The 56029-nt window shown below is 71.4% G+C and carries 52 protein-coding genes and 1 pseudogene (1 of these 53 cut by a window edge); 32 read left to right on the top strand and 21 right to left on the bottom strand.

Features of this window, described 5'->3' with window-relative positions; genetic code table 11:
* Both ACZ3I3_RS25650 and ACZ3I3_RS25645 read left to right on the top strand, forming a co-directional pair.
* A protein-coding gene (locus ACZ3I3_RS25650) for an expansin EXLX1 family cellulose-binding protein (protein WP_467368757.1) crosses the window boundary here: on the top strand, window positions 1-334 show its end. The gene continues 638 nt to the left of window position 1, outside the view; 334 of the gene's 972 nt are visible here — the last part of the coding sequence; the start codon falls outside the window, past its left edge; the stop codon is at window positions 332-334.
* A 62-nt stretch (window positions 335-396) separates the two neighbouring features.
* A complete protein-coding gene (locus tag ACZ3I3_RS25645) occupies window positions 397-2505 on the top strand; it encodes an autotransporter-associated beta strand repeat-containing protein (protein WP_467368755.1) in 2109 nt (702 codons plus the stop codon).
* Between the two features lie 3 nt (window positions 2506-2508).
* On the opposite strand, the gene ACZ3I3_RS25640 is transcribed toward ACZ3I3_RS25645, so the two are convergent.
* From ACZ3I3_RS25640 to ACZ3I3_RS25630, 3 genes are all read right to left on the bottom strand, one after another.
* Window positions 2509-3336 (bottom strand): MOSC domain-containing protein, encoded by an 828-nt coding sequence (locus ACZ3I3_RS25640; protein WP_467368753.1) that lies wholly within the window; start codon window positions 3334-3336, stop codon window positions 2509-2511.
* Between the two features lie 55 nt (window positions 3337-3391).
* Window positions 3392-4510, bottom strand: a complete 1119-nt coding sequence (locus tag ACZ3I3_RS25635; RefSeq protein WP_467368751.1) for an aminoglycoside phosphotransferase family protein — start codon at window positions 4508-4510, stop codon at window positions 3392-3394.
* Window positions 4511-5087: 577 nt separating this feature from the next.
* Entirely contained in the window at window positions 5088-6458 is a 1371-nt protein-coding gene (locus tag ACZ3I3_RS25630; RefSeq protein WP_467368749.1) for an amino acid permease, read from the bottom strand.
* A gap of 132 nt (window positions 6459-6590) precedes the next feature.
* On the opposite strand from ACZ3I3_RS25630, the gene mmuM reads away from it, so the two are divergent.
* A complete protein-coding gene (gene mmuM, locus ACZ3I3_RS25625; protein WP_467368747.1) occupies window positions 6591-7496 on the top strand; it encodes a homocysteine S-methyltransferase in 906 nt (301 codons plus the stop codon).
* A 126-nt stretch (window positions 7497-7622) separates the two neighbouring features.
* Window positions 7623-7808: pseudogene (locus ACZ3I3_RS25620) on the top strand (hypothetical protein); the annotation flags it as partial.
* 102 nt (window positions 7809-7910) lie between these two features.
* On the opposite strand, the gene ACZ3I3_RS25615 reads toward ACZ3I3_RS25620, so the two are convergent.
* Window positions 7911-8768 (bottom strand): MBL fold metallo-hydrolase, encoded by an 858-nt coding sequence (locus ACZ3I3_RS25615; RefSeq protein WP_467368745.1) that lies wholly within the window; start codon window positions 8766-8768, stop codon window positions 7911-7913.
* 253 nt (window positions 8769-9021) lie between these two features.
* On the opposite strand from ACZ3I3_RS25615, the gene ACZ3I3_RS25610 reads away from it, so the two are divergent.
* On the top strand, window positions 9022-10080 hold the full coding sequence (locus ACZ3I3_RS25610) for a LacI family DNA-binding transcriptional regulator (protein WP_467368744.1): 1059 nt from the start codon (window positions 9022-9024) through the stop codon (window positions 10078-10080).
* Between the two features lie 8 nt (window positions 10081-10088).
* Here the strand turns inward: ACZ3I3_RS25610 and ACZ3I3_RS25605 are convergent, their stop codons facing one another.
* Window positions 10089-10511 carry an ATP-binding protein gene (locus ACZ3I3_RS25605; protein ID WP_467368742.1) on the bottom strand — a complete coding sequence of 141 codons (423 nt, stop codon included), beginning with the start codon at window positions 10509-10511 and terminating at the stop codon, window positions 10089-10091.
* A 112-nt stretch (window positions 10512-10623) separates the two neighbouring features.
* Here ACZ3I3_RS25605 and ACZ3I3_RS25600 point away from each other — a divergent pair, with 112 nt between their 5' ends.
* Both ACZ3I3_RS25600 and ACZ3I3_RS25595 read left to right on the top strand, forming a co-directional pair.
* Entirely contained in the window at window positions 10624-11457 is an 834-nt protein-coding gene (locus ACZ3I3_RS25600; protein ID WP_467368740.1) for a helix-turn-helix domain-containing protein, read from the top strand.
* Window positions 11454-11642, top strand: coding sequence for a DUF397 domain-containing protein (locus ACZ3I3_RS25595; protein ID WP_467368738.1), 189 nt, complete (start codon window positions 11454-11456; stop codon window positions 11640-11642). Before ACZ3I3_RS25600 ends, ACZ3I3_RS25595 begins: the two co-directional genes overlap by 4 nt.
* Here ACZ3I3_RS25595 and ACZ3I3_RS25590 read toward each other — a convergent pair.
* From ACZ3I3_RS25590 to ACZ3I3_RS25560, 7 genes are all read right to left on the bottom strand, one after another.
* Complete coding sequence (locus tag ACZ3I3_RS25590) at window positions 11590-13140, bottom strand: carboxylesterase/lipase family protein (protein ID WP_467369004.1); 1551 nt, start codon at window positions 13138-13140, stop codon at window positions 11590-11592. The two genes, ACZ3I3_RS25595 and ACZ3I3_RS25590, sit on opposite strands and share 53 nt — an antisense overlap.
* 124 nt (window positions 13141-13264) lie before the next feature.
* Window positions 13265-14512 carry an alginate lyase family protein gene (locus ACZ3I3_RS25585; RefSeq protein WP_467368736.1) on the bottom strand — a complete coding sequence of 416 codons (1248 nt, stop codon included), beginning with the start codon at window positions 14510-14512 and terminating at the stop codon, window positions 13265-13267.
* A gap of 25 nt (window positions 14513-14537) precedes the next feature.
* Window positions 14538-17879: an alginate lyase family protein gene (locus ACZ3I3_RS25580; protein WP_467369002.1), complete on the bottom strand. Its 3342-nt coding sequence runs from the start codon at window positions 17877-17879 to the stop codon at window positions 14538-14540.
* A gap of 38 nt (window positions 17880-17917) precedes the next feature.
* Complete coding sequence (locus ACZ3I3_RS25575; RefSeq protein WP_467368734.1) at window positions 17918-19450, bottom strand: glycosyl hydrolase family 28 protein; 1533 nt, start codon at window positions 19448-19450, stop codon at window positions 17918-17920.
* Window positions 19451-19484: 34 nt separating this feature from the next.
* A complete protein-coding gene (locus ACZ3I3_RS25570) occupies window positions 19485-20348 on the bottom strand; it encodes a carbohydrate ABC transporter permease (RefSeq protein WP_467368733.1) in 864 nt (287 codons plus the stop codon).
* The gene (locus ACZ3I3_RS25565) at window positions 20345-21343 is read right to left on the bottom strand and encodes a carbohydrate ABC transporter permease (protein WP_467368731.1); all 999 of its coding nucleotides are present in this window, start codon (window positions 21341-21343) and stop codon (window positions 20345-20347) included. Before ACZ3I3_RS25565 ends, ACZ3I3_RS25570 begins: the two co-directional genes overlap by 4 nt.
* Window positions 21340-22689: an extracellular solute-binding protein gene (locus ACZ3I3_RS25560; protein ID WP_467368729.1), complete on the bottom strand. Its 1350-nt coding sequence runs from the start codon at window positions 22687-22689 to the stop codon at window positions 21340-21342. Before ACZ3I3_RS25560 ends, ACZ3I3_RS25565 begins: the two co-directional genes overlap by 4 nt.
* Before the next feature lie 502 nt (window positions 22690-23191).
* Between ACZ3I3_RS25560 and ACZ3I3_RS25555 the strand changes: the two genes are divergently transcribed.
* From ACZ3I3_RS25555 to ACZ3I3_RS25520, 8 genes are all read left to right on the top strand, one after another.
* The gene (locus tag ACZ3I3_RS25555; RefSeq protein WP_467368727.1) at window positions 23192-24205 is read left to right on the top strand and encodes a hydroxyacid dehydrogenase; all 1014 of its coding nucleotides are present in this window, start codon (window positions 23192-23194) and stop codon (window positions 24203-24205) included.
* A 152-nt stretch (window positions 24206-24357) separates the two neighbouring features.
* On the top strand, window positions 24358-25446 hold the full coding sequence (locus ACZ3I3_RS25550) for a LacI family DNA-binding transcriptional regulator (RefSeq protein WP_467368725.1): 1089 nt from the start codon (window positions 24358-24360) through the stop codon (window positions 25444-25446).
* A gap of 396 nt (window positions 25447-25842) precedes the next feature.
* Window positions 25843-27180, top strand: a complete 1338-nt coding sequence (locus tag ACZ3I3_RS25545) for an ABC transporter substrate-binding protein (RefSeq protein WP_467368723.1) — start codon at window positions 25843-25845, stop codon at window positions 27178-27180.
* A gap of 8 nt (window positions 27181-27188) precedes the next feature.
* Window positions 27189-28073 carry a carbohydrate ABC transporter permease gene (locus tag ACZ3I3_RS25540; protein WP_467368721.1) on the top strand — a complete coding sequence of 295 codons (885 nt, stop codon included), beginning with the start codon at window positions 27189-27191 and terminating at the stop codon, window positions 28071-28073.
* Window positions 28073-28987 carry a carbohydrate ABC transporter permease gene (locus tag ACZ3I3_RS25535; protein WP_467368719.1) on the top strand — a complete coding sequence of 305 codons (915 nt, stop codon included), beginning with the start codon at window positions 28073-28075 and terminating at the stop codon, window positions 28985-28987. The genes ACZ3I3_RS25540 and ACZ3I3_RS25535 overlap by 1 nt, the downstream gene beginning before the upstream one ends.
* Window positions 28988-29135: 148 nt before the next feature.
* Window positions 29136-30737 carry a glycoside hydrolase family 43 protein gene (locus ACZ3I3_RS25530; protein ID WP_467368717.1) on the top strand — a complete coding sequence of 534 codons (1602 nt, stop codon included), beginning with the start codon at window positions 29136-29138 and terminating at the stop codon, window positions 30735-30737.
* Window positions 30738-30923: 186 nt separating this feature from the next.
* Window positions 30924-31967: a LacI family DNA-binding transcriptional regulator gene (locus ACZ3I3_RS25525; RefSeq protein WP_467368715.1), complete on the top strand. Its 1044-nt coding sequence runs from the start codon at window positions 30924-30926 to the stop codon at window positions 31965-31967.
* 308 nt (window positions 31968-32275) lie between these two features.
* Entirely contained in the window at window positions 32276-32707 is a 432-nt protein-coding gene (locus ACZ3I3_RS25520) for a helix-turn-helix domain-containing protein (RefSeq protein ID WP_467368713.1), read from the top strand.
* A gap of 59 nt (window positions 32708-32766) precedes the next feature.
* On the opposite strand, the gene ACZ3I3_RS25515 is transcribed toward ACZ3I3_RS25520, so the two are convergent.
* A complete protein-coding gene (locus tag ACZ3I3_RS25515) occupies window positions 32767-33306 on the bottom strand; it encodes a peptidoglycan-binding domain-containing protein (RefSeq protein WP_467368711.1) in 540 nt (179 codons plus the stop codon).
* A gap of 607 nt (window positions 33307-33913) precedes the next feature.
* Here ACZ3I3_RS25515 and ACZ3I3_RS25510 point away from each other — a divergent pair.
* Window positions 33914-34318: a VOC family protein gene (locus ACZ3I3_RS25510; RefSeq protein ID WP_467368709.1), complete on the top strand. Its 405-nt coding sequence runs from the start codon at window positions 33914-33916 to the stop codon at window positions 34316-34318.
* Here ACZ3I3_RS25510 and ACZ3I3_RS25505 read toward each other — a convergent pair.
* Window positions 34298-34987: a DUF6597 domain-containing transcriptional factor gene (locus tag ACZ3I3_RS25505; protein ID WP_467368707.1), complete on the bottom strand. Its 690-nt coding sequence runs from the start codon at window positions 34985-34987 to the stop codon at window positions 34298-34300. The two genes, ACZ3I3_RS25510 and ACZ3I3_RS25505, sit on opposite strands and share 21 nt — an antisense overlap.
* 113 nt (window positions 34988-35100) lie before the next feature.
* Complete coding sequence (locus ACZ3I3_RS25500; protein ID WP_467368705.1) at window positions 35101-36036, bottom strand: AraC family transcriptional regulator; 936 nt, start codon at window positions 36034-36036, stop codon at window positions 35101-35103.
* A gap of 81 nt (window positions 36037-36117) precedes the next feature.
* On the opposite strand from ACZ3I3_RS25500, the gene ACZ3I3_RS25495 reads away from it, so the two are divergent.
* Complete coding sequence (locus tag ACZ3I3_RS25495) at window positions 36118-36963, top strand: Rossmann-fold NAD(P)-binding domain-containing protein (protein ID WP_467368703.1); 846 nt, start codon at window positions 36118-36120, stop codon at window positions 36961-36963.
* 24 nt (window positions 36964-36987) lie between these two features.
* Here the strand turns inward: ACZ3I3_RS25495 and ACZ3I3_RS25490 are convergent, their stop codons facing one another.
* Entirely contained in the window at window positions 36988-38157 is a 1170-nt protein-coding gene (locus tag ACZ3I3_RS25490) for a YihY/virulence factor BrkB family protein (protein ID WP_467368701.1), read from the bottom strand.
* A 109-nt stretch (window positions 38158-38266) separates the two neighbouring features.
* On the opposite strand from ACZ3I3_RS25490, the gene ACZ3I3_RS25485 reads away from it, so the two are divergent.
* From ACZ3I3_RS25485 to ACZ3I3_RS25415, 15 genes are all read left to right on the top strand, one after another.
* Complete coding sequence (locus ACZ3I3_RS25485) at window positions 38267-39901, top strand: acyl-CoA dehydrogenase family protein (protein ID WP_467368699.1); 1635 nt, start codon at window positions 38267-38269, stop codon at window positions 39899-39901.
* Window positions 39902-40205: 304 nt separating this feature from the next.
* Window positions 40206-41483: a GAF domain-containing protein gene (locus ACZ3I3_RS25480; protein WP_467368697.1), complete on the top strand. Its 1278-nt coding sequence runs from the start codon at window positions 40206-40208 to the stop codon at window positions 41481-41483.
* Window positions 41484-41655: 172 nt separating this feature from the next.
* Window positions 41656-42984: a hypothetical protein gene (locus ACZ3I3_RS25475; RefSeq protein ID WP_467368695.1), complete on the top strand. Its 1329-nt coding sequence runs from the start codon at window positions 41656-41658 to the stop codon at window positions 42982-42984.
* A gap of 44 nt (window positions 42985-43028) precedes the next feature.
* On the top strand, window positions 43029-43601 hold the full coding sequence (locus ACZ3I3_RS25470; RefSeq protein WP_467368693.1) for a GNAT family N-acetyltransferase: 573 nt from the start codon (window positions 43029-43031) through the stop codon (window positions 43599-43601).
* A gap of 126 nt (window positions 43602-43727) precedes the next feature.
* Window positions 43728-43811: a putative leader peptide gene (locus tag ACZ3I3_RS25465; RefSeq protein WP_310887545.1), complete on the top strand. Its 84-nt coding sequence runs from the start codon at window positions 43728-43730 to the stop codon at window positions 43809-43811.
* A 129-nt stretch (window positions 43812-43940) separates the two neighbouring features.
* Window positions 43941-45638: a nitrite/sulfite reductase gene (locus tag ACZ3I3_RS25460; RefSeq protein ID WP_467368691.1), complete on the top strand. Its 1698-nt coding sequence runs from the start codon at window positions 43941-43943 to the stop codon at window positions 45636-45638.
* Window positions 45635-45814 carry a hypothetical protein gene (locus ACZ3I3_RS25455; RefSeq protein WP_150483728.1) on the top strand — a complete coding sequence of 60 codons (180 nt, stop codon included), beginning with the start codon at window positions 45635-45637 and terminating at the stop codon, window positions 45812-45814. Before ACZ3I3_RS25460 ends, ACZ3I3_RS25455 begins: the two co-directional genes overlap by 4 nt.
* A complete protein-coding gene (locus ACZ3I3_RS25450) occupies window positions 45811-46521 on the top strand; it encodes a phosphoadenylyl-sulfate reductase (protein ID WP_467368689.1) in 711 nt (236 codons plus the stop codon). The genes ACZ3I3_RS25455 and ACZ3I3_RS25450 overlap by 4 nt, the downstream gene beginning before the upstream one ends.
* Window positions 46522-46616: 95 nt before the next feature.
* Window positions 46617-47153 carry an adenylyl-sulfate kinase gene (gene cysC / locus ACZ3I3_RS25445; RefSeq protein WP_086851630.1) on the top strand — a complete coding sequence of 179 codons (537 nt, stop codon included), beginning with the start codon at window positions 46617-46619 and terminating at the stop codon, window positions 47151-47153.
* Window positions 47150-48085 carry a sulfate adenylyltransferase subunit CysD gene (gene cysD / locus ACZ3I3_RS25440; RefSeq protein WP_381032826.1) on the top strand — a complete coding sequence of 312 codons (936 nt, stop codon included), beginning with the start codon at window positions 47150-47152 and terminating at the stop codon, window positions 48083-48085. Before cysC ends, cysD begins: the two co-directional genes overlap by 4 nt.
* A 2-nt stretch (window positions 48086-48087) precedes the next feature.
* Window positions 48088-49422, top strand: coding sequence for a sulfate adenylyltransferase subunit 1 (locus ACZ3I3_RS25435; RefSeq protein WP_467368686.1), 1335 nt, complete (start codon window positions 48088-48090; stop codon window positions 49420-49422).
* Between the two features lie 221 nt (window positions 49423-49643).
* Window positions 49644-50747 carry an ABC transporter substrate-binding protein gene (locus ACZ3I3_RS25430; protein WP_467368684.1) on the top strand — a complete coding sequence of 368 codons (1104 nt, stop codon included), beginning with the start codon at window positions 49644-49646 and terminating at the stop codon, window positions 50745-50747.
* 35 nt (window positions 50748-50782) lie between these two features.
* Window positions 50783-51571 carry an ABC transporter ATP-binding protein gene (locus ACZ3I3_RS25425; protein ID WP_467368682.1) on the top strand — a complete coding sequence of 263 codons (789 nt, stop codon included), beginning with the start codon at window positions 50783-50785 and terminating at the stop codon, window positions 51569-51571.
* Window positions 51558-52454, top strand: a complete 897-nt coding sequence (locus ACZ3I3_RS25420; RefSeq protein ID WP_467368680.1) for an ABC transporter permease — start codon at window positions 51558-51560, stop codon at window positions 52452-52454. The genes ACZ3I3_RS25425 and ACZ3I3_RS25420 overlap by 14 nt, the downstream gene beginning before the upstream one ends.
* A 2-nt stretch (window positions 52455-52456) precedes the next feature.
* A complete protein-coding gene (locus tag ACZ3I3_RS25415) occupies window positions 52457-53197 on the top strand; it encodes a sirohydrochlorin chelatase (RefSeq protein WP_467369000.1) in 741 nt (246 codons plus the stop codon).
* A gap of 44 nt (window positions 53198-53241) precedes the next feature.
* On the opposite strand, the gene ACZ3I3_RS25410 is transcribed toward ACZ3I3_RS25415, so the two are convergent.
* Genes ACZ3I3_RS25410 through gvpJ form a run of 5 tightly spaced genes read right to left on the bottom strand, consistent with a single transcriptional unit; the run spans window position 53242 to window position 55804 of the window.
* Window positions 53242-54093: a GvpL/GvpF family gas vesicle protein gene (locus tag ACZ3I3_RS25410; protein ID WP_467368678.1), complete on the bottom strand. Its 852-nt coding sequence runs from the start codon at window positions 54091-54093 to the stop codon at window positions 53242-53244.
* Complete coding sequence (locus ACZ3I3_RS25405; RefSeq protein ID WP_399412981.1) at window positions 54090-54452, bottom strand: gas vesicle protein; 363 nt, start codon at window positions 54450-54452, stop codon at window positions 54090-54092. Before ACZ3I3_RS25405 ends, ACZ3I3_RS25410 begins: the two co-directional genes overlap by 4 nt.
* Complete coding sequence (locus ACZ3I3_RS25400) at window positions 54449-54700, bottom strand: gas vesicle protein GvpG (protein ID WP_467368675.1); 252 nt, start codon at window positions 54698-54700, stop codon at window positions 54449-54451. The genes ACZ3I3_RS25405 and ACZ3I3_RS25400 overlap by 4 nt, the downstream gene beginning before the upstream one ends.
* A gap of 1 nt (window position 54701) precedes the next feature.
* Window positions 54702-55421, bottom strand: coding sequence for a GvpL/GvpF family gas vesicle protein (locus ACZ3I3_RS25395; protein WP_467368673.1), 720 nt, complete (start codon window positions 55419-55421; stop codon window positions 54702-54704).
* Window positions 55418-55804 (bottom strand): gas vesicle protein GvpJ, encoded by a 387-nt coding sequence (gene gvpJ, locus ACZ3I3_RS25390; RefSeq protein WP_467368998.1) that lies wholly within the window; start codon window positions 55802-55804, stop codon window positions 55418-55420. The genes ACZ3I3_RS25395 and gvpJ overlap by 4 nt, the downstream gene beginning before the upstream one ends.
* Window positions 55805-56029 lie beyond the last annotated feature (225 nt).

The raw sequence follows: 56029 nt of genomic DNA, 5'->3' as shown, positions 1-56029 counted from the left end.
CTCCGCCGGCCGGATCCCGGTCACCTGGAGCCTGCTGAGCCCCAGCACGTCCGACACCGTCTCGATCCGCTACAAGACCGGCTCCAGCCGCCACTGGTGCGGCATCCAGGCACTCGGCCACCGCAACCCGCTGGCCCGCCTGGAGGTCAAGACCGGCAGCGGCTGGACCCGGCTGACGCGGACCGAGTACAACTACTTCCTCTCCCCCTCCGGCACGGGCTGCGGCGGCGCCCTGAGGCTCACCGACATCTACGGCGAACAGCTCACCGTCGAGGGCGTCCCGATCCGCCCGGACGTCAAACAGGCGACGCGGGTGCAGTTCGCCCGGCACTGAGCGGTCGGACGGCAACCGCCGATTTTCTGTTATCGGCGCCCACCGCCCGCGTCTCCTCTCCCGTGCGCAGTCTCACCCACACCACAGCAGCGGCCGCCTGTGTCCTCGCGGCGGTCGCCTCCCTGCTCGCCGCTCCCCCGGCGGTGGCCGCCGGTCCCCGGGACGTCACCGCCGACGTGCTGGCCGACCGGGACGTCACGCTCGGCGGTGACACGGTCGTCACCGTGCCGCCCGGGACGACGACGTACGACGGCGTGTTCCGGGGTGAGGGCACGCTCACGGTGCGCGGCAGCGGGACCCTGGTCCTCACCAAGGACAGCGACTTCACGCTCCCGGAGTCCCGGCGGCGGCAGCGGGTGCGGACGCTGGGCGGGAACCACCCGTACGTCACCGTCGCCAACCCGGACCCGCCGGCGGTCACGGTGGAGCGCGGTGCGACGCTGCAGTACGGCGACGGCGGTACGACGGGACTGATCGGCCGCTTCCCGTACGACACCCCGGCGTTCCGCCTCAACCAGGACAACATCCGGGTCGACGGCACCCTGCGGCTGTCGCTGAAGAGCGCGTACAACCTGGGCACCATCAGCGGCTCCGGGCTGATCACCCAGCCGAGGTTCCTGTGGGGCACCTGGGACGTGTCGGGCACGCACTCCTTCTCCGGGGTGATCGACAACGGCACGCAGCTCAACGCGGGCCGCCCGGAGTACGCGACCTCGCTCCCCAACGTCCGCAAGGTCCTCAACCAGGGCACCTGGACCGTCGACACGCCGCTCGGCCGGACCGTCACGATGGGCATGGACTTCTATCAGCGCGAGTACGGCAGCGACATCAACGTCCAGTCGCGGCCCGGCAGCAAGGTGATCCTCACCGGCCAGTACAGCTGGTCGGACCAGGGCGGCGACAGGGACCCGTCGCTCAGCGACCCGGCCCTCAACTGGACGCCCGCCCGCAAGAACGTCAACAAGCGCGGCACCAACATCAAGGGCGCGAACGTCCAGTGGGGCGACGGCACCACGAACCGGATCTTCATGCCGGGCACCGCCGAGACGGTCTACATCAACCTGCTGGCCGCCCGCTCCCGTTCGCGCCTCACCTTCGACTACGACGGCCCGGTGACGCTCGGCGCCCCCATCGGCGGCGGCGTGTTCCACGACACCCTCTCCGCCCCCGGCGCCGGCGACATCGTCATCGCGGGAACCCCCGGCAACGACGTGACCTTCGCGGCCGTCCAGTACTACGACGGCTCGACGACGGTGGAGAAGGGGGCGGTGCTGCGGCTGGGCAGCGGGAAGCGGGGCGGGGACGGCGGACTGTACACGGCAGGCGCCCGCTACCGGGTCGTCAACGACGGCTCACTCGTCCTGCGCAACACCAAGCGGCCTCTCACCCTTTCCCGCATCGGCGGCAGCGGCTCCCTCACCCAGTCGGGAGCCGCCACGACGACACTGACGGGTCCCGCCGTCACGTACACCGGGACGACCACCGTCTCCCAGGGCACGCTGGCCCTCCGAAAGGGCGCCACGCTCACTCGCAGCAAGGCCATACGCCTGACGGCGGCCGGGGCGCGGCTGGACACGGGCCCGGCTGGTCTGCGCGTCGCGACCACACTCACCGGCAAGGGCACGGTCGCGGGAGCGGTGACGAACGACGGTGCCGTGACGACCGGCCTCACCGTGAAGGGGGCCTACACGCAGAGCTCCAAGGGCACCCTGGTCCTGCGCGGCAAGCCGCTGAAGGTGACGGGGACGGTACGGCTGGCCGGGGACCTCGACGTCTCGGCCCTCGGAGACCGGGGCCGGCCGGCTCGTGAGGTCACCGTCCTCGACCACAAGGGCGACGGCAGGATCTCTGGAACGTTCAAGGGGCTGCGGCAAGGCGCCCGCCTGAAGCTCGGTGACACCACCTACCGCATCGACTACCGGGCGGGAGACGGGAACGACGTCGCCCTGACCGCGAAGACCGCCCCGAGTCCCTCCCCGACCGCGCCCGAGGCGTCCGCGTCCGGCGCCGCGGCGCCCCGGAGCACCGGCGCGTCGGAGGACGTCGGCTTCGGCTGGTGGCCGTACGCGCTCGGGCTGGCCCTCGTCGTCAGCCTCGCCGTACCGATGGCGGCGCGACGCGGCCGGGGCCGTCGGCGTACCGGCCGGCACTCGGCCCGCGCGCGGAGTTGAGGCTCACAGCTCGGACTCGCCCCACGCCGTGACGACCGCTTCGTCGCCTACGGACACCGTGCCGGGCCGCAGCACGGCGAACTTCACGCCGAAGGCGATGCCGCCCTCGGACGCCCGCCGGTAGCCGGCGAGGGTGCGCAGCGGTTCCGGGCCCGCCCTCGCCCCGGACTCCTGCTCGACCAGGGTGACGGCGCAGCGGATGGCGAGCTTGGCGTAGCCCAGTTCGGTGTCGCCGATGCGGATGCGGCGGGCGCGGTCCTCGGCGTGTGGTTCGGCCCAGCCGTCGAGCACGATGTTGGGGCGGAAGCGGTTCACGGGCAGCGGGCTCGCGCCGCGTTCGCCCAGTTTCCGGTTGAGGAGGTCGAGGGTGGAGCGCGAGACGACGTGCAGGGCACAGCTGTCGGCGTAGCCGGAGGTGCCCGGCGTCATGCCGTCGGTCACCCGGTCGTGTTCCGGCGGTACGCGCACCAGTCGGCTCGGGGCGCGCAGCACCTCCGAGAGCCAGTCGGCTGCCGTGTCGCCCTGGTCGATGCCCTGGTAAGCGGTTCCGAACAGGTCCACTTTCCGGCGGGTGCCGGTGGCGTCCACCCGGAGGTGCAGGTCCTCGGTGCCCGGCGCGCCGAGCGTGAGGCGCGCGCCGTCGGCGGTGACGGCCGGCCGGATGACGGCCAGCCGGGGATCCCGGCGCTGCGTGCGGTACACGCCCTCCTCGCTGACGACCATGAAGCTGCGGTCGTGCGCCAGTCCGGCGGGTGTCAGCGGCGCCTGGGCCGCCGAGGTCCCGGCGCATCCCTTTACCGGGTAGTACGACAACTCGACGACGCGGGCCATGCTCTTCCCCTCTCCGCTCTTCCCTTCTCCCGGCGGTGAGCCCCACACGTCCGCGTCAGCGGCCGCTCGGCGCCTGAGGGAAACCGAGCTGGGGAGCCAGCAGCCGGGCCTCGGCCGCCCAGTCGGCGAGGAAGGCGAGGGTCAGGCCGCGTTCGCGGTAGCGGAGTCCGGCGGGGACGGCGCCCTGCCCGCCGTAGGCCGGCTGCTCGTCGTCCGCCCGGGCGAGCATCAGTGCGGTGAGCCAGTCGTACTTCACGGCGGAGGCGCACACGCCGAGCCGTACGAGCCGTTCGTCACCCCGCCAGCCGCCCTCGCGCAGGCCCTGCACGTACGCGTCGTACGCCGCCTTGGCCAGGCCGGGGAGGTCGGCGGCCGGGACGAACAGGTCGAAGACGCAGTCGGGGAGGTAGTTGCCGACGTCCTCACCGAGCGCGCCGTCCCCGGCGAACGCCCAGTCCAACAGGACGCTGTCGCGGCCGTCGGAGTGGACGTTGGCCGGCCACTGGTCGAGGTGGCAGAAGGCTCGCGGCAGGGACTCCATGACCGTGAGGAACCACTCGCGGTCGTGGTGAAGGCGGACCATGTCCTCGCGCAGGCCCGCCGGGAAGTGCTCCCGGACCAGGGGGTGCCGCCAGGCCTCGTCATCGTCGAGCAAGTCCTGGCCGGTCGTCTTGTCGGCCGTGTAGTCGCGCAGGAAGCGCTGCGACAGCCACGGCCGGTCCTCCCCCGCACCCACCGCGCCCTGCGCGGCCCCGAGCCGGTGCGCGTGCTCGACGTGCCGGGCGAGCGGCCAGGCCGTCGCCGGTTCGCCCGGCACGTCCTCCAGCCACAACGCCAGGTCACCGTCGGCGCGTTCGACGCAGGCCAGCAGCCGGGGCGCGCGGATGCCGTGCCGCTGCCAGACCTGGGCGAGCCCCGACTGGTAGACGTAGGCCTCCCGGCGCCAGAAGTTCCAGTGCCGGGGGTCGTTGGAGGCGGCCCACGTGGTGCTGGTCTCCTTCGTCCGCGTCAGCACCTTCAGGACGGCCGACCGGCCGCCGCCCGTGACACGCCACACGCCCGCGGTGACGCCGTTCAACGGGTTGTGCGTGAGAGGTACGAGGGTCGTCCCCCCGGGGGCTGCGGAATCGAAGATCTCGCGAAACTCGGCTTCCGCCACGGCGACTTCAGGCATCCCGCAAGCTTACGGTGAGGTCCGTCCCGGACCGGCAGGAGGACACATGGAGCCCGCTCCGCTCGGCGAGTCGTGGCAGCGCGTGGAACGCTGGCTCGAGGAACGCGGACGTCCCCGGGAGCTGGCTCCCGCGGCCACCCCGGCGGACATCGCCCGGGCCGAGGAGCAGCTCGGCACGGGCCTCCACCCCGACCACGCGCTCCTGTTGCTGGGCCACAACGGCAGCGGCAACTTCTGCCTGCCACCCTGCTACGAGATCCTGAGCACCGACGAGGTCGTGACCGTCTGGCGGTCCAAGACGAAGGTCTGGGGCGACGGGTCTCCCCCCGGCCTACCCCCCGTCGTGGATCCCCTTCGCCTCCGACGGCGCGGGCGGTGCGCTCCACCTGGACGTCTCCCGGCCGCACGAGCGCATCCAGGAGCACGACAAGCTGGGCGGCTCCCACCTGACCTCCCACCCCATGTGGAGCTCCCTGCCCGCGCTGCTGCACTACACCGCCGACGCGCTGGAGACCGGTCGGTACCTGGACGGTTACCGGCGTCCCGGTGACGACAGTTCGTTCCTGCTGTGGGAGTACTAGGGGGTGTCCGTCTCCCGCCGCCCCCGCAGCCACACGTACACCGGAATCCCGGCGAACAGGAACAGCACGCCCTGGTAGACGGCGGCGTATCCGGCGCCCGCGATCAGCCAGAACGAGAAGCCGAAGGAGAGGACGGCGACGATCAGGTCGCGGACCAGGCCGGCGGGGCGGACGCGTTCGCGGGTGCCGCGGGCCAGCCAGTACAACTGGGCGGCGGCCGACAGCAGGTACGGCACGCAGCCGGTGAACGTGGTGATCAGGACGAGGACGCGGAACGTGGTGTCCGGGCCCGCCGTGTAGTTGAGGGCGATGAGGAGCGTGCCGAGGACAGCGCAGGCCCAGACGCCGAAGCCGGGCACGCCGCCCTTGCCGACCCGGGCGAAGGGCGCGGGGAAGAGACCGTCGCGGGCGGCGGCGTACGGCATCTGCGCGGCCATGAGGATCCAGCCGTTGAGGCAGCCGGTGATCGAGACGACGGCGACCAGGGCGATGGCCGTGCCGCCCCAGGAGTTGCCGGTGAGGGCGTTCACCGCGTCGGCGAACGGGGCGCCGGACTCGACGAGCCGGCTGTGCGGGACGAGGCCGAACACGGCGACCGTGCCGAGGATGTAGACCAGGGCCGAGGCCAGGGTGCCGAGGACGCTCGCCCGGGCGACCGTGCGCTCGGGGTCGCGGACCTCGCCGGCGCTGACCGCAGCCGACTCGACGCCGAGGAAGCTATACAGCAGCAATGCGGCCGAGGCGGCCAGCGCGCCGGAGACGCTCTGGCCGGAGGCGTTGAACGGGCCGAAGTTGTCCGCGTCGACGAAGAACAGGCCGATGGTGGCCAGCAGGAGCAGCGGCACGAACTTCAGGACGGTGGAGACGACCTGCACCGCGCCGACCCAGCGGGTGCCCGCGAAGTTGGCGGCGGCGGGCAGCCACAGGGCGGCCATGGCGACGGCGGCCTGGAGGACGTGGTTGCCGTGCAGGGGTATCAGGACGTCGACGTAGCCGACGACGGCGACGGCCAGGGCGGCGATGCTGACCCAGCACATCGTCCAGTACGACCAGGCCGACAGGAACCCGGCGAAATCGCCGAACGCGTCCCGCGGGTACACGTACAGCCCGCCCGTGACCGGGCTGCGCCGCGCCAGCTTGCCGAAGAGCAGCGCGAGGGCGACCGCGCCGACCGAGAGCACGACGAAGGCGAGCAGGCTGATCGTGCCGTAGGGGGCGACGGTGGCGGGCAGGGCGAAGATGCCGCCGCCGATGATGTTGCCCATGACGAGGGCCGTGGCGGCGGCCAGGCCGAAGGTGCGGCGCGGTGGGGGTGCGGGGGCCGGGTCGACGGGTTCGGCGGTCTCGGCGGAGCTGGGGACGGTCATGGGCGTTCCTGACGAGCGGAGAGGGGGGAGGGCCGTGATCGTAACCCGCTGTCCCACATGTTGGGCGACCTGTTCATGTACTGGACATAATCGGCTGGGGTCCGCCGCCGGATCTGGACTACGGTCGTCCGTATGACCAGTACCCTCACCCTTGCCGAAGCCCTCACCGCCGGGACGGTCGTCCTCGACGGCGGCCTGTCCAACCAGCTCGAGTCGGCCGGGCACGACCTGAGCGACGAGCTGTGGTCGGCGCGGCTGCTCGCGCAGCAGCCGGAGGCGATCACCGAGGCGCATCTCGCCTACTTCCGGGCGGGCGCGGACGTGGCGATCACGGCCAGCTACCAGGCCACGTTCGAGGGCTTCGCCAAGCACGGCATCGACCATGACCGGGCAGCGGAACTCATGGCTCTCAGCGTCGAGTTGGCCCGCGACGCGGCCCGCCTGGCCCGCGTCTCCCGCCCGTTGTGGGTGGCGGCCTCGGCCGGCCCGTACGGGGCGATGCTCGCGGACGGTTCCGAGTACCGGGGGCGCTACGGCCTCACGGTCGACGAGCTGGAGCGCTTCCACCGCCCCCGCCTGGAGGTACTGGCCGCCGCCCGTCCCGACGTCCTCGCCCTGGAGACGGTCCCCGACGCCGACGAGGCCAGGGCCCTGCTGCGGGCGGTGCGCGGACTCGGAGTGCCGGCCTGGCTGACGTACTCCGTCGCCGGTGGCCGCACGCGCGCCGGGCAGCCGCTGGAGGAGGCCTTCGCCCTGGCCGCCGACGCGGACGAGGTGATCGCGGTGGGCGTGAACTGCTGCGCGCCCGAGGACGCGGACACCGCCGCCGCGATCGCGGCCCGGGTCACCGGCAAGCCGGTCGTCGTCTACCCCAACAGCGGTGAGACCTGGGACGCCGACGCCCGCGCCTGGACCGGCCGCGCCACCTTCACCGCCGACCAGGTGCAGGGCTGGAAGCAGTCCGGCGCCCGCCTGATCGGCGGCTGCTGCCGGGTGGGCCCGGAGGCGATCTCGGGCATCGCGGGGCTCAACGGCTGACGGTTCGGCGATCGAGCCCTCCTGAGGTCCTCCCTCAGCGGGTGGTTCAGCGGGTGCTCCCTCCTCCGCAGGGCGGATACGGTCCGCCGCAGCGGACGAAGCGCGGCCGCCAAGTCCAGGGCCAGCATGTACGCCATGACGACAGCGACCGCCCCTCCCCCCGCCTGCGCACCCGCGCCTGTCTGGGCTCGCCGCGCCGCCCACGCCATCGCGCTGTGCGCCGTCCCGTCCGGCCTGTGGCGCATCGCCATGGCATCCGGTGTCCCCGTGGGCTACAGCGACCAAGTGCTGCGCGACGTCTTCGACATCCCGGCCCTGATGACCGCGGTGACCTGGTCGTACGCCAAGCGGCACCGGGTCGCCCTTCGGCCTTGACCTGGATCCGGCCCGCAACCCCGTGCCGAACGGCCGCGATCACGCCGTGAGGAACGGCTCCGTCAGATGCGGCGTCGCCAGGTGCAGGGTGGTGGCGGTGTCGTGGTCGAGCAGGCGCTGTCTCGAGTGCCTGGCCGCCTCGGGGTCGGTCTCGTGCGCGTAGGCGAGCTCGGGGTGGAGCAGTTGGAGCGCGTGCACCAGGAGGTCGCCGGTGACGAGCACCAGCTCGCGCCCGTCGGCGACCAGCACGCTCTGGTGTCCGGGCGTGTGACCGGGCGTGGCGACCGCGCGCCCGGTGCGCAGCGGCGTGTCCCCGTCGAGGAGCCGGAGGCGGCCGGCGGCCGTGAGCGGGTCGGTGAGGGTCTCGCGAAGCTGCGGGTTGAGCGCGTCGAGGGCGTCGAACTCGGCCCGCTGGAGGAGGTATTCGGCGTTCGGGAAATAGGGGCGGCGGGCGGCGGGCGAGGCGTTGCCGTCCACCGCGCCGCCCGCTGACGGCACGGACGCCTCGGTCACGACCGCCCACCCGACGTGGTCGGTGTGCAGATGGGTGAGGACCACGGTGTCGACTTCGGCGGGGTCGATGCCCGCGGCGGCGAGCGACTCGGGGAGCACACCGGGCACGGGCGCCCACGATGCGGCCGGGCTGTCCGCCGGACCGATCCCGGCGTCCACGACGGTGAGGCCCTTGTCGCCGCGTATCGCGTACGCGCGGAACTGGAGCCGCCAGCGGCCCCCGGCGTCGACCGCGCCCGGGTCGTAGCGGTCGACCTCGGCCCACTGTGCGGCCGTGGCCTCGGGAAAGGCCTCGGCGCGTGGCGAGAAGAACGGGCCCTCTCCGTCGGCGAGGGCGATGATCTCGGTCGAGCCGATCCGGAGGCGGGGAACGCTGAGGGACATGGCCGCGATCCTGCCATGCCTTCCGCACGGGTGTGTCTCGTCCCAATGCCGTGATCCCCGGGGCGGTGTCGCCGAGCTCGCCGGGCCCGCCTTCCGCGCATGGCTCGGCGCCCGACTCCGACACCGGTCCGCGCACACCACTCCTCCCCTGCCCTCCCCGCTGCTAGCCTCCGTCCAGGGAACCGGTTGCCATGGTGTTGCCGCAGTTCCCGAGGGGTGGGTGCGGACCGGCGCCCGGAGAGACGAGGCAGTCATGACGAGGAAGAGCGGGGACGCGAGCCGCAGCACCATCCGGGACGTGGCGGCCCGCGCGGGGGTCTCGGCGTCGACGGTGTCCCGGGTGCTCGGCGGTGTGTACCCGGTGAGCGCGGCGACGCGCGGGCGCGTGATGCGGGCGGTCCGTGAGCTGGACTACGTGGCGGACGCGCGGGCGAAGGCGGTCGCGGGCGTCGGCACGCCCACGCTTGCGTTCGTGCTGGAGGACATCACCGGCCCGTCGTTCGCGCACATGGCTCACGGCGTCGAGCGCGAGGCGACCCGCCTCGGCCACCTCTGCCTGGTGTGCAGCACGGACGGTGACGTGCAGCACGAGCTGGAGTTCGTCGAGATGATGCGTGCCCAGCGCGCCGCCGCCGTGATCCTGGTCGGCGGCACCGCCGACACCCCCGAGTACCGCGAACGCACCCACCGCATGGCCGACTCCCTCGCCTCGGCCGGTTCCCGCCTGGTCCTGTGCGGCAGGCCGCCGCTGGACCCCGGCGCCCCGGTGACGGTCATCGAGTACGACAACGAGGGCGGCGCCTACACCCTGGTCTCCCACGTCCTCGCCCAGGGCCACCGCCGGGTGCTGTTCCTCGGCGGCCGGGCGGACCACACCACGGCCCTGGGCCGTGAACGCGGCTACCTGGCGGCCCACCGGGCCCGGGGCCTCACGCCCGACCCGTCCCTCGTCCTGCACGGCGACTTCACCCGCGACGCGGGCCACCGCCTCGTGCAGCAGGCCCTCAAGGACGACCTCGACTTCACCGCCGTGGTGGCCGCCACCGACATGGTCGCGGCCGGCGCCCTCACCGCCCTGCACGAGGCGGGCCTGACCGTCCCCGGCGACGTCTCCCTCGCCGGCTACGACGACATCCCCTTCGCCCGCGACCTGCACCCCGCCCTGACGACGGTCCACGTCCCCTACGAGGAACTGGGCCGCCTCGCCGTCCGCACCGCCCTGGAGCACACGCCGGGCGCCCCGGACGAACACCTGCTGCTCGGCACGCACGTCGTCGTACGCGACTCGGTGGGGCCGCCGCCGGCCCGCTGAACACGTTTTCAGGGCACGAACTCGCACCAGACGATCTTGCCGGGACTCCTCGCCCCCACGCCCCACTTGTCCGCCAACTCCGAGACCAGCAACAGACCCCGCCCGCCCTCGCAGGGCTCCTGGACGTCCTGCCGCGGCAACACCGGCACGCCCTCACCGCTGTCGTGCACCTCGACCCGTACGCCACCGTCCTCGTCGTACGGCACCAGCCTCAGCAGGAAGCCACGGCCGGGCGGCACGCCGTGCACCAGCGCGTTCGTCGCCAGTTCGCTCACACAGAGCAGCACGTCGTCCATCCGCCCGCGCCCGCCCCAGTCCATCAACGCGTCGCGCGCGAACGCGCGTGCGGCCGGAACGGACTGGCGCTCCCGGCGGTAGAACCGCTCGCGCGGGGACGGGGGTTGGAACAGGAGTGGAGTTTCGTCATTCACGGGACGACGGTCACACTCCGTGGCCATCATGGAACAGAGCGCGCACTCGTACAGCCAGGTTGTACGTGCGCGCAACAGTGCAAGTACGCGCGCGGGTGGGGAGTTCGCCGCCATGAGCACCACGACACGGTCACGACGGTCACGCAGGAACGCCTCGGCGATGAAGATGGTGGGCGCGCTGCTCGCCCTCTTCCGGGAGGCGGCCGGGTACACGCAGAAGTCCCTCGGGGAGATCTTCGTCGTCGGCGAGCAGCAGATCGCGTCCATCGAGCAGGGCAGACGACCGCTGAAGATGGATCTCGCGGAGCAGTTGGACCAACTCCTGGATACGAAGGGGGCGTTGGTTGCTGCGTTGTCGGAGATGCCGGAGGTGGATCTCATCCCGTTGTGGGCGGAGGAGTTCCTGGATCGGGAGCGAGAGGCAATCGCGATCTCGTCCTACGAGAACCAGGTGCTGCCGGGCCTGCTCCAGACGGAGCCGTACGCGTGGGCGGTGTTCCGCAGTCGCGTGCCGTTCTACGACGAGGACACGATCGCCCAGTTGGTGGCGGCGCGCCTCGAACGCCAGGGGATCCTGCAAGGCAAGAACCCGCCCATCACCTGCTTCGTGGTCTGGGAGCCGGTCTTACGAGCGCCCATCGGCGGCAGGGAGGTCTGGGTCGAGCAACTGCGGCACCTGCGCGCGTGCTCGGAATTGCCGGGTCTCATGTTCCAGGTTCTGCCGATGAATCGGACCAGTCACGCGGGCCTCAACGGTCCGTTTGTCCTGCTGGAAACGCCCGAACACCAGAGGCTCGCCTACGCGGAGAACCAGCGCGGCAGCCAGCTCATCGCCGACCCGGATGAGGTGGCGATCCTTACGCAGAAGTGTGCGATGCTGCGGTCACAGGCCCTCACCCCCGAGGACACGAGGGACCTGCTGGACCGTCTTCTGGGAGAGGCATGAGCAGCACCGCACCTGAGTGGTTCAAGTCCAGCTACAGCGGCGACGAGGGCGGCAACTGCCTCGAAGTAGCCACCCAGCCCACCGCCGTCCACATACGCGACAGCAAGACCCCCACCACCCCCCACCTCACCGTCACCCCCGCCGCCTGGGCCGCCTTCCTGTCGGCACTGGCTCCTCAGCAGTGACAGCCGCGGCGGCGGCGTCGGTCGCCCACAGGGCGAGTTCGCGGTCCCGGGGCCCGTACGCCGTGTAGGCCACGCCGTTCTCGGCGTCCGGTGCGCGGTCTCCGAAGACCCGCACCGGGTGGGCCGCGTCCCAGCGTTCCCAGCCCGGGTCTCCGTCCCTGGCGAAGCGCACCCAGGCGTCGTGCATCACGTCGGCCAGTTCCTGCGGGGCGCCTTCCCCGGCCAGTTTGCGGGACTCCGGGACCTCCCCCGTGTCGAAGACGAAGCCGAGCTCCAGCGCGTGGCACGAGCCGAGGTCGGGGAGGTTCGAGGGCCAGGCGAACTCGTAGACGTACGAGGGTTCCGTACGAGCGTCGGCCAGGTGGTGCAGGGGGATGCGCAGGAGATGGTCGGTGACGAGCTGGCCGACGATGTCCGCCGTGCGCGCCTCGGGGTGCAGGGCGCGGTAGCCGCGCGGGACCTCGCTGCCGCAGTGGCAGCGAGCCATGGCTCCCGCGAAGGCGACGGCTCCGAGACGGTCGACGCGGTCCAGGAGGCCGCCCGGGACCAGCCAGAGCCGGTGCTCGTCGCGGGTCCAGCCCATCATCAGCTCGACGCCGGGGGCGGCGCCGCCCTCGGTGAGGGCCTGAAGGGGGTCGCGCGGGACGGTGTCGCCGTCGATGACGATGCCGAAGGCGGGGCCGCCGACCACCGGGCTGCTGAGCTTGCCCACCTCGGCCTGGGTGTGCAGCAGCAGTTCGCGGTCGACGGCGGCGAAGGCCTCGGCGGTGGCGGGGATCTTCAGCCGGGAGGCCATACGGCGCACCATCCGCCGGACCTTGGCCCGCTCGGACGCCTCGGGCGGCCCGCTCTGGAGGACCGCACGCCGGACCAGTCCCTGGGTCTGCGGGGCGGCGACGAGGGCGCCGATGCTGATCGCCCCGGCGGACTGGCCGAAGAGGGTGATGCGGCCGGGGTCGCCGCCGAAGGACTCGATGGCCTCGTGCACCCAGGTCAGGGCGGCGATCTGGTCGCGCAGGCCGGGGTTCGGGGGCGTGTCCGGGAACAGTCCGTAGCCTTCGACGCCCAGCCGGTAGTTGACGGAGACGCAGACCACGCCGTCGCGGGCGAAGGCGTGGCCGTCGTAGACGGGGACGGTGGACGAGCCCCTGGTCAGGGCGCCGCCGTGCAGCCAGACGAGGACGGGAAGCCGGGCCCCGGGGTCGGGTTGCGGGGTCCAGATGTTGAGGTTGAGGCAGTCGTCGCCCGGCACGACCGGGTCGGAGAGGTAGCGCGCGAAGGCCTCGGAGTACGGGGGTTTCGGCGGGGTGGGGCCGAAGGCGCCGGCGTCGCGGACGCCTTCCCAGGGCGGCAGAGGGACGGGCGGGCGGAAGCGGCGGGGGCCGAAGGGGGGCGCCGCGTACGGGATACCGCGGAAGACCGCGACTCCCCGCTCGTAGCGGCCGCGTACGGCCCCGTACGCGCTCTTGACCACGGGGTCCGTCTGGCCTGCCGTCATACCGCCCACCAGCCCTTCGCCGCGCTCGTGCACCGGAAACACCAGAGCATCACATCGCTCCTCGGTATTCCGGCGCACAAGCCGACTTGACCGCTATTTGGCGGAGTCGTGGGCAGCGGACACGCTATTTGGCGTACATCAGCGTGCCGAAGCCGAGCTGGTCGAAGCCGCCGCTGGTGGTGCCGTAGTCACCTCCCCCGCCCTCGGGGGCGACGGAGAAGCACATCTGGGCGATGTACTTGTCGTCGAGGAGCAGGCGCCGGCCGTAGTGGTAGTGGAGCATCGCCCACACGGGGCGGACCTGGCCGCGGGATCCGGATCCGATCACGGTCTGTGACTGCTGGGCGCAGTTCTGGCCGCTGCCCCAGGTGTAGGTGGTGTAGGGCACGTTCATGTTGAGGTTGTACTTGGCGACGTACTGGGCGGCCTTCATGAAGCGGCGGCCGTCGTAGGAGTACAGGTCGTCGCCCTGGTTCCAGGCCATCTCGCACAGGGCGCCCATCTGGCCCATGCCCATGACGGTGTGGCCCTGGTCGCGGCCGGACTCCTGCCACTGGCCGAGGTCGTAGCCCTCGACGCCCGGGTAGAGGAACGGCACCGCGCGCCGGATCTGGCCGTTGCCCCCGCCGTTCTTGAAGTAGTTCACGGCCTGGTCGTACTTGGCGCCGTCGTCGCACAGGATCCCGATGGCCATGATCGAGGCCATGTTGCACAGGTCCCAGTTGGCCCAGTAGTTCGTGATGCAGGCGTCGTTGTGGCCGGTGAGGAACTGGTTGTTGAGCGGGTAGAAGACGTTGAGCATCATCGTCTTGAACCGGTTGAGGTCGAACCCGGCGTACCCGCGCATGAGCTCGGCGACGTTCGCGAACTGCCAGCCGTAGAGGCCGGCGGCCAGGAACCGGTCGGCGTTTCCGGTGATGCTGGTGAGCGTGGACGACCAGGCGTTGAGGATGCGCACGGCGCAGTCGGCGTTCGCGGCGGTGCCGCCGACGTGCCAGCGCAGCGCGTTCTGGTAGGCGGCGTGGATGTCGTTGTAGAGCTGGGGGTAGTTCTGGCCGTCGCCGCCGCGGATGATCGTGGCGGTGGGGCGGGGCGTCCAGGTGGACGCCGAGTGGGAGTTGGCGGTCAGTCTGCGCCAGCCCGAGGCCCAGGGGTCGGTGCCCGCGGCGACCCTGACCTTGGCGCGGTTGATGTCGCCGGCGTTGTGCAGCATGCCGGGGTGGGTGAAGGTCGCCGGGGCCGCGTCCGCCGTGGTGGCGGTGGCGGTGGCGCCGAGGGCGAGGGCCGCGGTGAGGCCGCCGGCGGTCTTGAGCAGACCGCGGCGGCTCACCTGGCCGCCCTCGTCGTGCGTGTGGGGGGACGTGCGGCTCATGTGGGGTTCTCCGATCCGTGGAGGACTACATGGGGGTGATGCTCACCTCGTCGAACTCGGTGGTGCTGTGGGTCAGGGGACTGCGGGAACAGACCACGAGACCCACGTAGTAGGGGGCGTCACCGAAGCCGGGGATGTCTCCCTCGGCGAGGGGGGTCCAGGTGGCGCCGTCGTCGGACGAGACGGATGCGGTGAAGTGCGTCCCGGTGCGCTTCAGCCGCAGCAGGCAGGGGGCGGTGACCGCCGCGTTGCCCGTGAAGGTGGACCGCGCGGCGACGGTCGTGCGCAGCATCAGCTGGGCGCTCGTGCCGCCGGTGACGATCGTCCCGGCCGCCTGGTCGAACGGCGACAGGGACTTGGCCATGAGCAGGCCGACCCGGTCGCCGGTGGCTCCGGCGCGGGAGAGCAGGCGGGCGGTGACCTCGCAGTCACCGGTGACGGGCCGTCGTACGAACTGGCCGGTCATGCCCTGGTTGTTGACCGTGAGGTCGGTCCCGGCGCCCCGCACCACGAAGGTCCCGTCCTCGTGGGCGGTGCTGCCGGGGGTGCGGACCGCGACCACGCCGAGGGTGCCGTAGGCGCGGTCGTCCAGGACGACGTCGCCCAGGTCGCCGTAGGTCCAGGGCGCGGGCGGCGGGGTGCCGACCGTGAGGATGAGGGTGCCGGTGGCGTCCCCGGCGGCGTTGCCCGCGCTGGTGGTGACCTTGAACGCGCCCGTCCGTGTGGGTGTTCCGGAGATCAGGCCGGTGCGCTTGTCGACGCGCAGGCCGTCGGGCAGCCCGTCGGCGGCGAACCGTATCGGCTCGTGCGAGGCGCGCAGGAGGTGCTGGAAGGGCACGCCCTTGTTGGCGAACGCCGTGGTGGCGGAGGTGAGTTGCGGCGTGTCGGGTGTCGGCATCGTCGCCGTGGCGGACTCCGACAGGGGGCCGCGTCCGGCGCAGTTGGTCTTGGCGACGGCGTAGTGGTAGGTCGTGCCGGGTGTGCCGGTGGCGTCGGCGTAGCGGACGCGGGTGCCGAAGCCGACCGCGCCGATGCCGGTGGCGATCGTCTCGTAAGGGCCGTCGGCCGCGGCGGCGCGCAGCACCTTGTAGCGGGCGGAGAGGTCCGGGTCGGTCCAGGCCAGCTCGACCGCGTCGGCGCCCGCGGTGGCCCGCAGGTCGCCGGCGGCGGTGGCCGGGCGGGGCACGGACCAGACCTCGCCGGCGGTCCGGGAGACGACGCTGACGTTGTCGAAGGCTCCGGTGCCGGTCTCGGCGTAGTCCTCGTCGACGCCGAGGCAGGACGTGAGGGTGAGACCGACGTACGCGGTGCCGCCCAACTCGACGTCACTGGAGCCGACTTCGGTCCAGCGGATGCCGTCCGGGGAGATGGCGCCGGTGCAGCGGTCGCCCCGGCGGGTCACCCGGACCCAGTACGGCATGCGCAGCCGGTAGCCGTCGCCCGCGCCCTCGACGTACGGGGCCTGAAGCGGGGTCGCCGACTCGGGCAGCGTGCCGAAGGAGGAGATCGGGAAGCCGGCGCTCGTGGTGATCGCCTGCTGCTGGGACGGCGGCACGGGTGTGCTGCCGGTGCCCTTGATCCCGGCCCCCACCTTGGGCCGTACGGACCACACGCCGCTCCAGGTGTGCAGCGGCAGGCCCTGGATCAGCATGGCGGCGTGCGCCGCGTCCGCGTCCAGGCCGGCCCGTACGGTGACGCCGATCTTGGAGTACTGCGAGCTGAGCGGATACACGATCCGCGCGGTGATCGTGCCGTCGCCGCGCAGCGGCAGGTACGCCAGGCGGTGGGTGTCGGCGGTACCGGACGCCTCCAGCACGAACCGCTCACCGTCGAAGACGGCCGAGCCTGGGATCTTGACGTCCCCGACGTCCCGTGTCTCCCAGGGGTCGGGCAGCCCGGGGACCGCCGCCGCCCAGGCCGAACGAGTGCTGGTGCCCTGCGAGTTGGTGGCGGTGATCCGGTAGTAGGAGGGCCTGCCCGCGCGGGCGTCACGGTCGGTGTGGGCCGGCTTGTCGAGGCCGGTCGCGATCGTCTCGTACGGTCCGTCGGCACTGGTGGCGCGCAGGACCGTGTACGACTCGGCCCACGCCGACGGCACCCAGGTCACGGTGACGGACTTGTCGCCGCCCACCGCCGTGACACCGGCCGGAGCCGTGGGCTCGGCCGGGGCCGGGGCCTTGGTACCGGCGAAGGTGAGGGTGCCCCAGCTCGGCAGGTCGTCGTTGTTGCCCTCGACGACCCGGGCGCCGCCCGTGCCGCGGAAGACGGCCGCCTTGGTGTAGGGGGTGTCGAGGCCCCGGACTCCGGCGTAGTGCGCGTAGGCCATCTCGTAGATGGGGGGCAGGTTTCCGCGCCCGACGGCGGAGACGGACTTCTTGACGTACTTGCCGGTGCGGTCCAGGTCGGGGACGAAGGGCACGTCGCCGCCGAGGTTGTAGCGGGCGGCGTACTCCACGTTCTTCAGCAGCCGGTTGTCGTCGAAGGCGTACAGGTCGACGCCCTGGTTCCAGGCGACCTGCGCGGCGTCCGCGAGCAGGCCGACGGCGAGCTGCTCGTGGCCCTGGTCGCGGCCGGACTCCTGGCCCTGGCCGGCGTCGGTGACGATGCGGTGCGGGACGCTGCCGTTGCCCGCGCCGGCGGCGGCGAAGCGCAGCGCGTCCTCGAAGAGGGTGGGCTCCTCGCAGAACACGCCGATGGCCAGGATGGACTGAATGGACGTCAGGTCCCAGTTGCCGTTGGCGTAGAGCATGTAGCCGGAGATCGCCGGATACCAGACGCGCAGGAAGGACTCCTTGCAGCGGGCGATGTCCTCCTCGGCCCAGCCGTCGTACCCGGTGTACTGGAGCAACTCGGCCGCGTTGACGAACTTGAAGGCCTGAAGTCCGGCGCCTAGTGGCCCGTCCGCTCCAGTGATGGCGGTGAGCGACGCCGACCAGGCGTTGAGGATGTCCCGGGACTTGTCGGCGTACGCCCGCTCGCCCGTGATGCACCACATCAGCGCGGTCTGGTAGGCGGCGGCCGAGTCGGCGACGGCCTGGTTCTGGAAGTTGGTGGGGCCACGTCCCCAGGAGGTGATCTGGCCGGTGTTCTGGATGGCGTAGGTGGCCTTCGAGCGCGCGTGGGCGGCGAGCGCGAGGTAGCCGTCGTGGACCGGGGATTCCTTGGCGGCGACGGCGGCCTTCATACGGGACAGGTCGTCGGCGCTGTGCAGCAGCCCGGGGTGCGTGAAGGCGCGGAGCCCGGTGGTGCCGTCCTGGGCGGCGGCCCGGGCGGTGCCGGACGCGAGCAGGCCGCTCGCGCCCGACACCAGCAGCAGGGCGGCCGCGCCGCCGAGGAAGCCCCGGCGGCTCGGTGCGGGGGTGCTCATGGGTGTGCTCACAGGGGTGCTTCTCACGGGGACGGTGCTCATGACGCGGCGGCCGCCTCGGCCTCGGCGGTGGTGAGGAACTTCAGGTTCGTCACGTGCTCGTTGACGAACATGGGCACGCCGTCCGAGGCCAGGTACCACCTCGGCTTGCCCGTGCTGTCGGCGATCACCCTGCCGTTGACGCGGAGGTTCTCGAAGGTGACGTCCTTGATCGCGTGCTCCGCGTCGAGGCCGGCGATGATCGAGAGGTCGGCGTTCTTGCCGTTGTAGCTGAGGTCCTTGACGTAGACGTTCTCGATGCCGCGGCCAGCCGACGTGTTGTACTTCGGGTTGTACTCGACCCGCATGTGGATGAGCTGGCCCCAGCGGAAGTCCTCCACGCGGATGTCGTCGAACCTGACGTCCCGGACGATGTTGCTGTCACCGACCATGAAGGCGATGGCGCCCTGGTAGGTCACCTGCGGCTCGCGGTGGTCGAGGATGTCGATGTTCTCGTAGCGCAGGTTCTCCAGCACCTCCGGGGTGTCGGAATTGCCGTGCACGCCGATGTTGATCGGGTGGGCGACGTCGGCCCAGAGGGAGCAGTTCTTGACGGTGATGTTGCGGGTGTCGCCGTAGAAGTCCCAGCGGTGGGTGTAGAGGGCGACGCTGTCGTCGGAGGTGCGCAGGAAGCAGCCGTCGATCGTGACGTTCTCGGAGCAGTAGAGCTGGATGCCGTCACCCCAGCCCTGGTGGCTGAAGGCACGCAGATTCTTGATGGTGAGGTTCTTGGACTCGGCGACCCTGATGTTCTCGTACCGGGGGTTGAGGATCGTGACGCCGTCGATCGTGACGTTCTCGCACTTGCGGACGAAGACCGCGCCGCCGGTGGAGTCGTAGACCACGCCGCGGCCGATCAGCCGGGAGTTCTCCACGCCCTCGAAGATCACGGCGGAGGTGAGGACGGCGCCCGGGGCCAGGTAGACGGTGGTGCCGCTGGGCACCTTCAGGGTCCGGTCGGGGTGGGTGTGCAGACCGGGCCCGAAGTACATGACCTTCTTGTCGCCCTCGGTGGGCACGTCCTGCTCGATCGGGTTCGCGAACAGGTGCAGGCAGTCGAAGATCTTGTCGTCGATCTGGACGACGAGGTTGCGGGGCTGGTCCAGGGTGAAGCGCGCGGTGCTGCCGAGCACCTCGGGCTTGATCCCGTACGAGTCCGGGCGGATGCGGACCTTCTCGCCGCCGCCCGGGTTGTACGTGACCTCGACCTCGACCGTGCCGGAGAAGTCGAAGGCGGCCCAGGAGGAGCTCTGGGCTCTGTTGCTGCCGGTGTTCGCGTCGATCAGTGCGAGCTTGGCGAGGTAGACGCCGAGCTTCTGCCAGGTGCCGCCGAGCGGCCGGACCTTGACGGTGAAGGAGTTGTTGACGGGCACCTTCGGAAGCGTCGGGTGGATGACCACGCTGTCGCCGGTGGTGCCGGCCTCATCCGCCGCGGCGGCCTGCGCGGTGCCGGCGATGCTGCCGGCCAAGCCGGCGGCGGCGATGACACCGGCGGCCTGGAGGGTGGTCCGGCGTGACAGGGGCGTGTTCATGAGTGACTCCTTGCAAAAGGTTCAGGAAGAGGGGCTACTTCAGTCCGGTCGTGGACATCCCGGCCACGAAACCGCGCTGGGCGATCAGGAAGATCAGCAGGATGGGGACGACGTACATCACGGATGCCGCGGCCTGGAGGTTGGTGACCGGGGTGCCGGCCGACGTGACGTACGTCGTCATGACGGCGACGGCGAGCGTCGACTTGTCGGTGGACAGGAGGAGTTGGGGGGCGATGTAGTCGCCCCAGCTCCAGGTGAAGGCGATCACGAAGCTCGCGGACAGCACCGGCCAGGACTGCGGCAGGAAGATCCGCCAGAAGATCATGCCGTAGCCGCAGCCGTCGACGATCGCGGCCTCCTCCAGTTCACGGGGCAGGCCGGCGAAGAACTGACGGAAGAGGAAGACCAGGTAGGGAGCGGCGGCCAGTCCCCAGAACACCCACGGCCAGTACGTGTCGACCATGCCGAGCTTGGCGAAGATCAGGTACGTCGGCAGCAGGGTGATCATCTGAGGCAGCATCATCGAGCCGATGAGAATGCCGAACAGCGTCTTCTTGCCGGGGGCTTCCAGCCGCGCGAAACCGAAGCCGACCCAGGCCGAGCTGAGCGTGACGAGCACGGCGTAGATCAGGGCGATGATCAGGGAGTTGCGGGCGTAGCCGAGGAAGTCGATCAGGTTGAAGGCGTCGGCGAAGTTCTGCCACTGGAAGTCGGTGGGCAGCCAGTGCACGGGCGAGGCGGCCAGTTCCGCGGGGGTCTTCAGGCCGGAGAGGATCAGCCAGCCGAAGGGGCCGATGAACAGCCCGGTGAGGGCGACGAGGACCGTGTAGAGGACGAGACGGTTGACGCGCACCCGCACCGGGGGCGCGGAGTTCGGCGGCAGGCTGGTGGCGGTCACTTCTTCGCCTCCGGGTCGACGTTGTAGAACACCACGCCGGACGTGAACTTGAAGATGAGTCCGGTCACGATGAGGATCAGGACGAAGAGCACCCACAGCAGTGCGGAGGCGTAGCCGTAGCGGCTGAGCGCGAAGTACTGCGAGAAGACGTGCATCATGTACAGGTAGTTGGACTGCGGCAGGGCGGTGACGCCGGCCGTGGTGCCGTCCGGTGACAGCAGCAGCGGCATGATGGTCTGCACGGAGGCGATCACGCCGGTCACGGTCTGGAAGAGCAGCACCGGCGACAGCAGCGGCACGGTGATGCTGCGGAACGTCCGCCAGGCACTCGCCCCGTCGATCCGGGCGGCCTCGTGGAGTTCCCGGGGCACGTCCTGGAGCCCCGCCAGCGAGATGATCATGACGTTTCCGGCCGCCCACAGCACGCTCATCAGCAGCACGTAGCGGGCGTAGGGGTCGGCGAGCCAGCCCAGCGCGTCGAAGCCGAACAGGGTGATGACGCCGTTGGCGGCACCGGAGTTCTGGTCGAAGAGCGCCTTGAAGGTGAGGCCCACCCCGACCGGGGGCACCACGGCCGGCAGATAGAGCAGGGTGCGGAACAGCCCGCGCGCCTTGACGGGCCGGTTGACCAGGACGGCGAGCCCCAGCCCGGCGATGATCGACAGCGGCACCGACGTGATCGCGAACAGGCCGGTGCGGCCCAGGGAGTTCCAGGTCTGCGGGTCGGAGAACAGCTCGGTGTAGTTGCCGAGGCCGACGTAGCGCCAGTGCGGCGAGACGCCGTCGTACGTGGTGAAGCTCAGCCACAGCGCGTACGCCATCGGCACGATCGTCAGCAGCAGGAAACCGAGGATCCAGGGCGCGGTGAACAGGTAGAAAGCGCGGTGCCTGCGCGCGGTCATGGAGATCCGGGGCCGCCGGGCGGCCGGTGTGGCGCGGCCGGCACGCGCGGGCGGGCCGGTCCGCCCCGTGACGGGTATCTGGTCGACCGTCATCCCACCTGCTCCTTACCGCGCTTGAGCTGCTCGTTCATGGCCGAGTTCAGGCGGCCCGCCAGGGTGTCGACGGACATCCGGCCGTGCATCGCGGCCGGGGCCTCCTGGTTGAAGAGGGCGTAGAGCGAGTCCGCCGTGGCGTAAGGCGTGTAGGCGATCACCGAGAAGTGCTTCAGCTCGGCGTTCTGCACCTTCAGCACGCGCTTCTGGTAGTCCTCCTGGGCCGGCATCAGCGGGCGCAGCGACTTCAGCGTGGGGATGCCCCAGCCGCTGGAGGCGCGGGCCTTGGCCGGTCCCTCGCCGAAGAACCACTCGAAGACCCGCCAGGCGGCGTCCTTGTTCTTCGCCTTCTTCGGCATCCACAGTCCGGTGCCGGCCTGGCAGGGGCTGATCCGCTGTCCGCCGTCGAACATGGGGGCCGGGGCGAGGCGGGCGTGTGGCGCCAGCTTCTTGTCGGCGTTGATCAGGCCGCCGAGCCAGTAGCCGTTGTTGGACATGGCCATGCGGTTCGCCTGGAACGTGGGACCGTCCCAGGTGTTGGGGTCCGGCTGGATGATGCTGGGGCCGACCTTGGTCCGGCCGTACTCGATGTACCAGTTCAGCGCCTTGCGGGCCTCGGGGGTGGTGAAGTCGACCCGGGAGAAGTCGTCGCTGAACAGGCTCCCGCCCGCCGCCGCCGTCAGGCTCGCGAGGAGGTTGGGCGTCAGCACGCCGTTGTAGCTGCCGCCGAAGACGGTCGTCTGGCCGCTCTTGCGCCGGGTGAGCCGCTTGGCGTTCTCCAGCCACTCCTCGAAGGTGACCGGCTCGGTCTCGGGCGGGTAGTCGACGCCCGCCTTGTCGAACAGTGCGGTGTTGTACCAGAACATGGAGTCCTGGGAGAAGTCCTTCGCCATGCCGTAGCGGGGGCCCTTGCCCTGGGTGCGGCCGTCGAAGCGCCACAGGTCGTTGACCGGGTCCAGGTCGTCGACCCGGAGAACGCTGCTCGCGGCGAAGTAGGGGTCCAGGTCCTCCATCACGTCCCGCGCCGCGAAGTAGGGCGCGTCGGTGGCGCCGACACCGCGGACCAGGTCGGGCGGAGCGCCGTTGGTCATCATGCCGATGAACTTGGTGATGTCGTAGCGCACCGTGACGATCTTGACGCCGATGTCCTTCTGGGCCTGTCTGATCAGCTCCGGGGAGATGTCGTCGGGCTTGACCATCAGCGTGACCGTGTCGCCGCCGCCACTGACGCCGCCGGAGACCCGCATCGCGCAGCCGCTCAGCGCCGCCGTGCCGGTCGCGGCGCCGGCCGCGGAGAGGGTGAGGAATCGGCGGCGGCTCAGGGAAGCACCAGCATGTGGGTGCATGAACGCACCACCTCCTTGCTTTTCCGGCTTGCTGTGGCAACCGGTTGTTGTGCGTGGGGCAGAGCTTCTTGCCGTCGGGAGGGCGCGTCAAGAGCCTTGACGAATTTTCGAAAAGACTGTGTAACCTCGGCGTCATCAGCCAGAGTGCCGATGAGTCCTGTTTTCGGCCGTCGCGATCAAGCCGCCGACGGGTGGTGGGACGCCCCTGACCAGGGACGGTTGGGACCGCGTCTCGGCAACAAAGTTGGGAACCGGTTGCCGAAGCGGTCGACCCGGGGCTCGGGTGCCGAGGGTGGGGCAGGCGGCCTCCGCCTCCGCGCGCCGAAACGCCAGTAACCGATTACCAGCGAATGCCACGCCGATGCTCCGAGGGGAGAGGCTCCGGCCACCTCACTTATTGACAGCTGCCGCCCCGGCCCTGCCGATTGACCACCGGTTCCCGGCGGATCTACGGTAGAAGGCGTTTTCTGAAACTGTTTCCATCCTCTGCTCCAGGAGTGTCATGCCCAGCCCTCAGCTGCCGCGGGCCGTGTTCGCGATGGACCCGGTTCACCTCCCGCTGCTCTTCCCTCCGCCGCTGATGGAGCGGCTGAGGCGCACGGCCGACATCGATCCCGGGTTGGTCGTGCGGGACTTCACCGATCCGGCCGCGGCCGGCGCCCTGGCCTGTGCCGAGGTGCTGATCACCGGCTGGGGCTGCCCGCACCTGGACGCCGGCGCCCTCGCAGCGGCCCCGAAGCTGGACGCCGTCCTGCACGCGGCCGGGTCCGTGCGCTCCCTGGTCGGCGACGCCCTGTGGGAGCGCGGCGTGAAGGTGTCCAGCGCGGTGACGGGCAACGCCGTGCCCGTCGCGGAGTACACGCTCGCGATGATCCTGCTCGTGGGCAAGGACGCCTTCGACCACCGCGAACGCTTCCGCCGCACGCACGCCTACCCGGGCCCCGCTCAGACCGCGGCCACCGGCAACCTCGGCCGCCGGGTCGGTGTCATCGGCGCGTCCCGTGTGGGCCGCCGACTGCTGGAGCTGCTGCGGCCGTTCGACCTCACCGTGCTGCTGCACGACCCGTACGTGAGCCCGGCCGAGGCCGCCGCCCTCGGTGCCGAGTCGCTGTCGCTGGAGGACCTGCTCAGACACAGCGACATCGTGAGTCTGCACGCCCCGGACATCCCCGAGACCCACCACATGCTCGACCGTGACCGGCTCGCCCTGGTGCGGGACGGCGGCGTGCTCATCAACACCGCCCGCGGCGCGCTGGTCGACCACGACGCGCTCGCCGACGAGCTGGTCTCCGGCCGGCTCAGCGCGGTCCTCGACGTCACGGACCCGGAGCCGCTGCCGGCCGGTTCCCCGCTGTACCACCTGCCCAACGTGTTCCTCACGCCGCACATCGCCGGCTCCCTGGGCAACGAACTGGAGCGGCTCGGCCGCATCGTGGTGGAGGAACTGGAGCGGCTGGTGTCGGGCGCGCCGCCGGCCCACGAGGTGCTGCGGGCGGATCTGGCGCGGGTGGCGTGACGCCGTGGCGGTCGGACGGTCCGGACGACCTGGAGTAACGATGGGATACGGTTTCCGCACGGCGCGGGCACGACCCCGGCAGCAGGCGCGGCCCGGACCGCCACCGACCGGACGACAACAGGCCGGGCCACTACCGTGAAGGAGCCGCAAGGGTGAGTCAGCGCAAGGCGACGAGCGACGCCGGACGGGCGACCATTCGCGACGTCGCGGAGCGGGCCGGCGTCTCCGTGGCCAGCGTCTCCCGGGTGCTGTCGGGCAACTACCCGGTGTCGGAGGAGCTGCGCCGCCGGGTGATGAAGGTGGTCCGGGACCTGGACTACGTCACCAACGCCCACGCCCGTTCGCTCGCCGGCGGCGGCACACCGACGGTGGCGATCCTCATCAACAACATCACCGGCGCCGCGTTCGCGCACGTCGCCAAGGGCGTCGAGGGCGCCGCGACGCTGCGCGGCTGGCTCTCCCTGGTCGGCACGACCGGCGACGACCCGGAGCGGGAGCTGGCCCTGGTGAATCTGATGCGCCAGCAGGGCGTGGCCGCCGTGATCCTGCTCGGCGGCGCGTACGACTACGACGAGTACCAGCTGCGCATGGCCCGCTTCGCCCGTTCCCTGGACGCGGCAGGCTCGCATCTGGTCCTGGTGGGCCGGCCCCCGCTGGAGGGCGACGTCCCGGCGACGACCGTCGACTACGACAACGAGGGCGGCGCCTACGCGATGGCCAGCCACCTGCTGTCGGCCGGTCACCGGCGCGTCCTGGTCCTGCCGGGACATGCCGAACTGACCACCGCGCAGGGGCGGTTGAGGGGAGCGCAGCGGGCCTTCGAGGCGTACGGCGTGCCGTTCGACCCGGGCATGGTCCGGCACGGCCCGTACGACTACGAGCACGGGTACGAGGCCGTCGAGGCGGCCCTGCACGAGACGCCGGACTTCACCGCCGTGCTCGCGGGGACGGACGTGGTCGCGGCGGGTGCCATGCAGGCGCTGCGCGCGGCGGGTCTGCGGGTGCCCGAGGACGTCTCGATCGTCGGCTACGACGACATCCCGCTCGCGTCCCAGCTCACTCCCCAACTGACCACGGTGCACGTGCCGTACGAGGAGATGGGCCGCGTCGCGCTGCGCGCGGTGGCCGACCGGCGCGAGGGGGGCGCGGGGCGGCGCAAGAGCGCCGACGGCGACCATCTGGTGCTGGGTACGCATGTCGTGGTCCGTCACTCGGTGCGGCCGCCGGGTCAGCACGGGTAGCGGACAGCGTGGCGGCCAGGCGTCGTTACGTAACCGGTTACCACTGTCTTTGCGGCTCGTTCGAGATTTCGTCGGCGGGCCCGTCCGGGCGCAGGACCGGCTCGCCTCATACCTCACTGACCTGCACCTATTCGAGTCGGCGCGTGAGCGGATGCCACGCTTCCGGAGATAACGCGGCGGACAATCCGCCGTAACAAATTTCCGCGCACCTCTTGCTAAGAGCCGAGCCAGCCGCCTACCGTCCCAGCAACCGCTTACTACAGCTTCTTCTTACGCTTGGCCGAACCCCCCGCAACCGCGAGCCGACGGTTTCCGGCCGCCGTTCCCTGGCCAGCACCACCGAGCCGCTGCCGTCCTCTCGTTCTGAGAACGCCTATTCCGAAGGATCACGGTCAGATGAACTTCACCAGCCCCCGGAGAAGGTTCGCCTCCGCCGCTGTCGCGGGTATCGCCCTGACAGGTCTCCTCTCCGCCTGCGGCGGATCCGGCTCGGGTGACGACGCCGCGTCGAAGTCCGGCCCGGTCACCCTGCCCTTCTGGGGGTGGGCCAACGGCCAGGAGGCGGTCGTCAAGGCGTTCAACGCCTCGCACAAGGACATCCAGCTGAAGTACACCAAGGTCACCGACCAGCTGACCATGCAGAAGCAGCTGACCAACGCGGTGAAGGCCGGAAACGCCCCCTGCCTGGTGCAGAACACCGCCGAGTACGTGACCAGCTGGGTCTCGCAGGGCGCGCTCGCCGACATCACGAGTTACGTCGAGGGCGAGAAGGACAAGTTCAACACCGGCGCCTGGGCGAGCGCTCAGGTGCAGGGCAAGCTCTACGGCGTGCCGACCAGCTCGGCGCCCCAGTTCACGATCTACCGCACGGACATCTTCAAGAAGTACGGCCTGAAGCCCCCGGCGACCTGGGACGACTTCATCGCCGCGGGCAAGGAGCTGAAGAAGCACAACATCAAGATCACCAACTACGCCGGTGAGGACCCGAGCACCCTGGAGGTGCTCGCCATGCAGGCCGGTGCGCACTGGTACGCGATCGACGGCGACGCCTGGAAGGTGAACTTCCAGGACGAGGGGACCCTCAAGGCCGCGAAGGTGATCCAGGAGATCATCGACAACGACCTGAACGCCAAGCTGTCCTTCGCCGACTACGCGGCCGTGCAGCGCAGCTACGACACCGGTGCCACCGCGACCCGGCAGATCTCCACCTGGCAGATGGCCGGCATGGTGCAGAACTTCACCAAGTCCTTCGGCGACTGGGCCCTGGCCCCGTGGCCGACGTACAAGGGCGAGGCGCCCAAGACGCCGGCCGGTACCAACCTGACCGGCAGCGTGACCCTGGTGACCGAGCAGTGCAAGAACCAGGAGCAGGCGGCGCAGGCCGCGCTGTGGATGTCGACGAACCAGGACGCGGTCAAGACGATGGCGAGCCCGGAGACGGGCAACGGCGTGATGCCGGCGCTGGCCGACAGCAAGACCTACGTCGGTGAGTCGATCTCGCAGAAGCTGCTCGGCAAGAACTACGAGCCGGCGCAGAAGGTCGTGACGGACAGCCTGGGCACCGTCACCACCGACTGGACCTTCGGGCCCAACTGGACGGCGATGTTCACCGAGCTGCAGGCGGGCTGGGCCAAGGTCGTCAACAAGGAGCAGACGGTCACCGACCTGCTCGCGCACATGCAGCAGTGGACGGTCAAGGACCTGAAGTCCCGCGGTATCAGCGTCAAGGGCTGAGGCATTCGATGATTCGCTCCATGCGCTGGAAAGGTGCCGCGTTCACGGTGCCTTTCCAGCTCGGCTTCGTCTTCCTGTATCTGCTCCCGATCGGCTACGCCGTCTACGAGTCGCTGTTCACGGAGAAGCAGTCCGGGCTCGGCCTCGGCGGCGCCACGACGGAGTTCGTCGGGCTCGACAACTACAGGCAGGGGCTGACGGACTCGGCGTTCATGACCTCCATCCTGCGGGTGGTGCTCTTCGCCTGTGTGCAGATCCCGTTCATGCTGCTGATCAGCCTGCTGCTGGCGCTGTTCCTGGACGCGGTCACCTCCAGGGTGGCGAGCCGGTTCCGGATCCTGCTGCTGGTGCCGTACATGATCCCGGGCGTGGTCGCGGCGATCGTGTGGGTCAACCTCTACAGCCCGGACGTCGGCCCGCTGACCCCGATCGGCAACGCCCTCGGGTTCGACTGGAACTTCTTCGCGCCGTCGATGGTGTGGCCGTCCATCGGCAACCTGCTGACCTGGCACGGCATCGGCTACAACATGGTGATCATCTACTCGGCGCTCCAGGGCGTGCCGCGCGAGCTGTTCGAGGCGGCCCGGCTCGACGGCGCCTCCGAACTGCGGATCGCGCGCAGCATCAAAATTCCGTACGTGCGCGGGGCACTGGTCCTGACGGGCCTGCTGTCGATCATCCAGATGCTCCAGATCTTCAACGAGCCGGCGCTGTTCCGGAACATCACTCCGCAGACGGTCAGCGACAGCTTCACCCCGATCATGATCATCTACAACCAGGCGTTCAACGCGGGCAACTACAACTACGCCGCCGCCCTGTCCGTGCTGCTCGCCCTGATCCTGGGCGTGGCCTCCTTCCTCTTCTACCGGCTCACCTCGAAGGAGGCCGACTGATGGTGCTGACCGAGCACACCACCGAGCGGCCCCCCGCCCGCAGCGTCCGGCGCCTCCCCCGCCCGGACGCGGCCTCCCGCGGGCGGGGTGGTCAGCGCTTCCTGCTGGTCGGGCTGATCCTGGCCAGCGTCTACAGCCTGTTCCCGGTGTGGTGGCTGATCGTCGCCGCGACCAAGGACCGCACGGCGCTGTACCAGAGCAACGGCCTGTGGTTCTCCGGCTGGCACCTGTGGGACAACCTGCAGCAGGTGTTCACCTACCAGGACGGCATCTTCCTGCGGTGGACGGCCAACTCGTTCCTGTACGCCGGGGTCGGCTCGCTCGGCGGCACGCTGATCGCGCTCGCGACCGGTTACGGACTGGCGCGCTTCGACTTCCCCGGCCGCAACGCGATCTTCGCGTGTGTCGTGGGCTCGTTCCTGATCCCGATCGCCCTGCTCACGCTGCCGCTGTATCTGCTGTTCTCGGCGCTCGGCATGGTGGACACCCCGTGGGCGATGCTGATCCCCTGCCTGATCAACCCGTTCAGCGTGTATCTGGCCAAGGTGTACACCGAGGCCACGGTCCCCTACGAGCTGCTGGAGGCGGCCCGCATCGACGGCGCCGGCGAGCTGCGGATCTTCTTCAGCATCGTGCTGCGGATGATGACGACGGGCGGCGCGACGGTGTTTCTGCTGGCCTTCGTCAACACCTGGAACGCGTTCTTCCTGCCGCTGACCGTGCTGCGCGGCAAGGAGAACTGGACGCTCAACCTCGGCCTGTACAACTGGACCGGTACACGCCTGGAGTCCGGCATCGACCTGACGGGCCTGGTGCTGACCGGTGCGCTGCTGTCCATCGTGCCGATGGCGATCATGATGGTGGCGATGCGCCGCTACTGGCGATCGGGCGTGACGCTCGGCGCCCTCAAGTGATCGGCGTCCTCGAGGCACCGCAGTGGGTCGGCACCGTAGTGGTCGGCGCCCTCAAGTGATCTCCCTCGCCTCTCCTTGACTCCCGGGGGCCGCAGGTGACCCTGACTCCCCGCGGCCCCCGGGTGCCCACCCCTCCCGGAGTCCTCACGTGACCGTTCTGCACAACCCCGTCCTGCGCGGCTTCGCCCCCGACCCCTCCCTGGTCCGGGTCGGCGACTGGTACTACGTGGCGACCAGCTCCTTCGAGTGGTTCCCGACGATCCCGGTCCACCGCTCGCGCGACCTGGCCCACTGGGAGTACGCCGGGCACGTCCGGGGCGCCGCCCCCGGCGGTTCGCTGGCCGGGGTGCCCGACTCCGGGGGCGTCTGGGCGCCGTCGCTGAGCTGGGACGGGGAGCGGTTCTGGGTGACGTACACCGTCGTGCGCTCGGTCGGCACGCCGTACTTCGACCTGGACACGTACGTGTCGACGGCCACCGAGGTGAGCGGTGAGTGGAGCGCGCCGCGCCGGGTCGCGAGCCACGGTTTCGACCCGGCCCTGTTCCACGAGGGCGGCAGGCTATGGCTGCTGAACCTCCAGAACGACCACAGGCCGGGCGGCCGGAGGTTCGCCGGGATCGTCGTCACGGAGCTGGACCGGGACACCCTGGCGCCCGTCGGGCCGACGCGTCTGCTGCTCCAGCACGACCGGCTGATCGAGGGGCCGAAACTGCTGCGGCACGCGGGCTGGTACTACTTGGTGCTCGCTGAGGGCGGCACGGGCTGGGAGCACGGGGTGCGGGTGGCCCGCAGCCGGGAGCTGACCGGGCCGTACGAACTCGACGAACGGCCGCTGCTGACCACCCGGGACGCCCCGGACGGGCCGTTGCAGAAGGCCGGGCACGGGGAGCTCGTCGAGACGCCGGACGGGCAGTGGCTGCTCGGTCATCTGACGGCCCGTCCGCTGCGCACGCCGCAGGGCCGCCGCTGCCCGCTCGGCCGGGAGACCGCGATCCAGGCGGTGACCTGGGACGCGGACGGCTGGCCCCGGCTGCGGCAGGGCGGTTGGCACCCGGCGGTCGAGGTCGAAGTGCCGACGCGGCCACATCCGTTGCCTCCCGCCTCCCCGCCGGAGGACCTGTCCTGGCCGTGGAGTTCCCTGCGCGAGCCGCCGGATCCGTCCTGGGCCGACACGACGGCCCGGCCCGGCTGGATCCGGCTGCGCGGCCGGCACGGGCCGGAGTCCCGCTGGGCGAGCAGCCTGCTGGCCCAGCGCATCACCGAGCACCGCGCTCAGGCCGAGGTCACCGTCGATGCGCGGCCGGTCACCTTCACCCAGGCAGCCGGGCTGGTGCTCTGGTACAACCCCGAGGCGTATCTCAGCCTGGACCTGACCTGGGCGGAGCCCGAGGGCGAGCCGCAGGGCGGACAGCAGTGGCGGGGCACGCCCGGCGCGGGAGGCCGTACGGTGCTCAGTCTCGTGGAGCGCGACGAGGAGGGCATTCGGCAGGCCGCGATCGTGGAGGTGCCGGTGGCGGCGCCCGTGACGCTGGGAGTGACGATCGAGGGGGCCGAGGCACGTTTCTGGTACGTCCGGGACGGGGTGCGAACGGTGATCGGCCCGGCCCTGGACTTCAGCCGGCTCTCCGACGACCACGGGTCCCGGCTGCGCTTCACCGGTGCGATGGCGGGCATCCACGCCCGGGACCTCGTCGACGCGGCGTTCACGGCGGACTTCAGGGGGTTCCGGCTGACCTGCACACCAGGCTGAGGGCCCTGTTCGAGGTTTCGAAAGTTTTGACCGGCGAGAACCCGTGAATTCACTTGTCTTCCCGCCGTCCTGCGCCGCACCTAGAGTAGGAAGCGCTTTCTGTCGGCTCGGACTCCGACCGCGGTGAGCAGCGCTGGTCGAAACTTTCCACGGCCCTCGGGCGGGCCGGAGAGGTGGGGGTTCCCGATGGTCCGTACGGCGAGTGCGAGCGTGGCGGCAGGTCCGACGCTGGCGGTCGTGGCGCGCGAGGCGGGGGTGTCGGTGCCGACCGCGTCCAAGGTGGTCAACGGCCGGGAGGACGTGGCGCCCGAGACGCGCCGCCGCGTCACCGAGGCGCTAGACCGGCTCGGCTATGTGCGCAGACCCCGGTTCGACGCGTCGAAGGCACCACGGCTGGTGGACCTGGTCGTGCACTCGCTGGACAGTTCCTGGTCGGGCGCGGTACTGCACGGGGTGGAGGAGGCTGCGCACGACGCGGGCCTGGAGGTCGTGGTGTCGGCGGCCCTCACCCGCACCCGGGCCGGGCGCCCGGAGCGCGGCTGGCTGGACAAACTGGTCGCCCGGGGCTCCTCCGGGGTCCTGTTCAACCTGGCCGAGCTGAGCGATTCCCAGTACGCCTGGCTGGAGCAGCACCGCATCCCGTTCGTGATGATCGACCCGGTCCAGGAACCGCCGGAGGGCGTGGCGTCGGTGGGCGCGGCGAACTGGCAGGGCGGTCTGACGGCCACGGAGCACCTGCTGTCCCTGGGCCACGAGCGCATCGCCGTCATCGCCGGTCACCGGCGCACGATGTGCAGCAGCGCCCGGGTCGCCGGTTACCGCTCGGCGCTCGCGTCGGCCGGGCTCCGGCACCGCGCCGAGTACGTCCGGCACGCCGGCTTCGACGAGAGCCAGGCCCGCCGCCGCATGCTGGAGCTGCTCGACCTGCCCGAGCCGCCGACGGCGGTCTTCGTCTGCTCGGACCGGATGGCGCTGGGGGTCTACCAGGCCCTGGCCGAACGGGGGTTGAGCGTCCCGGACGACGTCAGCGTGGTGGGCTTCGACGACCTGCCCGAGGCGCGCTGGGCCTCCCCCGCGCTGACCACGGTCCGCCAGCCGCTGTCGGAGATGGCCGCGACGGCCCTGCGGTCGCTGCTGCGCCTGATGGACGGCCACCACCCGGAGAGCACGCGGACGGAGCTGTCGACGCGGCTGGTGGAACGGGCGAGCACGGCGGCGCCGCGCGGGTAGCCGCGACGCGCAGCCGCCGCCCGGGCAGGGATCCGGCGAGCCGCAGGCGTTCGTCACGCGCCAACGCTGACAGGCGTTCGTCACGCGCCAACACTGAACTGCCTGCGACCGGTCGTCGCCCGCGGCCTCGCGGTACGCCGCCCCGGCGCGATGCACGCCAGTGACGGTCGCCAGGCCCGCTGCCGCGCCCCCCTTGCGCGCGCCGCGCGCCCGTCGGGGTGGGGAACTGGCCGGAACCGGCCGGCGTCGAACGATGCGGTGGGGAGGGGCCGTTGCCCGGGGCGGCGGCGGGCAGTGGGGGGACGACCATGACACGCTGGCGGCCGCTTCCGGACGTACTACCGAGGGAGGCACGGCACCTGGTCGCACAACTGCGGGCCCTGAAGGACCGCACGGGTCTGAGTCTGGCCGAGCTGGCGCGGCGGACTGCGTACAGCAAGTCGTCGTGGCAGCGGTACCTCAGCGGGGCGAAACAGCCGCCGAGGGGCGCGGTGCAGGCGCTGTGCCGGGTGGCGGGGGCGGACCAGGCGCGGCTGCTGGCGCTGTGGGATCTGGCGGACCAGACGTGGCCGCACGGCGTGGCGCTGCCGGTGGAACCGGCCGGGCGGGCGATGGACACGGCGACGCCGCCGCCCGGCGCCGAGTACCGGCGGTGGCGGGCGGCGGCGCTGGTCTCCTTCGCGGTCATCGTGGTGCTGCTGGCCGGGCTGCTGTGGGTGCTGCCGGCGAGGAGCGGGTGAGGGGCAGGTCGACTGCTCCTCACCCGCTCCCGGCTCCTGTTCCCCGCCCCGCCGATTTCTCAGCCGACGGTGCGGTAATGGGCGTTCTTCCAGGGCCCGACGTTCTTCAGCTTGACCTGGTACTTGCCGCCCACCCGCTTGAAGCTGACGTTCCGCGCGTCGCCCTTGTACTGGACGAGGTTGCCCGGGATGCTCTGCAGCCGGGTCTGGGCGAAGTCCCAGGTCTCACTGACGACGACACCGTCGGTGTCCGACAGGTTGTGCCGGCTCTGCCACCACTGCGTGGCCGACTCGGTCTCGGGCCCGAACGAGCCGTCGATCTGGCTCCTCTTGAAGGGCCGCCACTCCCCCTCGTCGTCCTCCCACTGGGCTCCGTCCGCCCACAGGACGGTCTCCCACAGGGCGATGGCGTTGCCCCTGGAGTACGCCTCGACGCCGAGGTTCTCCTCGTCCTCCCAGTCGTTGCCGACGGCGCCGCCGCCGTCGATACCGAAGTACGCGGGCGCGGCGCCTGCGGCCGGCGCCAGGGCGATTCCGGTGGCCCCGGCCCCCAGCAGTACGGCCGTCACCATCGCCATGGCCCGAATGCGCATGCTCATGCGGTCTTCCTTTCCGAACCGCCGTCACCCGTGGGTTCCCCCTGGGGCGGCTCGTCTCATCTGGCACGGCACAGCCTCACGGGCCGGGGCGGCCGGAGCGAGCTTTCCCGCCGGACGCGGACCGCCCAGGGACGGTTCACGAGCGGGTCGGCGGCGTCCCGGCCGGGGACGGGTCGCGCGGGACCTCCGTGGGCCGGGGCGGGACGGATCCCTTCGCGACCGCCGCTCCCGACAACCGCCATGGCTGGCCGGGCATGCCGCAGGGAGCCCGGGACGGGCCGCACTCGCAGCCGCCGCGCCCCACCGACCTGGAGCGGGAATCCGCTGCCCCCCAGATGACTCATGAGCGTTCCATCAGCCGTTTCAGGGCGGTGAGGTCGGCGGTCACCGCCTCCGCGTCGCGGTGGAACTCCTCGTCGCTCATCCAGGGCTGCCGGCGCAGGGTGAACACCACCTCGCAACCGGTCCCATGGGTGACTCCCCCACCCACCGGCCGTCCACCAGCTCGATGGAACGGGCCAGTCCGGGAGCCCAGCCGGGGACGTTGACGGGACCGGTGTCCGATTCCTTCAAGACCGGGCGTCGCGGGGCTGCCTACGGTGGGCCCATGACTGCACGATTCGATGCCATCGGCCTGGTCGTCTCCGACATGGCCGCCTCCGTCGCCTTCTACCGCCGGCTCGGGTTCGCCTTCCCCGAGGGCGCCGAGAACCAGCCGCACGCCGAGGCCGAACTGCCCGGCGGGCTGCGGCTGATGTTCGACACCGAGGAGACGGTCCGCTCCTTCCTCCCCGAGTGGCGGCCGCCGGCGGACGGCGGCCGGACCTCGCTGGCCCTGCGCTGCGACGGGCCGGAGGAAGTGGACGCGCTGTACGCGGAGTTGGTGGGCGCCGGGTGCCACGGTGAACTGAAGCCCTGGGACGCCTTCTGGGGGCAGCGGTACGCCGTCGTGCTGGACCCGGACGGCAACGGGGTCGACCTGTTCGCTCCGCTAGCCGCGGCCGGCGAGTAGCTCACCCAGCGGCAGGCCCGCCAACTCCCTGACGTCACGGGCCAGATGGGCCTGGTCGGCGTATCCGGCCCGGGTGGCCGTGTCCGCGAAGGGGACGCCGTCCCGGGCCAGCGCGAGGGCGCGGCGCAGCCGCAGGATCCGGGCCAGGGTCTTGGGTCCGTAGCCGAACGCGGTCAGCGAGCGGCGGTGCAACTGGCGTGCTCCGAGGCCGAGTTCGTCGGCGGTCGCGGCGACGGGCCGGCCCGCGCCGAGGGCGGTCACGACCTGCCGCAGCAGCGGATCCGGCGGATCGGCACCGGCTGCCTGCCGCAGGGCGAGGTCCTCCAGGCCGCTCACCGGGTCGGGGGCGGCGTTCACCCGTGCCTCCAGTCGCCGTACCTCCGCGGCCGGCCACAGATCCGCGAGCTCGACGCGACGGTCGCGCAGTTCGTGCGCCGGTACGCCGAGCAGGGCCGGGGCCGTGCCCGGGTAGAAGCGGACGCCGGCCCAGGCGCCGTTCTCGCCGTCCGTGACATGGGCGTGGGTATCGGGCCCGGCGACCAGGAGCCGCCCCTGGTGCCACAGCAGATCCATGCACCCGTCGGGCAGCACACGCGCCGCCCCGGCCCGCTCCGGGGCGTTGCTCCACACGACCGCTCCCGCCAGCCGTGACGCCCGCTCCACGTACACGTGAGCCAGGCTACGCCGCGGGCGCCGAGGCTGCCGCGAGCGTCGTCCCGGCCGGGCTTCCCCACCGCCGCCGACCAGGACACCGCGGCGCTCCCCGCCCTGCGCCACCCGCCCTACGCCACCCGTCCCCGGTACTCCACCGGGCTCACCCCGTACACCCGCTTGAACGCCGTCGACAGGGCGAACGCGCTGCCGTACCCCACCCGGCGGGCCACCGCGTCGAGCGTGTCCTCGGTGTCGCGCAGGCGGTCGGCGGCGAGGGCGAGGCGCCAGCCGGTGAGGTACGTCATCGGGGGCTCGCCGACCAGGGCGGTGAAGCGGCGGGCGAGTGCGGCGCGGGACACACCCGCCTTGGCGGCGAGCGCGGCGACGGTCCACGGGTGGGCGGGATCGTCCTGGAGCAGGCGCAGGACACCGCCGACGACCGGGTCGGCGAGAGCCCGGTACCAGGCGGGCGCCTCCGCCTCCGGGCGGGCGAACCAGGCGCGCAGCGCGGCGATGACCAGCAGGTCCAGCAGCCGGTCCAGCACCACCTCCTGGCCGGGCTCGTCCCGCACGATCTCCTCGGAGACGTACGGCGTGAGCGGGCAGTCCCACACGTCGGACGTGAGGGCGAGCAGCGGCGGCAGCGCGTCCAGCAGCCGGCCGCTGATCTCGCCCTGCAGCGGGTAGGTGCCGATCAGCAGCACCGTGGCACCGTCGAGCCGGTCGCCCCAGGTGCGCACGCCCAGGTCCATGGAGCCGTTGAGGGGGCGTCCGTCGGGGTGGCGGCACTCCTGGCCGGGCAGGATCAGCGCCTGCGGTGCCGTGCCGGGGGCGTCTGCGCAGGTGTAGGGGTCCGGGCCGCGGGCGATGGCCAGGTCCCCGGCCCGCAGCCGGGCCGGCTCGCCCCGGTCGGGCAGGACCCAGGCCTCGCCGCGCGCGACGAGCATCACGGTGAGCGGCGCCCGGTCCTCCACGCGTACCGCCCAGGGCGGGTCGAAGCACGCCCTGATCATGAACGCGCCCCTGGCGCGCGGGCCCTCCAGCAACCCTGAGAGTGCGTCCATGGGGTCAGCGTAGACGCGGTCGTATGGGAATGAGCCGTTCAGCGATGGTTCCGTGCGGTGCAGGGCAGTTGACTCGACGGCATGACGAACACGACACGGGACTCGCAGGACATGACGGTGGTGGTGACGGGCGCCTCGGGCCGTACGGGCAGCCGCGTGACACGGGCGGCGCAGGCCGCCGGGCTCACGGTACGGGCGGCGTCGCGGGCGACCGGATTCGACTGGTGGGACCGCTCGACCTGGGCGGACGCCCTGCGCGGCGCCGACGCGGCCTACCTCGTGTACCCCTCGGACGTCGGCGCGCCGGGCGCCGCCGAGGCGGTCGGGGACCTCGCGCGGGAGGCGGTCGGGCTCGGGGTGCGACGGCTGGTGCTGCTGTCCGGGCGCGGCGAGGATCAGGCCCTGCCCACGGAGGAGGCGCTGCACGCGTCGGGGGCGGACTGGACGGTTCTGCGGGCCGCGTGGTTCGCGCAGAACTTCAGCGAGGGGCCGCTGGTGGCGGAGCTGCGGGAGCGCGGGGAGCTGGTGTTCCCGGCGGGCGGGGTGCGCGAGCCGTTCCTCGACGTACGGGACATCGCGGACGTGACGGTGACCGCGCTGACGTCCGGCGACCGGTACGTGGGCCGGACGCTCACCCTCTCCGGGCCACGCCTGCTCACCTTCGGCGAGGCGGTGGCGGACATCGCCGAATCGACCGGCCGCCCGCTCACCTACCGAGCCGTGTCGACACAGGACTACGGCAAGAGGCTTCTCGAGTTCGGCCTACCGCCGCAGGAGGTCACAGCCCTCACCGAAATCTTCGACACCCTGCTCGACGGCCGCAACGCACACCTCTCGGACGGCGTACGGGAGGTCCTGGGCCGCGCGCCCAGGGACTTCACGGACTTCGTCCGGGAGGAGACGACGGCGGGAACGTGGAAGGGCTGACGACAGCCGGGACGTGCGGGCCCGTTACTTGTTCACGGGCGGTGGCGGCTCCCCGTCGGACTGGTCGGGGGTCTTCGCATGGGTGCTCTTCACGTGGGTGCTCTTCACGTGGGTGCGCAGGCGGGCCGTGACGTCCTCCGGGGGGAGGAAGCGGGACCAGCGTTCGGGGAACTCCGAGGGCATGTCGGGGTCGGACTCGCCCGCGGCGGCGGCGCGGGCGACGTACTCGGCGACCTGCGCCTGCCGCAGGCGTTCGTTGGCCTCGCGGGCCGCGGCCGTCGCGGCGGCCGGCCAGACCCGGTCGATGGCGGCGTTGACCGCGGCCCCGACGAGCACGGCGAACGCGGCCACACCGATCCACAGCAGCACGGCGACGGGCGCGGCGAGGGAGCCGTAGATCGTCGGGCCCTCGACCGTGCTGGTGAGGTAGATGCGCAGCAGGAAGCTGCCGAGGACCCACATGCCGAGGGCGACGAGCGCACCGGGCACGTCCTCGATCCACGGAGAGCGGACGGGGACGGACACGTGGTAGAGCGTGGTCAGGAAGGCGATGGACAGGAGGATGACGACCGGCCAGTAGAGGATCTGCACGACCGTCGTCGACCACGGCACGATCCGCACCACCGCGTCCGGCCCGGCCACCATCAGCGGCAGCGCGATGGAGCCGATCAGCAGGGCGACGATGAACAGCGCGAAGGCCATCAGGCGGGTCTTCACGATGCCGCGGACGCCGTCGAGGCCGTACATGACGGTGATCGTGTCTATGAAGACGTTCACGGCGCGGGAGCCGGACCACAAGGCGAACAGGAAGCCGATGGAGATGACGTCGGGCCGGCCGCCCTTCATCACGTCGTGCAGGATCGGCTCGGCGATCTGCCGCACGCCCCGGTCGGACAGCACCGTGCGGGCGGCCTCCAGGATGTTGGTCTCGAGGCTCTCGATGGTGTCGGCACCGGTCCAGGCGTCGACGTAGCCGAGCAGTCCGATCATGCTCAGCAGCAGCGGCGGCACCGACAGCAGCGTGAAGAACGCGGCCTCCGCCGCCAGGCCCAGGATGCGGTACTCGATGCAGGAGTTGACGGTGTCCTTGAGCAACAGCCAGGCGGTCCTGCGCTTGGAGACGTTCCGGTAGAGAGCACGCGCCCGATGGAGGCGCCCGGAGTGTGTGTCGGGGGTTTCACTTGCTGGCTGCACCCCCTAACGGTATCCGTCGTGCCTGCCCGTACTCACGCACAGGTGGGGCTCCGGCGCCCGGGCCCCGCCCCTTGGTGACCAGGGGGCCGCCCCGGGGTACTTTCGCACCATGGCTGGCAGCACCCACTCCGTGAACAACCAGGTCCCGCCGTTGGTCGGGTACGACGTCTTCTCGGCCGACCGGGCCCTCACGGCGGCGGTCGAACGGCATCTCGATCCCGGCCTGCGCGACGAGGTGCTCGGCGAGCTCTCGGCGCTCGGGCGGACCTCCGGCTCGGCCCAGGTGCAGGAGTGGGGAGCGCAGGCCAACGAGAACCCGCCGCGGCTGCGCACCCACGACCGGTACGGCCACCGGATCGACGAGGTCGACTTCCACCCGTCCTGGCACCGGCTGCTCGGCAAGGGCGTCTCGGCCGGTCTGACCGCGGCCTGGGACCGGCCGGCCGGGCATCTGCGGCGGGCCGCCGCGTTCCTGGTGTGGACGCAGGTCGAGGCCGGCAACAGCTGCCCGCTGTCGATGACGCACGCGGCGGTGCCCGCCCTGCGCACGGACCCGGACCTGGCCGCCGAGTGGGAGCCGCGGCTGACGTCCATGGTCTACGACCGTGGGCTCAGGCCCGCCCGCCTCAAGGCCGGGGCGTTGTTCGGGATGGGCATGACGGAGAAGCAGGGCGGCAGCGACGTACGCGCCAACACGACGTCCGCGTTGCCGCTGGCCGAGGACGGGACGTACGAGCTGACCGGTCACAAGTGGTTCTGCTCGGCGCCGATGTCCGACGGTTTCCTGGTGCTGGCGCAGGCTCCGGGCGGGCTCACCTGCTTCCTGGTGCCGCGGGTGCTGGCGGACGGCACGCGCAACGTGTTCCTGCTCCAGCGGCTCAAGGACAAGCTCGGCAACCGGTCGAACGCCTCGGCCGAGGTGGAGTTCGACGGGACCTGGGCGCGCCGGGTCGGCGAGGAGGGGCGCGGGGTGCGCACCATCATCGAGATGGTGGCGGCGACCCGGCTCGACTGTGTGCTGGGCTCGGCGGGGCTGATGCGGCAGGCGGTGGCGCAGGCGGTGCACCACTGCACGTACCGGGAGGCGTTCGGCGGGAAGCTCGCCGACAAGCCGCTGATGCGCAACGTCCTCGCCGATCTCGCCCTGGAGTCGGAGGCGGCGACGACGCTGGCGCTGCGGCTCGCGGCGGCCTACGACGACGGCGGCGAGCAGGAGCGGGCGCTGCTGCGGATCGCGGTGCCGGCGGCCAAGTACTGGGTGACCAAGCGGTGCCCGCCGGTGGCGGTGGAGGCGGCCGAGTGCCTGGGCGGCAACGGCTACGTCGAGGAGTCCGGGCTGCCCCGGCTGGTGCGCGAGTCGCCGCTCAACTCGATCTGGGAGGGCGCGGGCAACGTCCAGGCCCTCGACGTGCTGCGGGCGTTGCAGCGGGAGCCGGGGGCGTTCGACGCGTATCTGCGGGAGGTCGGGCAGGCGCGCGGCGCCGATCACCGGCTCGACGGGGCCATCAAGAACCTGCTGACGGAACTCGCCGACCTGGAGGGCGTGGAGGGGCGGGCGCGGCGGCTTGCGGAGCGGCTGGCGCTGGTGCTGCAGGGGTCACTGCTGGTGCGTTTCGCGCCACCGGAGGTCGCCGACGCGTTCTGCGCGGCACGGCTGGGCGGCGACGGAGGCGCGGCGTTCGGGACGCTCCCGCACACGCTCGATCTGGCGTCGGTGGTGGAGCGGGCCCGGCCGGTGACCTGATCCGGGCAGCGAAAAGCGGGGGTGGTGCTGCGCCGACACGGCACCACCCCCGCCGCACTGGCCCGTTCGAGCCACTGAACGCCGCTCGGGACGGCGCCGCTCAAGTTTCAGACACGGCCGGGCTGTCCACCAGGGTTGCAAGGGGTTGCAACTTGCTGCTGACTGTGGCGGACTGCGCGCGCCGCTGTCGGGCAGACGGCACTATGAGACGGACAGTCAAAAGGCTCCGACAGACAGTCAGGACTCCGGCGGACGGTCGATGGACTCCGACGGGCAGTCAGAAGACACCGGGGGGCACACGCCTATGGACGTCACGCAGCTCGCCGCCAAGGACACCTCGCGTGCGGCCCGGGTGCTCAGCGAGGTCCGTTCCGCCCGGCTGTCCGGGCAGCCCGCGCCCGTGCCGCCGCGCCGGGTGATCGAGCAGTCCTGGGAGCGGATGCTGCGCAGCGGTGTGGATCCCGACCACGACTTCCGGGCGGATCTGCTGTCCCGCGAGGAGGTGCAGCGGCGGCGTGAGACGTCGGCGCTGCGCCATGTGCTGCCGGTGCTGCGGGAGGGGCTGCTGGGGTTCGCGGACGTCGCCCACCACATCATGGTGGTCGCCGACGAGGAGGGGCGGGTGCTGTGGCGCGAGGGCAGCGCGCCGGTGCTGCGCAAGGCCGACGGGCTCGGTTTTGAACTCGGCGCGGACTGGCGTGAGGACGTCGTCGGCACGAACGGTCTGGGCACCCCGGCGGTGGTGCGCCGGCCCGTGCAGGTCTTCGCCTCCGAGCACTTCGTGCGCTCCCAGGCCGTGTGGACCTGTGCCGGCGCTCCGCTGACGGATCCGCGGGACGGCCGGCTGCTCGGCGTGGTGGACGTGAGCGGCCCGCTGGAGACGATGCATCCGGCCACGCTCGCCTGGGTCGACTCGGTGGCCAAACTCGCCGAGGCCCGGCTGCGGGAGAGGCACCTGGAGTCGCTGGAGCGGCTGCGCGCGGTGGCGGCGCCGGTGCTGGCCCGGCTGGAGGGGCGTGCCCTGGTCGTCGACCGGGACGGCTGGACCGCCGCGGTCAGCGGGATGCCGTACACGCGGCGCGTGGCCCTGCCCAAGTCGCTGTCGCCGGGCCCGAGGTGGGTGCCGGCGCTCGGGCTGTGCTCGGTGGAGCCGCTGGCCGGGGGCTGGCTGCTGCGGGCGGCCGCCGACGAGCCGGCGGCGCGCGGGGCGAGCAGCATCGTGCTGGACCTGAGACAGGCCCGCAGATGGACGGTGGCGGTGTCCGGCGGTGCGGGTTCCTGGACGCGCGAACTGAGTCCGCGGCACGCCGAGTTGCTGTACCTCCTCGCCGTCCACCGCACCGGCCGCAGCGCTTCGGGCCTGGCCGGCGACGTGTTCGGCGATCCGGCGCGCACGGTGACGGTACGCGCCGAGATGTCGCGGGTACGGCGCTACCTCGGCGCGTTCCTGGAACACCGGCCGTACCGCTTCGCCGAGGACGCCGAGGTCGAGGTGCTCCTCCCGGACGACCCGAAGGACCTGCTGCCGCACTCGACGGCACCGGCGGTGGGGAGGCTGCGCGGCTCCGCACCGGCTCCCTGAGGTTCACGGGGCGTGCCGTCCGGCCGCCCCAGGGGTGCATCTTGCGCATATTTGCAAGGTCTTCGCCCCCCGCCCCGCCCGCCTGCCGTAGCATCCCCTACGGGCCACCCCACCTGCTCCTCCGTCAACGTACGGATCACAAGGCGCAGTTGGCCCGCCTCGGGAGGACGTTATGAAGCATCGCGGCAGACACCGGCGGCGCAGGCGGGGCAGGGTACTGCGTGGGACCCTGGCCGGGACGGCTCTCGCGCTCACCGCCGCCGCCACCCTGATCAGCGCCTCGCAGGCCACGGTCGCCGACGCGCCCGGGGCCCTGAAGCCCCTCTCCGCGTCCGCCGGGGCCGGGCGGCTGCCGCTGGCCGAGCAGCGGGTGCCCGGGCAGTGGCTCGACCGGCTGGCCTCGGAGATGGGCCGGCCCGTCGGTGCCGCCACGGTGCTGGACGGCGCCGACCGCACGCTGCGCAACGCGGACGCTTGCCCGAGCGCCGAGAAGCACAGCCTGCCGGTCGAGCCGGCGGCCACGCGCGCGTACTGCTTCGGCGGCGCCGACACCCGGGGCTGGCGGCCCGGCGCGGTCACCACCTCGGGCGACGCGGACGACGACGGCCGCTGGGGCCACGACCGCGTGATCCTCTCCGGCTGGACCCGCGGCGGTGCCGGGGGCGGCTCCCTGGACGGTCCGGCCCCCGAGCGGGGCCTGGCGAAGGTCGCCTTCGTCGACGCGAACGACCCCGACCGGCTCCGCTACACCTGGGCGCTGCTGGCCGTCCCGGTGGACGGCGGGCGGGACTACCGGGGACTGGTCTCCCCGCTGTCCGGCATGGTCTGGTACCAGGACAAGCTGCTGGTGACGACCCGGGAGGGCGACCGGGACGCGCTGTACGTGTACGACATGGACCGCATCCAGCGCGCCACGGTCGACTCCGACGCGGTCGGCCGGGTGCGCGGCGGCTGGTCGGCGTCCGGCAACCGGTACGTGCTGCCCGCGGTCGCCTCCTACGCCCTGCCCGGCGGGCGCGACGTGCCGCATCCGGCCGCGGTCTCCCTCGACCGCAGCACCTCCCCCGACAGTCTGGTGGCGAGCGAGTGGGTGCCCGCGGACGGCGACCGGGGCACCCGGCTGTGGCGGTACGCGCTGAGCCGGGAGCCGGCCAGGTCCGGCCTGCTGGCCACAGCCTCCTCGGGGCGCGCGGACCCGGTCGAGGCGTACGAGACGAAGACGGCCGACGTGCGCGGCGTGCTGTCGTACCGCTCGGGCTGGTACCTCGACCGCGCGGCGGGCACGCCCGGCGGGCACGGGACACTGTGGCGCCAGGACACGAAGGGCGCGCGGGCGACGGAGTGCGCGACGGACGAGACGCGGCACTGCTGGAGCGGCCGGGCGGGTTCCCTTTCCTACTGGGAGGAGACCGGCGAGGTCTGGTCCCAGTCGGGGCGGATGCTGTTCGCGCTGCCGCTGGCGTCGGTGGACCGGGCGCTGGGCCGGCCGGCGGACCGGTAGGCCGCGATCGACAGACCAGTGGGTCAGATGATTTTCTGGCCCGCATGACCACCATTGCCGTGACCACCTGGTCCCTGGAGCAGACCGCCCCGACCGACCTGCTGCCGGCCGCCGCGCCGGACGGGGACGTCCGGGTCGTCCGCTCCGAGGTGCCCTCGCCCGAGTTCAGCCGGTTCCTGTACGCCTCGGTCGGCGGCGACATCCTGTGGACGGACCGGCTGAGCTGGTCGTACGCGCGGTGGCTGGAGCACCTTCAGCGGCCCGGCGTGGAGACGTGGGTGGCCTACGACCGGGGCACGCCCGCGGGCTATGTGGAGCTGGAGGCGCAGGACGACGCGGTCGTGGAGATCGTCTACTTCGGTCTGCTCCCCGCTTTCCGCGGCCGGCGCATCGGCGGGCACCTGCTGTCGTACGGCACGGCCCGCGCCTGGGACCTCGCGGACCGCTGGGCGGGACTGACGCCGACGAAGCGGGTCTGGCTGCACACGTGCAGCAAGGACGGCGAGCACGCGATGGCCAACTATCAGCGCCGCGGCTTCAAGCTGTTCGACACCAAGGTCGAGGACGAAGCGGACGTCACCGCTCCGGGACCGTGGCCTGGGGCGTTCCCCGTCTGACCTGGCCGGACACCCTCGGACGGCCCGATGTGACCAAGGACACTCGCGTCTCGCATACCGAGACCTGAGTGTCCGAATCTTGGACGAAGCTGGACTGTGTCCAGATCGCCGTGCCACGCTTCCGTCATGCCTGGAACTGGGATCGCCTTGGTGAGTCGACGCCACGTCGACCTCGGCCGCATGTCCAGCGCCATCTGTCCGGCGCGCTGAGAGCACTCACGCACCGCCCGACATCCCCCTTTTTCGTCGCATTCCCGCGCAATGACGCGCCCTCTGCCCATGCGCCCGCACGCGCAGGTCAGAGCCGCTTTCCCGCCTGTCCCGAAGGACGTATCAACCATGGCCGCCACCCCGCAGAACCCTGCCGCCGCGACTCCCCGCCGCAAGGTGAGCCGTCACCGCGGTGAGGGTCAGTGGGCCGCGGGGCACCACACCCCGCTCAACGGCAACGAGCAGTTCAAGAAGGACGACGACGGTCTCAATGTGCGGACACGCATTGAGACGATCTACTCCAAGCGGGGCTTCGACTCGATCGACCCGAACGACCTGCGCGGCCGGATGCGCTGGTGGGGCCTGTACACCCAGCGCCGTCCCGGGATCGACGGCGGCAAGACGGCGGTCCTGGAGCCGGAGGAGCTGGACGACGAGTACTTCATGCTGCGTGTCCGCATCGACGGCGGGGCGCTGACCACCCGGCAGCTGAGGGTCGTCGGCGAGATCTCGCAGGAGTTCGCGCGCGGCACGGCCGACATCACCGACCGGCAGAACGTGCAGTACCACTGGATCCGGATCGAGGACGTGCCCGAGATCTGGAACCGGCTGGAGGGCGTCGGCCTGTCCACGGTCACCGCCTGCGGCGACACCCCGCGTGTGATGATCGGCTCCCCGGTGGCGGGCATCGCCGAGGACGAGATCATCGACGGCACTCCGGCGCTGGAGGAGATGAAGCGCCGGGTGCTGAACAACAAGGCGTACTCGAACCTCCCCCGGAAGTTCAAGACGGCCATCTCGGGCTCGCCGGTGCTGGACGTGGTGCACGAGATCAACGACGTCGCGTTCGTCGGCGTCGTGCACCCCGAGCACGGCCCGGGCTTCGACGTGTGGGTCGGCGGCGGCCTGTCCACCAACCCCAAGCTGGGCGTGCGGCTGGGCGCCTGGGTGCCGATCGACGAGGTCCCCGACGTCTACGAGGGCGTCCTGTCGATCTTCCGCGACTACGGCTACCGGCGGCTGCGCACCCGGGCCCGTCTGAAGTTCCTCGTCGCCGACTGGGGCGCGGAGAAGTTCCGGCAGGTCCTGGAGGACGAGTACCTGGGGCGCAAGCTGGTCGACGGCCCCGCTCCCGAGCAGCCGTCCCAGCAGTGGCGCGACCACATCGGCGTGCACCGCCAGAAGGACGGCCGCTTCTACGTCGGCTTCGCCCCGCGCGTGGGACGCGTCGACGGCGCGACGCTCACGAAGATCGCCGACCTCGCGGAGGCCCACGGCTCGGGCCGGGTGCGCACCACCGTCGAGCAGAAGATGATCGTCCTCGATGTCGAGGAGGACAAGGTCGAGTCGCTCGTCGAGGGCCTGGAGGCGCTCGACCTGACCGCCCGGCCGTCCTCGTTCCGGCGCGGCACCATGGCCTGCACCGGCATCGAGTTCTGCAAGCTGGCCATCGTCGAGACCAAGCAGCGCGGCTCGCAGCTCATCGACGAGCTGGAGCGCCGCATGCCGGACTTCGACGAGCCGATCACCATCAACCTCAACGGCTGCCCGAACGCCTGCGCCCGTATCCAGGTGGCGGACATCGGTCTCAAGGGCCAGCTGGTCGTCAACGACAAGGGCGAGCAGGTCGAGGGCTACCAGGTGCACCTGGGCGGCGCGCTCGGCCTGGAGGCGGGCTTCGGCCGCAAGGTGCGCGGCCTGAAGGTCACCTCCGAGGAGCTGCCCGACTACGTCGAGCGCGTCCTGAAGCGGTTCCAGGCGGAGCGCGAGGACGGCGAGCGATTCGCCACGTGGGCGGCCCGCGCCGGCGAGGAGGCCCTGTCGTGAGCGAACGAGCGGCCCCGTTCTACTGCCCCTACTGCGGTGACGAGGACCTGCGTCCGCACGAGGAGGGCCACGGCGCGTGGGAATGCGCGGCGTGCAACCGAGCCTTTCAGCTGAAGTTCCTCGGGCTGCTGGCCCAGGGACTGAAGCGATCCGACACCGGAGGGGCGAAGATATGACCACGGTTCAGGAACAGCGCACGGCCGAGGAGCTCAAGGCCCTCGCCGAGCAGGCGGGCCACGATCTGGAGGACGCCTCCGCGCTGGAGATCCTCCAGTGGGCGGCCGAGACGTTCGGCAAGCGCTTCTGCGTGACCTCCTCGATGGAGGACGCGGTCGTCGCCCACCTCGCCTCCCGCGCGATGCCCGGCGTCGACGTCGTCTTCCTCGACACCGGATACCACTTCGAGGAGACCATCGGCACCCGTGACGCGGTCGACGCCGTGATGGACGTCAACGTCATCACGCTCACGCCCCGCCAGACGGTCGCCGAGCAGGACGCGGAGTTCGGCCCGAAGCTGCACGACCGCAACCCCGACCTGTGCTGCGCCATGCGCAAGGTGGAGCCTCTGGAGCGAGGCCTGAAGGACTACCAGGCCTGGGCGACCGGTCTGCGCCGCGACGAGTCCCCGACCCGGGCGAACACCCCGGTCGTCGGCTGGGACGAGAAGCGGCAGAAGGTCAAGATCTCCCCGATCGCCCGCTGGACCCAGGACGACGTGGACGCGTACGTCACCGAGCACGGCGTCCTGACGAACCCGCTGCTGATGGACGGCTACGCCTCCGTCGGCTGCGCCCCCTGCACCCGCCGGGTCCTGGAGGGCGAGGACGCGCGCGCCGGCCGCTGGGCGGGCCGCAGCAAGACCGAGTGCGGACTGCACGGATGACGGCGCCTCAGGTTCAGACGCCTCAGGCCCCGACGGCTCAGACCCAGACGCCTCAGACCCAGACGATTCAGACTCAGACGATTCAGGAGACCGACGTGACGACCGGAGCCACCGTCTGGCTCACGGGTCTGCCGAGCGCCGGCAAGACCACCATCGCCCACGAGCTGGCCGGCCGGCTCCGCGCCGAGGGCCACCGCGTCGAGGTGCTCGACGGCGACGAGATCCGCGAGTTCCTCTCGGCGGGCCTCGGCTTCAGCCGCGAGGACCGGCACACCAACGTGCAGCGCATCGGCTTCGTCGCCGAACTGCTCGCCCGCAACGGCGTGCTCGCCCTCGTCCCGGTCATCGCGCCGTACCAGGACAGCCGCGAGGCGGTGCGCAAGCGGCACCAGGCGAACGGCACCGCGTACGTGGAGATCCACGTGGCGACTCCGGTGGAGGTGTGCAGCGAGCGGGACGTGAAGGGCCTGTACGCCAAGCAGGCCGCGGGCGAGCTCACGGGGCTCACCGGGGTCGACGACCCGTACGAGGCTCCCGAGTCGCCCGATCTGCGCATCGAGTCGCAGAACCAGACCGTGCAGGAGTCCGCGGCGTCCGTGTACGCCCTGCTGAGCGAAAGGGGACTGGCATGACGACCGCCGCGACGGTTTCCGAGGAGACCGACAGCCCGTACGCGCTCTCCCACCTCGACGCTCTCGAGTCGGAGGCGGTGCACATCTTCCGTGAGGTGGCGGGTGAGTTCGAGCGGCCGGTGATTCTCTTCTCCGGCGGCAAGGACTCGATCGTCATGCTGCATCTGGCGCTGAAGGCCTTCCGGCCGGCGTCGGTGCCGTTCTCGCTGCTGCATGTGGACACCGGGCACAACTTCCCCGAGGTCCTCGACTACCGGGACCGCACGGTGGCCCGGCACGGACTGCGGCTGCACGTCGCCTCGGTGCAGGACTACATCGACCGGGGTGTGCTCAAGGAGCGCCCGGACGGCACCCGCAACCCGCTGCAGACGGTGCCGCTGACGGAGAAGATCCAGCAGGAGCGTTTCGACGCCGTCTTCGGCGGCGGCCGCCGGGACGAGGAGAAGGCCCGGGCCAAGGAGCGGGTGTTCTCCCTCCGGGACGAGTTCTCCCAGTGGGACCCGCGCCGCCAGCGCCCGGAGCTGTGGAACCTCTACAACGGCCGGCACGCCCCGGGCGAGCACGTCCGCGTCTTCCCGCTGTCCAACTGGACCGAGCTGGACGTGTGGCAGTACATCGCCCGCGAGGGCATCGAACTGCCGGAGATCTACTACGCGCACGAGCGTGAGGTGTTCCAGCGGGCCGGCATGTGGCTGACGGCCGGTGACTGGGGCGGGCCGAAGGACGGCGAGACCGTGGAGAAGCGCCTGGTGCGCTACCGCACGGTCGGTGACATGTCCTGCACCGGCGCCGTCGACTCCGACGCCGACACGATCGAGAAGGTGATCGTGGAGATCGCCGCCTCCCGGCTGACCGAGCGGGGCGCCACCCGCGCCGACGACAAGATGTCCGAAGCGGCGATGGAAGACCGCAAGCGCGAGGGGTACTTCTAGAGATGAGCACGATCACGACCGAGGAGCTCTCGGCCACCACGCTGCTGCGGTTCGCCACCGCCGGTTCCGTCGACGACGGCAAGTCCACCCTCGTCGGGCGGCTGCTGCACGACTCCAAGTCGGTCCTCACCGACCAGCTCGAAGCCGTGGAGCGCGTCTCCGCCAGCCGGGGCCAGGAGGCGCCGGACCTCGCGCTGCTGACGGACGGTCTGCGGGCCGAGCGGGAGCAGGGCATCACCATCGACGTGGCGTACCGCTACTTCGCCACGCCCCGGCGCCGGTTCATCCTCGCCGACACCCCCGGCCACGTGCAGTACACCCGCAACATGGTCACCGGCGCCTCGACGGCCGAGCTGACGGTCATCCTGGTCGACGCCCGCAACGGGGTGGTCGAGCAGACCCGCCGGCACGCCGCGATCGCCGCCCTGCTGCGTGTCCCGCACGCGGTCCTGGCGGTGAACAAGATGGACCTCGTCGGCTACGACGAGAAGGTGTTCGCCGCGATCGCCGAGGAGTTCACGGCGTACGCGACCGAGCTGGGTGTCCCCGAGGTCACCGCGATCCCGATCTCCGCGCTCGTCGGGGACAACGTGGTGGAGCCTTCCGCGAACATGGACTGGTACGGCGGCCCGACCGTGCTGGAGCACCTGGAGACGGTCCCGGTCGCGCACGACCTGAGCCACTGCCACGCCCGGCTGCCCGTGCAGTACGTGATCCGGCCGCAGAGCGCCGACCACCCCGACTACCGGGGTTACGCCGGGCAGATCGCGGCCGGTTCCTTCCACGTCGGCGAGGCCGTCACCGTGCTGCCGTCCGGCCGCAGCTCGAAGATCTCCGGAATCGACCTGCTCGGCGAGCCGGTCGACGTCGCCTGGACCACCCAGTCGGTGACCCTCCTCCTGGAGGACGACATCGACATCTCGCGCGGCGACCTGATCGTGCCGTCCAAGGACGCGCCCCCGACCACGCAGGACATCGAGGCCACCGTCTGCCACGTCGCCGACGCCCCGCTGACCCTCGGCCACCGGGTCCTGCTGAAGCACGGCACCCGCACGGTCAAGGCGATCGTCAAGGACATCCCGTCCCGCCTCACGCTCGACGACCTGTCCCTGCACCCGCACCCGGGACAGCTCGTCGCCAACGACATCGGCCGGGTGAAGATCCGCACCGCCGAGCCGCTGCCGGTCGACTCCTACGCCGACTCGCGGCGCACCGGCTCGTTCATCCTGATCGACCCGAACGACGGCACGACGCTGACCGCGGGCATGGTCGGCGAGTCCTTCGCCGCCCCCGACCCGGTCAAGGACGAGTCCGATGACGACGGGTGGGACTTCTGACATGAACTCCCCCGACTTCTACTCGATGTTCGCGAAGGAGGGCGGCCGCGTCGGCAGCGGTGCTCTCGGCAGCGGGCAGGGCGGAGTCGCGCGATGTGTGCGCTGACGTACGCGCACCGCTCGCGCGCCCTCACCCCCCACCGCCGTAGACGAAAACCCGCCGACCTCCCGGCCACGACCTGACAGACGTGACCGCCGGGCCTCCGAGAGGAAACCCTCCCGTGCCTGCACCATCCGCTCTGCGCCGATCCTTCGCGGTGCTCGCCGCGCTGCCCCTGCTCACCCTGGCCGCCTGCGGCTACGGCTCCCAGGCGAAGGACGACGACACCACCAAGGTCGCCGCCGGGGCGAAGAAGATCGACGGTCTCGACACAGTCAAGATCGGTTACTTCGGCAACCTCACCCACGGAACGGCGCTCGTCGGCCGTGAGCGGGGCATCTTCCAGAAGGCGCTGGGCGCCACCGAGGCGAAGTACGCGACCTTCAACGCGGGCCCGTCCGAGATCGAGGCGCTGAACTCCGGCTCCATCGACATCGGCTGGATCGGCCCGTCCCCGGCGATCAACGGCTACACCAAGTCCCAGGGCAAGAACCTGCGCATCATCGGCGGTTCGGCGTCCGGCGGTGTGAAGCTCGTCGTCAACCCCGACAAGATCAAGTCGCTGAAGGACGTCAAGGGCAAGAAGATCGCCACCCCGCAGCACGGCAACACCCAGGACGTGGCGTTCCTCAACTGGGCCGCCGAGCAGGGCTGGAAGGTCGACGCCGAGAGCGGCAAGGGCGACGTCACAGTCGTGCGCAGTGACAACAAGGTCACCCCCGATGCCTACAAGTCCGGGGCCGTCGACGGTGCCTGGGTGCCGGAGCCGACCGCGTCGAAGCTGGTCGCCGAGGGCGGCAAGGTCCTCCTCGACGAGGCATCGCTGTGGCCGGACAAGAAGTTCGTGATCACGAACATCATCGTCCGCCAGGAGTTCCTCGAGAAGCACCCGAAGGTCGTCGAGGCCGTGCTGAAGGGCTCGGTCGAGACCAACAAGTGGATCAACGCCAACCCGGACGCGGCCAAGGCGGCGGCGAACGAGCAGCTGGAGGTCGACTCCGGCAAGGCGCTGCCCGCCAACGTGCTGGACCCGGCGTGGAAGTCGATCCAGTTCACCGACGACCCGCTGGCCTCCACCCTCAACACCGAGGCCGAGCACGCCGTGAAGGCGGGGCTGCTGCAGAAGCCCGACCTGAAGGGCATCTACGACCTCGCGCCGCTGAACAAGGTCCTCAAGGCCGAGGGCGAGCCCACGGTCGACGACGCCGGTCTCGGCGCGAAGTAAGCCCGGATCCCGAAGAGTCCCAGGAGGTGACGACCATGGCCACGACCCTCGCCAAGGCCGCCGACGGCACGGAGGCGGCCACCCACGCCGCCCGGATCGAGCACGTCTCGAAGTCGTTCGCGGGCCCCGCCGGGCAGCAGCTCGTGCTGGACGACATCACCCTCGATGTCGCGCCCGGCGAGTTCGTCACCCTCCTGGGGGCCTCGGGCTGCGGCAAATCCACCCTGCTCAACCTGGTGGCGGGCCTGGACCGGCCCTCCGCCGGCGACATCACCACCGACGGCCGTCCCGCCCTGATGTTCCAGGAACACGCCCTGTTCCCGTGGCTGACCGCCGGCAAGAACATCGAACTGGCCCTGAAGCTCAGCGGTGTGCCGAAGGCGGAGCGCCGCGAGCGGGCGGAGCGGCTGCTCGAACTCGTCCGGCTCAAGGGCGCGTACGGCAAGCGGGTGCACGAGCTGTCGGGCGGTATGCGCCAGCGGGTCGCGCTGGCCCGCGCGCTGGCCCAGGAGAGCAGGCTCCTGCTGATGGACGAGCCGTTCGCGGCACTGGACGCGATCACGCGGGACGTGCTGCACGACGAGCTGACCCGTATCTGGCGCGAGACGCAGGTGTCCGTCCTGTTCGTCACGCACAACGTGCGCGAGGCGGTCCGTCTCGCGCAGCGTGTGGTGCTGCTGTCCTCCCGTCCGGGGCGGATCGCCCGCGAGTGGACGGTGGACATCCCGCAGCCGCGCCGCATCGAGGACACCGCCGTGGCGGAGCTGTCCGTCGAGATCACCGAAGAACTGCGTGGGGAGATCCGCCGTCATGGCCAGCACTGACTCGACGACGACCGTCGACAAGGACGGCAACGATCTCGCCGGTCTGGAGGCGGGCCTCGACGCGCTGGAGACGCGGCAGACCAGCCGCACACCGTTCCGGCAGACCCTCACCGAGAAGATCCTGCCGCCCGTCCTCGCCGTCGCCCTCGTCCTGGCGGTCTGGCAGGCCCTGGTCTCCTTCAAGGTCGTCGACGACCCGACCAAGCTGCCCGCCCCCTCGGCGGTGTGGGACGTCGTCCACCAGGCGTGGCTCCAGGGCGAACTGCTCGGCTACATCTGGACCAGCGTCTCGCGCGGTCTGCTCGGCTTCTGCTTCGCCCTGGTCATCGGCACCCCGCTGGGTCTGCTGGTGGCCCGCGTGAAGTTCGTCCGCGCGGCCATCGGCCCGATCCTGTCCGGCCTGCAGTCCCTGCCCTCGGTCGCCTGGGTCCCCCCGGCCGTGATCTGGCTGGGCCTGAACAACTCGATGATGTACGCCGTCATCCTGCTCGGCGCGGTCCCCTCCATCGCCAACGGCCTCGTCTCCGGCGTCGACCAGGTGCCCCCGCTGTTCCTGCGCGCGGGCCGCACGCTCGGCGCGACCGGCCTGAAGGGCACCTGGCACATCGTGCTCCCGGCGGCGCTGCCCGGCTACGTGGCGGGCCTGAAGCAGGGCTGGGCCTTCTCCTGGCGCTCCCTGATGGCCGCCGAGATCATCGCCTCCTTCCCCGACCTCGGCGTCGGCCTCGGACAGCTCCTGGAGAACGGCCGCAACGCCAGCGACATGGCCATGGTCTTCGAAGCCATCCTCCTCATCCTCATCGTCGGCATCGCGATCGACCTGCTGATCTTCAGCCCGCTGGAGCGGTGGGTGCTGCGCAGCCGCGGCCTGCTGGTGAAGTGACCGTGTTCAACAAGCCCGTTCTCCTCGTCATCGCCCACGGCAGCCGCGACCCGCGGCACGCCGCGACGGTGCACGCCCTGGTGCGCCGGGTCCGCTCCCTGCGCCCCGACGTCCGCGTGGAGACGGGCTTCCTGGACTTCAACGTGCCCTCGGTCCAGGGGGTGCTGGAGTCCCTGGCGGTCCAGGGCGTCCGTGACGTCGTGGCCCTCCCCCTCCTGCTGACCCGGGCGTTCCACGCGAAGGCGGACATCCCGGCGGTCCTCGCGGACGCTCCCCCGCAGCTGCGGATCCGCCAGGCCGAGGTCCTGGGCCCGTCGCCCCTGTTGCTGTCCGCCCTGGAGCGACGCCTGTACGAGGCGGGCCTGTCCCCCGCCGACAAGTCCTCGACCGGGGTCGTGCTGGCCTCGGCGGGGTCCACCGACCCGGAGGCGATCGCAGTGATCGCAGAAATCGCGCGGGAGTGGCGGCACACCGGTTGGTGCGCCGTGCGGCCTGCGTTCGCCTCCGCATCTCTCCCCCGCACCCAGGACGCCGTCCGGGAACTCCGGGCCCTCGGCTGCGCCCGAGTGGCGGTCGCCCCCTACGTCCTCGCCCCCGGCTTCCTCCCCGACCGCATCGCGCGGGGCGCGGCTGAGGCGGACGTCCTGGCGGACGTACTGGGGCCGGCACCGGAGGTGGCCCGGGTGGTGCTGGAGCGGTACGAGGCGGCTGGGGTACCGGCGTTGACGGCTGTGAGCGCCTGACGGCTCGGGCCACGGCCTTCGATTACCGGGGCCCCGACGGGCCCTCACGCGGCGGGTTCCGGTTCCGGCTGGAGGGCGAACGAGTAGGGGGCCCACGGGCCGGTGACCTCGACGCGGAGGCCGGGGATGCCCTCGGCGGCCGCCAGTACGGCGGCGCGGAAGGCGTCGACGCGGTCGGCGGGGACGAGGTAGGCGTCGTTGCCGACGTTGGTGCCGGGGGCGGCGCCCGCGAGGCTTCCGCGTTGCGGGGTGTGGGCGACGCGGTCGACGGCGAGGGTGCCGGCGGTCTGCGTGAGGTGTGCGGCGGCCTGCGCGACCGTACGCCAGGCCTCCTCGTTTCTGCGCTGTCTGCGGCGGCGGATCGACAGGTAAGCGCGGCCGACGCCGACGCCGACGGGCGTTTCCCGTCCGCCGTCGGTGTCCGGCCCGGGTGGTGTGATGTCGGGTGCGGCGTAGATCTTGACGCCGAGTTCGACGTGGCCCGTGAGGCGGTCCAGGAGGGACTGGAAGTACACGCGGCGGGTGTCGAGGGCCTGCCGGGCGCGCGCCTCGTCGGGGTAGACGGTGGCCAGGCGCAGGGGCAGGACGGCGGTGCCGCTCGCGACGAGCGCGGCGACGACGGCGTGGTGGGAGCGGACCGTGGACTCCATCCAGTCCAGGTCGTGGAGGTGGGCCTGGAGGGGTGCCTCGGCGTAGTCGGCGGCCGGGACGCGGCCGACGGCGAAGGCGAGCCGGGAGGCGGGGTCGGCTGCGGGCGTCACCAGGTGGATCCGGTCGCCGGCGACGCCGCGCACGTGCGCCACCGCCGCGGCGGCCTCGGGGGTGCCGCGCAGGACCGCGTAGACGTAGACGACGTCCGGGTCGGTCGGGCCGGTCGGTTCGGTCGGGTCGGTCATGGCTCCGGCCTCCTGTCGGCCGCCTTGAGGGCGGCGATCTCGGCGCGCAGCCGTTCGTTCTCGTCGGCCAGGGACCGCTCGGGGCGAGCGGCGCGGGAGGAGAGGGAGGGATCGTGTTCCCACCAGTCGATGCCCATCTCCTTCGCCTTGTCGACGGAAGCGACGAGCAGGCGCAGCTTGATGGTGAGCAGTTCGATGTCGAGCAGGTTGATCCGGATGTCGCCGGCGATGACCACGCCCTTGTCGAGGACGCGTTCGAGGATGTCGGCGAGGTTGGCGCTCTGGGCGCCGGGCCCGTGGCCGTAGGGGGAGGGAAGGCGGGGCGGCCCGGTGAGTCCGCCTGTTGCCGGATGGGTCATGGTCGCGGGGCTCGTCTCCGGGCGTCGATCTCGTCGAGTCGGTCCAGCAGTTCGTCCTCGCGGCGGTCGTACTCGTCCTCGTCGACGCGGCCCTCCAGCAGGGCCCGTTCCAGGTCGACGAGGGCCTGCCGGACGGGGGCCGGGTCGTAGTACTGCGCCTCGGCGGCCGCCTGGAGCTGCTCGGCGGCCCACAGGGTGGTGCGCACGGGCGCGAACGGGAGGGTGAGGATGCCGGTGAGCAGGCCCATGTCAGGCGGCGAAGCTGTACGGGGGCAGCGGCCCGCGCAGCCGGAAGTCGTAGGCGGCGCCGTAGTCCTGGGCCAGGCGCCGGACGGCCGTGGTGAACTCCTCGGCGCGGGCCTGCTCGACGAGGAACGACACGTTGAGGAAGTCGTCCTTGGACGGGTCCGCCACGACGCTGGACCTGGCGAGTCCGGACAGCCGTCCGACGATCTCCTCGGCCTGCCGCCGCTGCCGGGCGTCGACCTGCCGGGCGACCAGTTCGCCGAGGGCGAGGCGGTCCTCGTAGCTGCCGGTGCCGTCGCGGGTGCACTGGTTGAGCCGGCGGGCCTCCTCGGACTCGTCGAGCACCTCGCGCAGCAGGTCGTCCTGGTCGCGGGCGGCCTTGAGGTTGAACTCGGCGGTGCCGTGCAGTTCGCCGAGCCTGCGGGCGTAGTCCTGGCCCTGCTCTTCCAGGGCCGTGCGGACGGCGGCGTCGTCGGGGGCGAGCAGGCCGAACCGCATGGGCAGGACCGAGCCGTCGGCCATGAGCCGTTCCTGGAGTTCCTGATGGGCGGCGAGGTCGCGCCGTTTGGGCCGCAGACCGGGGGGTGCGGCGCTGACCACGGCGGCGAGCGGCCCGTGCACGACCACGCGCGGGGAGTCGTCGGTCCCGCCGACCGTGCGCAGGCCGTCGAGGCGCAGGGGGTGGTCGGAGCGGGTGACGGCGTACACGTAGACGCCGCTCACCGCTCGTCTCCCTTGCCGTCCTTGTCGTCACGGTCGAAGATGTCGCCGATCGCGTCGATGGCGCCGCCGATCGCGCCGCCGGTCTTGCCCCGGGCGCCGCTCTCGACGAGGTTGCCGACGATGTCGGTGAGCTTGTCGGGTGCCTTGCGGCCGGACTCGAGGTCGAGGCGGTTGCAGGCCTCGGCGAACCGGAGGTAGGTGTCGACGCTCGCGATGACGATCCGTATGTCGATCTTGAGGATCTCGATGCCGACCAGGGAGACACGGACGAACACGTCGATCACGAGCCCGCGGTCCAGGATCAGTTCGAGGATGTCGAAGAGGCCGCCGGTCCCCGACCCGCCGGAAGTGGCGGCGGGTTGCATCCCGCCGGTCTGTGTCATGACGGTCACGGTGCGATTCCTCTCGCGAGACTCGTTCTCGTGCCGCCCGTAGGTACGGGGGTGGCGGCGGGCGTGTTCACGCAAACACCGAACGGGTCTCAGCGGCGGGACTTTTCGGACACGCTCTAGCTGTATTGATCACGAGCGTTGTTGACACTGACCGGGCTTGATCATGGCGAAGACCTCCGGTGTGGTGGAGCTGTCTAGGACTGCACCGCACGGAGG

This window comes from Streptomyces sp. NPDC016851, assembly GCF_055562795.1.
This window is presented reverse-complemented; position numbering and strand designations above follow the sequence as displayed.

Excerpts from the sequence above, each read along its gene's own strand:
- ACZ3I3_RS25640 (WP_467368753.1), bottom strand. The coding sequence starts at position 3,336 with ATGGCCCGCGTCGTCGAGTTGTCGTACTACCCGGTAAAGGGATGCGCC.
- ACZ3I3_RS25635 (WP_467368751.1), bottom strand. The coding sequence starts at position 4,510 with ATGCCTGAAGTCGCCGTGGCGGAAGCCGAGTTTCGCGAGATCTTCGAT.
- ACZ3I3_RS25630 (WP_467368749.1), bottom strand. The coding sequence starts at position 6,458 with ATGACCGTCCCCAGCTCCGCCGAGACCGCCGAACCCGTCGACCCGGCC.
- mmuM (WP_467368747.1), top strand. The coding sequence starts at position 6,591 with ATGACCAGTACCCTCACCCTTGCCGAAGCCCTCACCGCCGGGACGGTC.
- ACZ3I3_RS25615 (WP_467368745.1), bottom strand. The coding sequence starts at position 8,768 with ATGTCCCTCAGCGTTCCCCGCCTCCGGATCGGCTCGACCGAGATCATC.
- ACZ3I3_RS25610 (WP_467368744.1), top strand. The coding sequence starts at position 9,022 with ATGACGAGGAAGAGCGGGGACGCGAGCCGCAGCACCATCCGGGACGTG.
- ACZ3I3_RS25600 (WP_467368740.1), top strand. The coding sequence starts at position 10,624 with ATGAGCACCACGACACGGTCACGACGGTCACGCAGGAACGCCTCGGCG.
- ACZ3I3_RS25595 (WP_467368738.1), top strand. The coding sequence starts at position 11,454 with ATGAGCAGCACCGCACCTGAGTGGTTCAAGTCCAGCTACAGCGGCGAC.
- ACZ3I3_RS25590 (WP_467369004.1), bottom strand. The coding sequence starts at position 13,140 with ATGACGGCAGGCCAGACGGACCCCGTGGTCAAGAGCGCGTACGGGGCC.
- ACZ3I3_RS25585 (WP_467368736.1), bottom strand. The coding sequence starts at position 14,512 with ATGAGCCGCACGTCCCCCCACACGCACGACGAGGGCGGCCAGGTGAGC.
- ACZ3I3_RS25580 (WP_467369002.1), bottom strand. The coding sequence starts at position 17,879 with ATGAGCACCCCCGCACCGAGCCGCCGGGGCTTCCTCGGCGGCGCGGCC.
- ACZ3I3_RS25575 (WP_467368734.1), bottom strand. The coding sequence starts at position 19,450 with ATGAACACGCCCCTGTCACGCCGGACCACCCTCCAGGCCGCCGGTGTC.
- ACZ3I3_RS25565 (WP_467368731.1), bottom strand. The coding sequence starts at position 21,343 with ATGACGGTCGACCAGATACCCGTCACGGGGCGGACCGGCCCGCCCGCG.
- ACZ3I3_RS25560 (WP_467368729.1), bottom strand. The coding sequence starts at position 22,689 with ATGCACCCACATGCTGGTGCTTCCCTGAGCCGCCGCCGATTCCTCACC.
- ACZ3I3_RS25555 (WP_467368727.1), top strand. The coding sequence starts at position 23,192 with ATGCCCAGCCCTCAGCTGCCGCGGGCCGTGTTCGCGATGGACCCGGTT.
- ACZ3I3_RS25545 (WP_467368723.1), top strand. The coding sequence starts at position 25,843 with ATGAACTTCACCAGCCCCCGGAGAAGGTTCGCCTCCGCCGCTGTCGCG.
- ACZ3I3_RS25540 (WP_467368721.1), top strand. The coding sequence starts at position 27,189 with ATGATTCGCTCCATGCGCTGGAAAGGTGCCGCGTTCACGGTGCCTTTC.
- ACZ3I3_RS25535 (WP_467368719.1), top strand. The coding sequence starts at position 28,073 with ATGGTGCTGACCGAGCACACCACCGAGCGGCCCCCCGCCCGCAGCGTC.
- ACZ3I3_RS25525 (WP_467368715.1), top strand. The coding sequence starts at position 30,924 with ATGGTCCGTACGGCGAGTGCGAGCGTGGCGGCAGGTCCGACGCTGGCG.
- ACZ3I3_RS25520 (WP_467368713.1), top strand. The coding sequence starts at position 32,276 with ATGACACGCTGGCGGCCGCTTCCGGACGTACTACCGAGGGAGGCACGG.
- ACZ3I3_RS25515 (WP_467368711.1), bottom strand. The coding sequence starts at position 33,306 with ATGAGCATGCGCATTCGGGCCATGGCGATGGTGACGGCCGTACTGCTG.
- ACZ3I3_RS25510 (WP_467368709.1), top strand. The coding sequence starts at position 33,914 with ATGACTGCACGATTCGATGCCATCGGCCTGGTCGTCTCCGACATGGCC.
- ACZ3I3_RS25500 (WP_467368705.1), bottom strand. The coding sequence starts at position 36,036 with ATGGACGCACTCTCAGGGTTGCTGGAGGGCCCGCGCGCCAGGGGCGCG.
- ACZ3I3_RS25495 (WP_467368703.1), top strand. The coding sequence starts at position 36,118 with ATGACGAACACGACACGGGACTCGCAGGACATGACGGTGGTGGTGACG.
- ACZ3I3_RS25485 (WP_467368699.1), top strand. The coding sequence starts at position 38,267 with ATGGCTGGCAGCACCCACTCCGTGAACAACCAGGTCCCGCCGTTGGTC.
- ACZ3I3_RS25480 (WP_467368697.1), top strand. The coding sequence starts at position 40,206 with ATGGACGTCACGCAGCTCGCCGCCAAGGACACCTCGCGTGCGGCCCGG.
- ACZ3I3_RS25475 (WP_467368695.1), top strand. The coding sequence starts at position 41,656 with ATGAAGCATCGCGGCAGACACCGGCGGCGCAGGCGGGGCAGGGTACTG.
- ACZ3I3_RS25470 (WP_467368693.1), top strand. The coding sequence starts at position 43,029 with ATGACCACCATTGCCGTGACCACCTGGTCCCTGGAGCAGACCGCCCCG.
- ACZ3I3_RS25465 (WP_310887545.1), top strand. The coding sequence starts at position 43,728 with ATGCCTGGAACTGGGATCGCCTTGGTGAGTCGACGCCACGTCGACCTC.
- ACZ3I3_RS25460 (WP_467368691.1), top strand. The coding sequence starts at position 43,941 with ATGGCCGCCACCCCGCAGAACCCTGCCGCCGCGACTCCCCGCCGCAAG.
- ACZ3I3_RS25450 (WP_467368689.1), top strand. The coding sequence starts at position 45,811 with ATGACCACGGTTCAGGAACAGCGCACGGCCGAGGAGCTCAAGGCCCTC.
- cysD (WP_381032826.1), top strand. The coding sequence starts at position 47,150 with ATGACGACCGCCGCGACGGTTTCCGAGGAGACCGACAGCCCGTACGCG.
- ACZ3I3_RS25435 (WP_467368686.1), top strand. The coding sequence starts at position 48,088 with ATGAGCACGATCACGACCGAGGAGCTCTCGGCCACCACGCTGCTGCGG.
- ACZ3I3_RS25425 (WP_467368682.1), top strand. The coding sequence starts at position 50,783 with ATGGCCACGACCCTCGCCAAGGCCGCCGACGGCACGGAGGCGGCCACC.
- ACZ3I3_RS25420 (WP_467368680.1), top strand. The coding sequence starts at position 51,558 with ATGGCCAGCACTGACTCGACGACGACCGTCGACAAGGACGGCAACGAT.
- ACZ3I3_RS25410 (WP_467368678.1), bottom strand. The coding sequence starts at position 54,093 with ATGACCGACCCGACCGAACCGACCGGCCCGACCGACCCGGACGTCGTC.
- ACZ3I3_RS25405 (WP_399412981.1), bottom strand. The coding sequence starts at position 54,452 with ATGACCCATCCGGCAACAGGCGGACTCACCGGGCCGCCCCGCCTTCCC.
- ACZ3I3_RS25400 (WP_467368675.1), bottom strand. The coding sequence starts at position 54,700 with ATGGGCCTGCTCACCGGCATCCTCACCCTCCCGTTCGCGCCCGTGCGC.
- gvpJ (WP_467368998.1), bottom strand. The coding sequence starts at position 55,804 with ATGACACAGACCGGCGGGATGCAACCCGCCGCCACTTCCGGCGGGTCG.